Below are 57,671 nucleotides of genomic sequence, written 5' to 3'. Positions count from 1 at the left end.
TTAACATATTCAACAAACTATTCAGTTTTTCATACTACACTACACTGATTAATATATAAAGAGTCAAACAAAAAATTTATAAAATAATGAATCACGTTAAAAAAATATCGCTAAAACTACAATATTTTCCAGACTAAAATTTTATGGATTCTATATTGAGCAAACATGTTTAGAAAATTAAAATATAGTTTACTTAACATATTTTTTCTTGTGTAAGAAATTATATAAATTCTTTGAGAAAACTGCTTTAATAGATTTTACGGCAAAATGATAACCCATATTTTTGCAATATATTAACAAAGCTTTCTTTAAACCATTTGCTTTTTGAACCAAATAAATCTCTTTAAAAGTTCGTTTTCTATTTGCGTCGGACACTCCTCCAATGGAAACCAGCGCTAAGGTTTCGTCAATTTTTTTTAACTTAACATTGTTTAAATAGCTTCTTAACACCATATCATAATCAGCACAAATTTTATACGATGTATTATAAAGATTTTTAATGTGAAAATCTTTTCTTATAATACAACTTTGATGATTCATAACTATCTTAGTTAATAATAACGATGGTTCTTCTGCTTCAAATTTCACCTCTAAGTCCAAATCATCATAGTATGCTTTGGTATTTCCGTAAATTATATCATAATCTTCATTTAAATACTTCTTAATAGAATTTAATGTAAAATTGTTATTAAAAATATCTCCAGAGTTCATGAAAATTAGCCATTTACCTTTTGCTAATGCAATTCCTTTATTCATAGCATCATAAATTCCTTTATCTGGCTCTGATAGTAAAACTGTGATTTTGCTCCCATATGAAACAATCTTTTCCAAAGTTCCATCGGTTGAGCCACCGTCAATTATTATATATTCTAATTCTACATTATTTTGAGAAATAACAGAGTCTATAGTCCTATTAATAAATTTGTTATCATTAAATACCACTGTTATAATTGTAAACAGGGGTATTGGATAATTTATGTTGTTTTGTAGCATAGAGTAATATTAATATATTGATATAGGGTAGAATGCCCCCTACGTAATCGGGTCTTTGTAAAATCAATAAAGCCAAGATAATTGCTGACTTTATTTCTAAATTAAATCTTCTGGTTTTAAAACAAACCCATAGGTAATAAAATAAATGTAAAGAAAATATAACTCCGCCAAATAATCCATGAATGGCAAATAAAGAAAGAGGATTTGCACCCACAAACTTTCCATATATTACAGATGATGTATTTGTTCTGTATGAAAGACCTTGACCTATTATTGGAGAATCACGAATTGCGAAAAATGAATTCTCAATTAAGTCAGATCTATTATCTCCTTGAAAATACGTATCATCAGATTTACTCTTATCATCAAATATATTCTCAATTCTACCAAAGGTATATCCGTATAATAACGTTTGTTTTTCTTCATCTAAACTTGATATTGCAAAAGTGCTAATTAGAACCACAATAAATGTAGCTAAAACTATTTTTGATAAATATCTTTTCTTATACCTAAAACATAGGTATAATATTAATAAAGCATAAAAGGCTAAAGACAATGTAAATATTCCACATACTAAAAGGACAATTCTTATCCTTTTATATTGAAAAAGTAAATCATTCAATAATGTTCCAATTATTAAATAAAAGGAAAGAGTCCCTGGTTCATCAAAAAAACCTGAGGGTCTTATAATTTTAAAGGCACCAACATCAAAATAAACATTTGTAAAAGTGATGATAAAATTATAACCAGGCCTGCCATCTGGATTAGTAAATTCATTTAGCGGAGCAACATTAAATACTAAACATAAAAAGAAAATAATTACAGAAAACACAGCCATAACTGAAACAAATCCTAATAATTGTTTACAAAATTGGATATATAATCCGTTTTCTAGTAAAATGAAAATTATCAGAACAATTATTAACTGCAAAGAGAAATTGACGTAAGCAGAATCCATGTGAATTATAATAAAAGTAATGGCTGTAAAGATTTGAACCAACAACATAATTATCACTACCTTATTGAGTCTACTTTTAAAAATGTAAAGTAGAGAGAATCCTAATAAAATCACTGTGCATATAGAAATGATTGGCTTTGCAGGTAATTCATAAGCATTTGAAATTGAAAAGGGAAAAGCCATTAAAATAGCTAACCAGATAAAAAAAAGTTGGATATTTTTTAACATCAATTCAATGCCTTTAAATATAAATCAACATAGTTTTTAGAAGTTTTTTCTAAAGAAAACTTTTTAATAGCATTTTCTGAAATGAGTTTATGATTATATTCTAAATTTAAACTAACACATAAATACTTAGTGAGGAGATTGGTATCTCCAAATTCGGCTAAATAACCCGATTTATCATGTTCTACAATGTCCTTCGGACCTCCTTTAGAAAATGCCACTACAGGAGTTCCACAACATTGTGCTTCTGCTAAAGTCATTCCAAAAGCTTCTGCAATAGAAGTAGATAAAAAAACATCTGACGCTTGGTAATATTTTGCCATCAAGTATTTATCACTTATAAATCCTACATTAATAACTTCCTTTTTTATCAAATCATTGTCTATTGTTCCATGACCGAAATTTATAATTAAAATCTCATTATCTAACTCTTTTAATGCGTCCATTGTAAATGACACACCTTTTGCTGGATTATGTATGTCACCCGCTCCTATAAGGATAATATTTCTATCTAAAGGAAGTTTTAATTCTTTCCTAAAATCTGCTTTCATATCTTGAAAGAAGAAAATCGAAGAATTAATTCCACTGAAAACTATGTTTTTAACTTTGTTTTTCAAAAAGAAACTATTATTTGCCAATTCCATCATCCATGAACTTATAGCCACAAAGTTGATGAATTTGTGATTTAAATATTTTAATTTAGTTTGTAGAATATAATGAGATAGGTCATTTTTATTTTTACTGTTTAAAACTGGGCAAAATCCACAGCTAGAAGTAAAAGAAGTACAGTCATAAGCATAGTGACAACCACCAGTAAAGGCCCACATATCATGCATTGTCCAAACTATTGGTTTATTAATTTTTGAAATATCTTTTATTGATAAAAAGGCATGATTAATCCAGTGGAGGTGTATCACATCTGCTTCTTTTATTAATGGATGATTATGAATTCCCAAACCAAAAATTGAAGCTGAAAAAAGATAAGATTTATTTGTTTTGTATTTTATAATTAAACATCTATCTATGAAAGATGTGAATTTCTGTAAGAGTCTAGTCTTGAACGACTTTACATAAGAAAAAACTCTTTTATTTTTATTTTCGTTTTCCTTTAAAAATAGAATTCTACTATCTATCCCATTTCTTAGTAACTCTTCATGCAAATTTAATGCGGCTAAACCTGCACCAGCTAACTTACCAGCAGATGTAATGTGTAGTACTTTCATTAATTGATTATACCTTTTAGTTTACTATAAATTTTAATCCCCATTAAATTTATTACAAATTTGAACAATAAACTTTTTTTATTGTGGGCAATATATTTATAAATTTTTTTTACCGATTTTATTCCATTATAATTTCTTCTAATAATATTCAAATATTCTTTTGTTGTTGTAAAATAAGCTGTATTTGATATTCCTGAAGTATCTATTTCACCGAAAGCTACATTTATTCTTTGAAATTTAAATTTTAATAAAAACAAGCTTAGGAAAAAGTTATAATCTGCGGCTATCTTATATTGAGTATTAAAAAGATAGGTTTTACACAATTCAGCTTTAACTAACACAGCTTGATGACAAAATGGCATTCCGTAGTTAATAAAACTTATATCTTTTGATACAATTAATTGATTAACAGTTGAACGAATTATGTCACCATAAATAACATCATATTGCAGGTTTTCTTTGTTGAGAAAAATTTCATAAAATGTTTCATTAAAGATAATATCTCCTGAGTTTAAGAAAAAAATAAAGCAACCATTAGCTAATTTAATTCCTTTATTCATAGCATCATAAATTCCCAAATCAGGCTCAGAGATAATTTTATTAATCCTAGCCTCATAATTATATATAATTTTTTTAGTACTATCTGTAGAAGCACCATCAATAACTATATATTCGAAATTATTAAATTTTTGATTTAGTACACTTTGGATTGTTTTCTCAATAAGATGTTCACCGTTAAAAACAACAGTAATAATACTTATCAAAGGCTTAGAACTTTTTAGCATGAAAATTATCTGAAAGTGTGATTGAAATTTTCAGTCATTTTATTTATTTTATTCAATATGTACTCTTTACCTTTCGCACCTTTTATTAAACGGTCTTCTTTTTTTAATTTTAAAAAATCATCAATAATAGAAATATCTTTTCGTAAATCTCCTGATAATTTAATAACAGCATCGTCATCAATTTCATTAGAAAAAGCAAATTCAGTATTAAAGACCGCTAACGGGATTGATAATTTCAATGTTTTAAGAACACTTCCTTCAATAGGTGCTGCCCAAATAGACGGACAAAAGGTCAATTTAGAATTAATTATATACTCTTTTAAACCCGTATTCCAGTTCATCTTTTTAAAAGTTACATTTTCGGGTATATCATGAATTTCCGTCAGAAAAGGAAATAAAAAAGTATATTGACTCAAGTGTTTAGCTAATTCAAATACGTACAATCCTCCTTTCGCTAAAGATGCGTCACCATGAAAAACAATATCAAAATTTTCAAATTCATTTTTTAATATCACATCATCTTGGAATAAATCGGAAGTTAATAATCCTATTTCTTGAGTTTGAATTAACTCACCAAACTGCTTTTTTAGCAATTCTGTTTGTCCTTTACTTTGTGTTAAAAATCTTAATTTATGGGATTTATCTTTTAAAAAATCCAAAAAATCATAATATTCTGAATAAGAGTAGTTAATGGGGTATGGTGTACAGTTGTATTTCTCTGAATTACGATATTCCATATTTAGACATAAAACACAAGAGGATTTTAAAATTTCATTATAATTATAAGATTTGATACAGAAAAAACTGTTATCCATAATATAAATTGTGACGTTATTTCTATCTATCAGCCTCATAACAGTTTTGAAGCCGATTGTTTGTGGATGTAGTATAATTATATTTTTATTTTTTATATATTTTAACTTCCATTTAAAAATATAATTTTTGATTATGTAACTATAAAACTCTAATAATCCTTTTATTATTAATGAAATCTGAAAACTTTTGATAGCTTTTTTCAGTAACACGATTCTTCCAGAAGGCGGCAATAAAAATAACGTATTTAACGAATGCTCTTTTAGATATTCAACAACTCTACCAACTCCAGCAGGTCCCGGACTAACTCCTGATACAATATATTTTTTATACATTAATTGACTTTAAGGATTTTATTGAGACTATAGGTCCAATTATTGCAAATGGTAAGAGGCTAAATATCAAACTTAACATAATTCCGGATAATCCCATATTCAAAAATTTAGTAAATAAAAAACATAAGGGTATTACCATAATTGCTTGTATAACCGCTAGTATTGTTTGCATTTTTAATTTACCTATACCGTTAAGATAATGTGAATATATATTGCTCCAACTTAATATAATAACGTAAACACCCATCATTAGTGCTACAGTAAACCCAGGAATTAGCTTGTTTTTACCTAACCATAAATCAAGGATAAATTGATGAGAAATAACTAACAAAATAGCTATGATTATAGTTAAGGCTAAATAAACATGTAGCTTAACCATAGAAGTTTTTATCCACTTAAAATCTGACTTTTTAAAGGCTTCTGTAAATGCTGACCAATAGGGTGTTACAACAATAGAAAAAACCAAAGATAAGGTCGAGAATAATCTAAAAGTTACATTATAAATGGAGACATCAATTGAACTTAATAATTGAATAATCAATATACTCGATGTAGAAAACATAAATACAGTTGCAATCTGTATAATAAAAAAGCTACCACCTAATTGAAGGATTTCTTTTGCCTTACTTAAATCTATCCATTTTATTTTTGGAATATAGTTAAAATTTGTTCGATAGAAAAAAAACGAAACTACTAGTCCACTAAGAACTAAACTTAATGAATAAAATTTTGTGACAGTGTATAAATCGTGAATATCTTTTATAACTAATAAAATAATTAAAAAAAAGCTGCTGTGTAAAATTGAAACAAAATTTGTGTATGCGGCTTTCTGGAACGCATTCATAATTTGATTCACAATAATTATTATAAAATTTACTAGTACCGCTATACTTATTACGAACATAGTTTTTTTTAACTCTTCATTATTAATTGAAACTGTGTTAAACACTACTGTCCAATTAACAAAAGGGATGATTAAACTTACAATAACCATAATAAATAGACTAATAATTGTTAATGAAAAATAACCAGTACTAATATATTTACAGGAAGATTCATAATCATCAATTGCTAATGATTCAGCTAATTTATTTCTTAGTCCATTTCCTATTCCTACATCAAACGTCACTAACCATGATACAATTGAAAGAATAGTTAGCCAAACACCATACTGATTCGAACCTAAAATTCCTAAAGTTTTAGGAATAATTAGGAGTCCAAGAGAGAGACTGAAAAATTTCAAAAAAAAAGAAATTATAATCTGTCTATTGAGATTTTTTGAACGCGAAATGGAAGTTAATTCAGAAATAAGCATATCAGACTAAGTACTCTCTGATAACTTCTGCAATATAATCATAATGACTTTCATCCAACCCAGGCCAAACTCCTAACCAAAAGGAGTTATTCATGATGGTATCTGTATTTTTTAAGTCGCCAACAACTCTATGTTCAATATTGGTGTAAGCGGGCTGTCTTAATAAATTACCAGCAAATAGTAACCTTGTACCAATCTTTTTCTCTTCTAAATGTTGTACTAGCATGTGACGGTCATTAGCATCACCTTCTCTTAGTGTTAGTAAAAAACCAAACCAAGAAGGATTAGAGTTTAAAGTAGGTTCTGGGAGAATAAATATTTCTTCAAATTCTTTCATTTTTTCATGAAGAATTTTAAAATTTTCTCTTCTTTTTTCAATAAATCTATCTAACTTCTTTAACTGAGAAACGCCTAATGCAGCCTGCATATCGGTAACTTTTAAATTGAAACCAATATGAGAATAGGTGTATTTATGATCATAACCATAAGGCAATGAGCCTAGTTGTTGCCCAAAACGGCAACCACAGGTATTATCTTTTCCAGGTTCACAGTAGCAGTCACGTCCCCAGTCTCTAAAGCTTTCTGCAATTTTTGCTAACTCTGGATTATTAACGATAACTGCCCCGCCTTCCCCCATAGTCATGTGGTGTGCAGGATAAAATGAAAAGGTTGATAAGTCGCCAAAAGTACCCGTTTTTTTACCGTTATAAGTTGCACCTAAAGAATCGCAATCATCTTCAATTACCCAAAGATTATATTCTTTAGCAACACGCATTACTTCTTCTAAATCAAATGGATTACCTAAAGAATGAGCAATCATAATTGCTTTGGTCTTAGGAGAAACAGCCAACTCAATTTGATCAGCCATTACATTATGTGTAGCAATATCTACATCAATGAACACGGGAACCGCACCAAATTGTATAATCGGATTTACGGTAGTAGGAAACCCTGCTGCAACAGTAATGACTTCATCGCCAGGTTTAATTGCTCTATCACCTAATTTAGGGGATGTTAAAGCATAAAAAGCAACTAAATTTGCAGAGGAGCCAGAGTTTACAAGCAATGCTTTGGTAGCGCCAAAATATTTTGCAAATTCATATTCAAATTGGTTTGCAAATCTACCGGCAGTTAGCCAGCCATCGGCAACAGACTCCATACAAAGTAGTAGGTCGTCTTCTTCTATGATTTTTCCTGTTACAGGAATGTAGTCTTTACCGGCAATAGGTGTTTTAAATGTTTTTAAGTTAAAGTTTTGCGTCATGTGCTTTTAATAATTTTAAGATATAGTCATCAATATTGGTAAAATGAAAATCAGAATATTCAGTTAAAAATTTTTCTGCATTAAGACCTCCTCTTAATGGTCTTTCCGCTTTTTGTTTAAGATCGCTTGTTTTGTAAGATTCTATTTTCAATAAATTAAAATATTTTTTTATTATTTGTAGAAATTGAACCCTACTTAAATAATCAGTTGAAGCTAAATGATAAACACCTTTTTTATCATCTATAATTAAATTAAATATGGCTTTTGCAATATCTAAAGCATTAATTGGAGAAGCAAATTGATCAGTGGCACCTGAAACTGATTTTTCATTACCTAATAACAAATCTTGTGTTATTCTTGAAAGAAAATTTTTATTTCTGAGCTCGTCTCCGTAAACATTTGTTATTCTAAGTATAAGGTAATCATTTAGTTGACTAACAATGTTTTCTGATATTAGTTTGTGCTTTCCATAAATAGATAATGGGTTAACTTGTGCATCTTCTCTGTAAGGACCATCTTTACCGTCAAATATATAATCGGTGGATATATAAATTAGTTTTGAATGGTGAACTTTTGAAAGCTTTACTAAATTTATCGTTGACTCAACCGTATAATACTCACTGTCTGCAATGTTTTCTTCACAAAAATCAACGTTTGTTAATGCTCCAGTATGGATTATTACATCCCAAGCTGTTTCCAAGATAATTTTCGGATAACTTTTATAATTAATTGAAGAGTTAAACCTAATAAGATTAGGTACTTCAAAAGAATTATATGTACCATAAATATTAAATTCAGAAACTGCTTTTAAGTGATGGTAGATGTTTCCTCCAACTAAACCAGATGCACCAACTATTAGTATATTCATCTATTAAAACGGACTGTTAAAATCAATAAAGTTTTTAAAATTTAAATCTCTTTCTGAAAGAATGTCATTTTCGCTACCCCAGTCAAAACCAAATGAACTGTACTTAATGCCAGTTTCATTTTGTTTACTATGCGAAGTTGTAGTATGATATTCTACTACAGAGTTATCCTCTAAAGACTTGAAGCCATGCGCCAGACCTTTTCCAATATAAATTGCTTGAGGATTATCTGCTGTGATAACTATTGAAAAAAACTTACCATAGGTTGGGGATTCTTTTCTAATATCTAAAATTACATCCAAGATTGATCCAGATATTAAATAAACTAGCTTACTATGATCATCTGGAGGAATTTGAAAATGCATACCTCTTATCACATTTTTATGCGACTTTGAGTAAAATGATTCTGTGAAATTACTGTCTATGGAGTAAGTATCAAATGTTTCTTTGTGTATGGTTTTTGTAAATGAACCTCTTAAATCACTTATCTGATTTAATTTAATTAGGTACAAATCTGATATAAAGGTTGATTCAATTATCATAACGCCCAATTTATTTCTTTAGCAATGGCTTTTTCAGAATATTCTTTTATTTGTGTTATTCTGTTCTCGTAATTTGCACTTGGGCTTTCCAAATCATCTTTATAACCTTTAAAGGTAAAATCTACTGTTTCTTTAAAGCTTAAGACAGGTTTCCATTTTAATTGGCTTATAGCTTTGGAAATATCTAGTTTTAAAAGATTGGCCTCATGAGGTTTTTCTGTTAATTCAGGAATTAAATACCCTCCTCTACTATCAAATTTCAATGTTTCATCGATCAATTCTTTAACAGAATAATTAACAAAGTCTTCTGGTCCAAAGTTCCAACCTCCAGAAAATTTTTTACCTTGTTGATAAAGTGCAGCCCCCAAAGTTAAATAACCACTTAGTGGTTCAAGAACATGTTGCCAAGGTCTTGTAGCATAAGGATTACGTAACAATAGCTTCTCATTTTTTTGATATGCTCTAAAATAATCGGGAATAATTCTATCGGCTGCCCAATCGCCACCACCTATTACATTCCCAGCTCTTGCAGAAGCAATGTTACAGGTGTTTTCGGCTTTAAAAAATGATTCAAGATAAGAATGAGTAATTAATTCTGCACAACCCTTTGATGCGCTGTATGGGTCTTTTCCTCCCATAGGTTCATTTTCGCGATAACCCCATACCCACTCTTTATTATCATAACATTTATCTGAAGTCACATTTATAGCAGCTTTAATTGAGGGAGTAGACCTTACCGCCTCTAAAAAATTAACTACGCCAATTAAATTAGTTTCAAAAGTGTATACCGGGTCTTGATAAGATAATAATACCAGTGGCTGTGCTGCTAAATGAAAAGCAAAATCGGGTTGTACTTTTTGAAAATATTTTTTGAGAGCTAATCCATCTCTAACATCGCCAATGGTATGGTTAATTTCATTTTCCAAATTGCAAGTAACAAAATTGTCAATTTCCGAATACGGTTCTAAAGCATACCCGAAAACCTCTGCGCCTAATTCTTTAAGCCAAATTGCTAGCCAAGATCCTTTAAAACCGGTATGTCCAGTTATTAATACTTTTTTGCCTTTATAAATATTATTAAAACTCATATTACCAAATTTTCCATTTTGCTTGGTTGTTTGCCCAATCTTCTTCTAGTTCATGTTTATCTCTTAAGGTATCCATAGGTTTCCAGAAACCAGCATGGTTAAAAGCTTTCATTTCACCATCGGCAGCAATTTTCTCCATTGGGGTTTTTTCAAAAATTGTGCTATCTCCTTCAATGTAATTAAAAACTTCAGGCTGACAAACAAAAAAACCACCATTAATCCAAGCACCATCACCCTTTGGTTTTTCCAAAAATGAATTAACAGTTTGATCTTCGCTTAAATTTAAAGCTCCAAATCTTCCTGAAGGTTGAACAGCAGTAACCGTACAAAGTTTTTTATTAGATTGATGAAATTTAACTAATTCTGTAATGTTTACATCACTTACCCCATCACCATAAGTAAGCATAAATGGTTCATTACCTACATGTGATTGAACCCTTTTAATTCTTCCACCTGTCATAGATTCGTTACCTGTGTCAACTAAGGTGATTTTCCAAGGTTCTGCTTGGGAATCATGTACCTTTATTGAATTATCAGACATATCAATTGTTACGTCAGATTTATGTAGAAAATAATTAGCAAAATACTCTTTTACCACATACCCCTTATATCCCAAACAAACTACAAAATCATTAAAACCATGGGCGGAGTAAATCTTCATAATATGCCACAGAATAGGCATTCCCCCAATTTCTACCATTGGTTTTGGCTTTAATACAGTCTCTTCCGATAATCTGGTGCCTAAGCCACCAGCCAAGATTACTACTTTCATACTAATAATTTAACATTCTATATAAACCTCACCATCTAAAGGATGGCTACAACATAATAAAAATTCGTCAATCCCTAAATCTGTTCTTTGTTCTCTTAAGCCAATCATCTTTAGTTTTCCAGTCTTTAATTTTCCTTTACAAGTACTACAATTCCCTGTTTGACAAGAATAAGGTAATTCTATATTTGCATCTAATGCTGTTTCTAAGATACTTTTACCTTTAATTACTTCCAAAACAGTACTTTTCTCTTGGAAAAATAAGGTGACATTTTGTGTTTCTATCTCTTCAAAATCTTTAGGATTTTTAACGAGTTCGAAATCTTCTGAGAAGATATTACTGTCAGGAATACCAGAAATTGTTAGTTTATTCTTTACAGACTCTTTAAGTCCTACAGGCCCGCATATAAAATGTAAACTTTCTTTCAAATCTTCGTGATTTAATATATCTATCACGGTGCTTGGGTTTATTCTTCCCTGTATCACATCCGGCAAATTTTCCTCAATGCTTAAACGAGTATGGAAATGCCAAGATTTAAATTTATGTTGATGTAAGCGGCAAAGTTTATTAATTTCATCATAAAATATAGTGCTTTCTTTAAGCTTATTACCATATATTAATTTGACCGAAGCTTCTTTGTGAACTGATAAAGTGTATTTGGCTATAGAAATTAAGGGAGTTATTCCACTACCCGCCCCCCATAAAAATACATTCTTTATTTCTGTATCAGGTAAAACAAAATCTCCCATAGGCTGCATTGCTTCTATCACATCACCCTCTTTCACCACATCATTAATATGGTTAGATACTATGCCGTTTGGAACACGTTTTACAGTTACTTCTAAGTCAATATCAACACTTGGTGCAGAGGAAAAAGAATAAGGTCTGATATACCTACGTCCATTAATTCTAAAAATTAGGGTCAGATATTGACCTGCTTGGTATTTAATTTTTTTTAAACCGGGTTGTTTGAAACAAAGCGTAATGGTATCTTGTGTTTCTCTTCTTATAGCTATAACTTTAAGCGTATAGTTTTGCATATTAATTAGCAATAGTTGAACGTAATACTTTTCTAAGTATCAGAAATAACACAGTTAAAAAACCAAAGATTATCCCCCCAAATATAATTCCTTTAGCTTTTCCAAGCTTGTCCTTTTTTAAAGGAAAAACTGGTTCATCGATTACTTGAATCAAGGGTCTTTCTTTTCTTAAGGTAACTTTAGCGAGTTCTAAGTTTTTTACCAATTCCTGATAAATTGCACTACTGGCTTGTACATCTACTTGCTTCTTTTGCGAATTTACCCTTAAAGATTGAAATGCAGCATTCAAATTAGGATTTGCATCCACTGCTGCTGCAACCCCACCTATACTAGAATTTAACACCCTACGCACACTATCCACTTGCTTTTCTAAAATAGTAACATTGTCAATAGATTTTTTTGTTTTAGTAATTACGTAAAATTGATTGACTTTGCTGACAATATTATTAGCAAATGATTTCGCAAATAACTCATCGTTAGATTTAACTTTTACGGATATGATGGATAGTTTTTTATCTGGTTTGGTAACTTCCAAAACATTCTTGTTGATGGTCTCCATAAAATTACTCAGAATAGAATCTTGGGTTCTCGTAAGATTAGATGAATTATCAAAGTTAATATCTTTAAGCTGAGGCTTTTCATTCCACTCTTTCTTTAATTCATTAAATTCTATGTAGCGGTTTATTAATAATTGTTCTTTATTTTCAAAAGTATCTCTAGCCAATAAGGTTTCAGAAATCATCTTTCTTGATTTGTATAATTCCAAAATATTATCTCCTTTGAAGATTCCTCCTCCGCCTCCAAGATCAACACCAACCATTGAAGCCAAACCTGCATATTGCCCTAATCCTCCCCCACTTTCTCCATCTTCTAATACAAAAGTGGTTTCAGCCGTGTATGTAGGCTTTTTAAAAATGGCATAAGCTAAACCTAATAGCCCCCCTATAAGACCTGCGATTAAAATTATCACCCATTTACTCCATAAGAAATCCCACCATTCTTGTAGTTTAAGAATCAGCTCTTTTAAGGAAATTTCATCATTACCAGTGGCTAAATTGGGTTGTAAATTATTTTCTTCCTTTAACATTCTGTTATTTAATAAAATTAATTACCCCTAAAATGATAGCTCCAAACGAGGCTAAGCCTGATAAAATACCTACAGTTTCAGCAGGAGTTAATTTACGTTTTTCAGAGTTCTTTGGTATAAAAATTTCTGCGCCTGTTCTAACCACTGGATAATTATTAAATAAAAGAAACTTTTTAGTGCTTTTTACAGCTCCATTGGCGTATATCACATAAGACCTTCCTTTTTTAGCATTTTCCCCAAAGCCTCCTGCACTTAATATATATGCCTTAAATGTCCTATTCTTATTATAAATGACCGTATTTGGAGATAAAACCTCCCCACTTACTTTTACTGTTTGTAATTCTTTAGGAACATTTAAAATATCTCCATCTTCTAAAAATAAATCTTGTTTAGTATTTGGTTTTTCTAAAACTCGGGTTAAATTAATGCCTACAAAGGAGTTTCTAATGGCTAAATTTTCTAAGTTTAATGCAGTTGAATCTTTTGCGTTTTTTTGTATTTTTTGGAATTGCTGTATTTTTTGTTGCTCTTTTTCTCGGTCTAATTGTGTATCAAATGAACCATTTCTTTTTAATGATGCACCGTCTGTAAATGCCTGTGCGGTTAAACCACCAGCTCTTTTAATTAAATCAGAAATCCGCTCATCTTTATTTGTAATGGTGTAATAACCAGGATAAAGTACCTCTCCGTCAATTCTGACCTGTCTCTGTACTTCATAACCAGGTGCTGTTCTAACGGTTACTATATCAAATGGTTCCAAAACAAATTTAGCCGCTTCAATTGATAAGTTTTTATCTATGGTCATTTGGAAAACTTCTGCTGTTTTTGCAGATTTTGAGCTTGCATCAGAATTTTTTATACGTCTTGATATTTCAATTCTTTGTGGAGTGGCAGATTCACTAAAACCACCAGCTTTGATGATCAATTCTTCTAAGCTTAAATTTTCTGAAAAAGGAATTTGACCTGGTCTTCTCACTTCTCCGTTTATAATTACATTATATGCTTCTCTTAAATCAAATATGGAAGAAATACTTAAGACATCCTCACGCTTTAGTGTGATATCTTTTTCTTGCCCATTCATGATCTTATTCAAATCAAGAGATATGAGTTCTGTATTTAAATCATCAGTTAAACGGGTGATATATGCTCTGTTTTTAAAAGCATCTTCTTTTAAGCCTTCTGCTTTTAAAATTAATTCTTTTACGGTTAAACCTGTGGTTAATTCGTACTGACCAGGTCTAAATATAGCACCTTCTATGGTTACTCTATTCTCAAACCGGTCTAAAATCTCATTCACAAAATACTTATCTCCACTTTCTGGAATATATGAATCATATTGATCAGCAGTAACATCACTAATCTTACGCTCTGTATCTGTATTCTTTAAAACTTTTATTCTAGTTTTATATGCTTTTTCTGTAAAGCCAGAAGCAAAGTCTAATAATTTATTCAAATCTTCTTTAGGCTTTAGTTCAAAAATAGCTGGTCTTTTTACCTCTCCTACAATCTCCACTCTTTTTTGATAAACTGGTATATTGATGATATCCTGATCTCTTAAAGCTATATTTCCTTTTAAATCACCATTCAAAATAAAATCATAAACATCTAAAACAGCTACTCTTCTACCATTTCTAATCACTTCTACACTTCTAAAAGAGCCATTATCTGAGGGTCCTCCCGAAGAATATAAGGCTGTAAAAACCGTAGCTAAGGATGGAAGGGTGTAAGTGCCGGGTTTCATTACCTCACCATTTAATATGACCCTAATGCTTCTGATATTGCCAAGTGTAACGCTTAACTTAGTTTGCCCTGTGTTTAAGGCAGAGTATATGGTTGATAATTTAGATTTGATTCTTGCTGTTGCAGCTTCAATGGTTAAACCCGCTAAAGGAGTAACTCCTACGTTTGGTATGTTTACTGTTCCATCGGGACTGATGGTTAAACTGTAATTTACTTCAGAATAACCGTAAATATCAACTTGTAACTGGTCACCAGTACCTAAAACATAATTAAGCGGAGTAGGTAAACGTAAATTAGGCTCGAATGTAGTTGCAGCATTAGAGAATAAAGCTCTCCCAAATATTTTTGATTTTAAACTTTGAACCGCTATATCCGATTCTTGCTCGGTCTTTTTATTATCTGATGATGCAATGGTTTCTACCTGACCTTCAAAACTTCTTTGTACACTACCATCTTTTCCTTTTACAGTAGCATCTGAACTACCAGTTGCCGAAGTTTTAGATTTTAAAGCATCCACTCTAGCTCGCAATTTGGCTATTTCTGAAGGTTGCATACCTTTTGATAAAGCCATGTTTTCTAACTGTGATTCAGGTAAACCAGAAGATTGAACCTGCTTAATAAAATTCCTGATTTGATCATCAGTTAATTCGTCAACCCTAACATTGCTGAAATTTTGTTGATTAATGCTTTGCGCTTGGGCATGATGTGAAAACATTATTCCTGTAAGTAAAAAAAGGAATAAAGCTATTTTTTTTATATTCATTGATGTGATGTTCTTATTTAATTGAAAGATGTTGCTGTGCTTATTTATTTAAAATGATTAACAATTTTTGAAAAGCTTTAAGGTGTTCTTTTAAATTTTTATAAACCTCGTTATACATCTCTTCTTTATAAACATGACTTAATTTATTTCTATCTTCTATTGTTTTAAAAAGATTCAAATATAAATCTTCTGATAGATATTTATTTAAAAACAAATTTTTATAAACCATTTTTGGTGATATGTAGACTTCTGCTGTTTGAAATTCTAAAAATATTTTCGAAACTTTCCAAGCTAATTCCGTACAGTATTCAAATTTCTGAATCTTACCATTTTTTATTAAATCTAGTTCTATTTCTGAAAACTTAGCATCAGCACCAACTTCTAAAGTTTTTTCATAGGTATCAATTGCCTGATTTAAACTGGATAACTCAATGTCGAATTTTTGTTTAAGTTCCATACATTAATTTTTTCTAAAGCATAATGCTTAAATTCTTTGCTGACTTCAAAAAAATCTATTAAATCAATTTTATAAGGTACAATACTCTCTTGTAACTCTTCTTCTAAATCTAATTTAATTATTGTTGAAAGTGGTTTTTCTCCCCAAACACCTATATCAATATCAGACATGGGATGGTTGTTCCCCACTGCTCTACTTCCAAATAAGAAAACAGCATAATCATCTAATGGCACTCTTTTGAGTACAATTTCTTTTACGATGTTGATGTAGTTTTCCATTTTATTTTTTTTCTGCCTGCCTGCCTTCGACTCCGCTCAGGCTGACTACCTTGTTTGTCCTGCTGAGCGGAGTCGAAGCACCTGCTTGTCCTGCCTTCGACTCCGCTCAGGCTGACATTTTGCCTTCTTGACCACTAATTGTCATGCTGAGCGGAGTCGAAGCATTATTTGTTATGATGACTACTATTGTTTTTACAAACAGCCAGTCCTTTCAACTTTTCCCAATTACCCGTAATAATTGCTTCTTTCTTTTTTCTTGTCCAACCTTTTATTTGCTTCTCAAAAGCAATGGCTTGATTAACGTCATTAAAATCTTCACAAAACACCAATGCTACTGGTCTTCTGTAATGAGTATATGATTTGGGTTATACCCAGTTTCATGTTCTTGTAATCTTCTTTCAATATCATTTGTTACTCCAGTATAGTAACTGTCATCACTGCATTTTAAAATATAAACATAGTAATATTTCATCTCTTGTCTCTCTGACTTGTCATGCTGAGCGGAGTCGAAGCACCTTCAAACCCGCCTTCGACTCCGCTCAGGCTGACAATTCACTCTCCGTTCAGACTGACCCTTTCTACCTGTCATGCTGAGCGGAGTCGAAGCACTACCTGTCATGCTGAGCGGAGTCGAAGCACTACCTGTTATGCTGAGCAGAGTCGAAGCACTACCTGTCATGCTGAGCGGAGTCGAAGCACTACCTGTCATGCTGAGCGGAGTCGAAGCACTACCTGTCATGCTGAGCGGAGTCGAAGCACTACCTGTCATGCTGAGCGGAGTCGAAGCACACTACTCAAAATAATTCATCGTCTGGTAACCACCAACTTTTAAATATTGATCTTTCTTAGTTAAATGTAAATCAGACTGAATCATATCTTTTACCAAAGCCGGTAAATCATATTTCAATTTCCAACCTAATTTTTCTTTAGATTTAGTTGGGTCTCCTAATAATAAATCAACCTCTGTTGGTCTATAATATTTTGGGTCAACTTTAACTATAGTTTGTCCCATTTTTAAAGCATCAACATTTAAGCCTAATTCTTTAGCTTTTTCTTGATCCACATCAATGATTACACCTTTCTCGTTATCATCTTTTCCGCTAAATTCTACAGCAATACCTAATTCCTCAAAACTCATTCTTACAAACTCACGAACGGTAGTAGTTACTCCGGTTGCAATCACAAAATCCTCTGGTTTTTCTTGCTGTAAGATTAACCACATGGCTTCAATATAGTCTTTAGCATGTCCCCAATCTCTTTGGGCAGACAAATTGCCTAGATATAAACAATTTTGTAAACCTAAAGCAATCTTACTTGCTGCTCTGGTGATTTTTCGTGTAACAAAAGTCTCGCCACGTAATGGGCTTTCGTGGTTGAAAAGGATACCATTACAAGCAAACATGTCATAAGCTTCGCGATAATTTTTGGTAATCCAAAAACCATATATTTTAGCCACTCCGTACGGAGAACGTGGATAAAACGGAGAATTTTCATCGTAAAATCCTTTTTCATTTTTATTTTCGGGCATACCACCGTATAATTCTGAGGTAGAGGCCTGATAAATTTTGGTCTTTTTTTGTAAACCTAAAATCCTAACGGCTTCTAAGATACGTAAAGTGCCCATGCCATCTACATTTGCTACGTATTCAGGAGAGTCAAAAGATACCTTAACATGGCTCATAGCGCCTAAGTTATAGATCTCATCAGGCTGTATTTCTTGAACCAAACGAATTAAGTTAGTAGAATCTGTTAAATCACCATAATGCAAAGTTAATTTAACACCTTCTTCGTGTTGGTCTTGGTATAAATGGTCGATTCTATCGGTGTTAAAAAGTGAAGATCTTCTTTTTATTCCGTGAACTTCATATCCTTTTTTTAATAAAAACTCTGCAAGATAAGCACCATCTTGTCCTGTAATTCCTGTAATGAGAGCAACTTTAGCCATGTATGTTATTTGTTGGAAGAGTGGAATGTTGGAGGGTTGGAACGCTCTGCTATTTCAATTCTTCGTTTTATTATAAATTTAATTTTTAAACAATTCTTTTTAGAATAGAGGAATTTTGGATTGTTGGAATTTCCGTTAAATCTTTTTATTGGAACAATGGAATTTTAAACGATTGGAAGGTTCTCTTCCATTTATTCCACCTTTCCCACATTCCACCTTTCCCACATTCCATCTTTCCCATGTTCCATCCATCCACCTTCCCATCCTAGTCCCTAAGGAAACTATCTTCCCAAGTTCCATCTTTCATTTTTTGTTGTAAAGATTTGATTAATTGGATAAGCCCATTTTCAGTCTTAAAATGTAATTCATCTAATTTTTCAAAATCTTCTTTCGAGATTTGGGTTGCTTTTAAAAAACTAACTAAGCATGAGTGGTATTCCCCACTAGAGCCTAATGCAATATTTAAAAAGTTAAGATACTCCTTTAACCCTTTTCTACAATATCCTTCTGCAATATTCCTACTAATACTATGCACACTATCTATGCAATTACCAGCTGTTTTCTTTAATTCAAAAGGAAAATTCAAAAATAGTTTATAAGAAAGCACATATAAATCAATAGCATCATTCCACACCCGAAGCTGTTTAAATCCTCTATTGATGTTCTTTCTTTCCATTTACTTAAACTATTTAACTTTCAGTTTTCCACCATTCCACCTTTCCACTATTCTACCATTCCAACTTTCCACTATTCTAGTTTTCCATCATCTCAATCTTCCACCATTCAATCATTTCAACTTTCCACCATTCCAACTTTCCACTATTCTAGTTTTCCACCATTCCACCTTTCCAGTCTTTCCTTATTCTCGCTCCCTACAAAATCTTCCCGCTTGCAATATCCATCAAATATTTACCATAGCCACTTTTCACTAATGGTTCACCCAATTTACGCAGCTGATTGGCATCAATAAAATTCATTCTGTAAGCAATTTCTTCTATGCAGCCTATTTTTAAGCCTTGGCGTTCTTCTATCACTTGTACAAAATTACCTGCTTGCATTAAAGATTCAAAAGTCCCTGTGTCTAACCAAGCAGTTCCTCTACTTAACAAGCCAACTTTTAATAAACCTTTATCTAAATAGTATTTGTTAATATCGGTAATTTCTAATTCGCCTCTTGGGGAGGGTTTTATATTTTTTGCAACTTCTACAACAGAGTTGTCATAGAAATATAAACCAGGTACCGCATAATTTGATTTGGGATTTTCTGGCTTTTCTTCAATAGAAATTGCTTTTTTATTTTCATCAAACTCCACTACTCCGTAACGTTCCGGATCGGTTACTGGGTAAGCAAAAACAACACCTCCGTTAGGGTTATTATTGGCTTGCATTAATTTAGCCATTCCGTCGCCGTAGAAAATATTGTCTCCTAAAACCAAAGCAACAGCATCATCACCAATAAAATCGGCGCCAATAATAAAAGCTTGTGCCAAGCCATCTGGTGAAGGTTGTACGGCATAAGAAAATTTGCAACCCATGTTTTCTCCATTGCCCAACAATTTCTCGAAACCTGATAAATCTTGGGGAGTAGAGATGATTAATATTTCATTTATTCCTGCCAACATTAAAGTTGATAAAGGGTAATAAATCATCGGTTTGTCATACACCGGCATCATTTGTTTACTTACTGCTAAAGTAAGTGGGTGCAACCTTGATCCTGTGCCGCCGGCTAAAATTATTCCTTTCAAAATGGTATAATTAAATTGTTACGTTTTTCTGTTAGAAATGCAAAGTTAAAAAATTAACTTTGATTTAGTGCATTAATATTTTTTTCTAATTCTTTATACCAATCTTCGCCATATTTTCTAATTAAAGGCTCTTTCAAAAATTGATAAATTTTTACTTGGTGCTCATCGCCAAAATTACAGGCATCGCTACAAATACTCCATCTATCATAATGTAACATGTCAAATTCTGGATACTGGGTTAGCCTGATAGGGTAGAGGTGACATGAAATGGGTTTTTTCCAGTCAATTACTTTATCCTCATAAGCTTTTTCAATGGCACATTTTGTAATCCCGTTTTCCCATGTTACGTAAGCACATTCTTTATTGGTGTCCACACAAGTGGTAGTATAATCACCTTCAAAGTCTTTAACAGAAGTGCCTTGTTGCTCTATTGCTTCAATGCCTTTAGCGGTCATGTAAGGTTTAACTTTAGGATAGATGCTTTCTAAAATGGCTAATTCATCTTCATTTAGTGGTGCTCCAGAATCTCCTTCTATACAACAAGCCCCTTTACATTTTTCTAAATGACAAATAAAATTTTCTTTGATGAGTTCGTCAGAAACCAGATGTCCACCCACTTCAATCATTACTTTTTCACGCATATATTATTTTTTTATTTCTAATGATTTAAGAGAAAATGAAGGAAAATTTATGTTCAAATAAATTAATTTGGGCGTTTTAACACTCCGCCAGCTGGCGGATATAGTTTTTTTGCTATTTGCAAATTGGCTAGTGCAAAAAAAGCTGTCGCTTCTATCGTTAACGCTCTAATTTAATTTAGAATAATACTTAAAATATGATCAACACTTTTATAAATTAATTCGAATTTGTTAACTTTTAATTTTATTTCCTTCTTTGTCAACTATCCCTTTTTTAATAGCCGGGTTGCCATACCAAAGTTCATAATTTTCTACAGATTTTGTAATTACAGAACCAGCTCCAATTAGCGCATACTCTCCAATGTTATGACCACAAATAATTGTGGTATTAGCGCCAATACTTGCTCCTTTGTGGATTCTTGTTTCCAAATACTCTAATTTCCGATTAATAAACGCTCTTGGATTTAAAATATTGGTAAATACTACAGAAGGACCGATAAAAACATCATCTTCAATTACAACTCCTTCATATACAGAAACGTTGTTTTGAATTTTTACACCATTTCCAATTTTTACGTTTTTACCGATAAAAACATTTTGTCCTAAAGAACAATTTTCTCCAATAATTGCACCCTCAGAGATATGACAAAAATGCCAAATGTTTGTTCCTTTACCTATTATGGTGTTTTCATCAATAATGGAGGATGGATGAATGAAAAAATCAGCTTTCTGCATTAAAAAAATTATGAATATTTTTACAAATATAAATTATATCTGCTTCTGTTAGTAAAGGGTGTATGGGTAAAGACAAAACCTCTGTACATAATTGATCAGAAACTAAATTTTTACTGCTATAAAAATGTTGATATGCTGTCTGTTGCCCTAAAGATTTTGGATAATAAACCATAGCATCAATTCCGTTTTCTTGTAAAAAGGTTTTCAACGGGTTTCTTAATCCATCTTTAACTTTAATGGTAAATTGGTGCCAACTAGCTTCAGTATATTCACTCGCTTTTGGAAGTTCAATATTTGGCTCTTTTTCTAATAAATTAATGTATAAATGAGCAATCTCTTTTTTCTTTTGAAGATTAGTATTTAAAAGAGGAAGTTTATGACTTAGCACTACTGCCTGAATGCTATCTAACCTAGAATTTACACCTACAATTTCGTGATGGTACTTTTTACTTTGACCATGATTGGCAATCATTCTTATTTTTTTTGCCAGTTCATCATCGTTAGTAAACAAAGCGCCACCATCGCCAAAGCAAGAAAGGTTTTTTGTTGGAAAAAAGGATGTACAACCTATATCTCCTATGGTTCCTAAAAACTGATTTTTATGATTTTTAGCTCCCAGAGCCTGTGCTGTATCTTCTATAACATAAATATTGTGTTGCTTTGCTATTTTTAAAAGCTCATCAAAATTAGTACACTGCCCAAACAGGTGCACTGGAATAATTGCCTTGGTTTTTGAGGTAATTGCTTGCTCAACTAAATGATTATCTAGTTGAAAATACGTGGGATCAACATCAACCAACACGGGTTTTGCACCTAGTAAACAAATGACTTCAATTACCGCAACATAAGAAAAAGCGGGGATAATAATTTCATCACCAGCTTTAATATTCAAACCCATTAACGCAATCTGTAAGGCATCGGTTCCGTTGCCACAAGAAATTACATGTTTTACATTTAAGTATATACTTAACTCTTTCTCAAATTCTTTAACCGCATTGCCTTGGATGTAATTACCAGATAATAATAATGCGTCAATTTTTGGGAGTAATTGTGATTGTAGCTGCAAGTATTCGGCAGGTAAGTCAATCATTTTTATAGCTCTTGTCATAATCTGGCATCAACAAAAGCTCTATCAATAATTGATTTTGTATCAAAAACAATGGCTTGGTTTTTTTGAAATTCGCTAAAGTCAATAGTCATAAATTCTTGATGTGCTACTGTAATTACAACAGCTTGATATTTTTTAATTTTTATTGTTTTGATCAAATTTATTTGATATTGAGCTTTAACCTCTTTAGCATCTGCCCAAGGATCATAAATATCTACATTCAAATCAAACTGAATTAACTCTTTATAAATATCAATTACTCTGGTATTTCTAATATCGGGGCAATTTTCTTTAAAAGTGAAACCTAAAATCAGCACATTACTCTTCGTGATTTTGTGCTCTTTTTTTATCATTAATTTAATGAGTTTGTTAGCTACAAACATCCCCATATTATCGTTTACTCGTCTGCCAGAAAGTATTACTTGGGGATGATAACCCAAAGCTTCTGCTTTATGCGCTAAATAATAAGGATCTACACCTATACAATGACCACCAACTAAGCCAGGTTTAAATTTTAAAAAATTCCATTTGGTTGCAGCCGCATCCAAAACATCATTTGTATCTATACCAATTCTATCAAAAATCAAAGCCAACTCGTTCACAAATGAAATATTTAAATCTCTTTGTGCGTTTTCTATGGCTTTTGATGCTTCTGCAACTTTAATACTTGGAGCAAGGTAAGTACCTGCACTAATAATTTTTTGATAAAGTTGGTTAACTTTAATTGCAGTTTCTGGATTTGAGCCGGATGTTACTTTACAAATTTTCTCTAAAGTATTTACTTTGTCTCCAGGATTAATCCTCTCGGGTGAGTAGCCGATAAAAAAATCTGAGTTATAAATCAAACCGCTCGTTTTTTCGAGTAGTGGTACGCATTCTTCTTCTGTGCAACCCGGGTAAACTGTTGATTCGTAGATCACCAAATCTCCTTTCTTTAGGATATGGGCAATCATATCAGTAGCCTTTAACAATAAAGTTAAATCTGGAGATTTAAACTGATTTATTGGTGTAGGTACTGTAATGATGTAAATATTACTGTTAGCAATATCTTCTACTCTACTAGAAAATTGGAGATAAATAGCGTTTTTTATATCATCTTCTACCAATTGCTTTGTGTTGTCAATAAAAGTTTTTAGTTGGTTGATTCTATATTCGTTGATATCGAACCCAATGGTTTCAAAATGTTTTCCAAAAGCAGTAGCTAATGGAAGTCCCACGTAACCTTGTCCAATAATCGCAATTTTTGTACTCTCCAATTTCTGGTTGAATTTATAAAGCTCCTAAATTAAAAATTTATAAGTGATTTGGAAAGGATTAAAATTTGTGAGACAGTTAAACAAATCTTTTTTCAATATTTTGCTTGAGCCAGGTTTGCACAATTCTAAGCTTTCATTGCCTGATGCAACAGAAAGTATAAAATCTGTTAAAATAGGGTTGGAAACTGCATCTGAAAGTTGATAGTTATTTAATTTTAAGAATATTAGGCTTGCTTCCAAACCTGTCCTCTTATTGCCATCGGAAAAAACATGATTTGCGATAATATTGAACAAGTAAATTCCAGCTTTATCAAAAATATAGGGATATAAGGGCTCCCCAAACATTTCAGCGTGAACAATATCTACTAAATAATCTAATGCAGCTTCATTTAAAAAGTTAGAGGGTAGATTAAAATTACCCCCATGCTGATGAATAGTGAGGTAATTTATTTTAATAATTTGTGATTTAGTTAGAAATATCATTAGGCTAATGCTTTGAAAGTCGCATCGTACTTAATAAAATCTTCTTTAACTAATCGCTCAAAATCCGACTCACTAATCAATAATTTGTTCTTTATTAATTCTTGATCTTTAACTTCCAAAGAACTATAAATCTCTAAAACTTCTTCAACTGTATATTTATGTTGCGTATCCATAATTTTTATTTAATCATTAAATTTACGAAATATCTCATCAAAATTATAATAACAAAAAAATCCCTGCTCAAGTAAATGAACAGGGACTATATATTCGCCTTAAACCTTTTGCCTAAAGCCTTTAAGCTACAAAAATTACATCATGCCGCCCATGCCACCGCCGCCCATTGGCATTGCTGGTGCTGCACCTGCTTCTTCTTGTTCATCTGCTAAAACACACTCGGTAGTTAATAACATCGCTGCAATAGAAGCTGCGTTTTCTAAAGCTACACGAGAAACTTTAGTTGGGTCAATTACACCTGCACCAATTAAGTTTTCGTAAACATCTGTACGGGCATTGTAACCGTAATCAGCTGTCCCTTGTTTTACGTTGTGAACAACGATAGAACCTTCAATTCCTGCATTTGCACAAATTTGACGTAATGGCTCTTCAATAGCTCTTTTGATAATTTTGATACCAGTAGTTTCGTCTTCGTTAGCGCCTTTTAAATCGTCTAAAGAAGCAACCGCTCTAATAAAAGCAACACCACCACCAGCAACAATACCTTCTTCAACTGCTGCTCTTGTAGCGTGTAAAGCATCGTCAACTCTATCTTTTTTCTCTTTCATTTCCACTTCAGAAGCTGCACCAACATAAAGTACAGCAACACCACCAGAAAGTTTAGCTAAACGCTCTTGTAGTTTTTCTTTATCGTAATCTGAAGTAGTAGTTTCAATTTGAGCTTTAATTTGACCAACTCTAGCTTTAATATCTTCAGAGTTACCAATACCATTAATAATAGTTGTATTGTCTTTATCGATAGTGATTTTTTCACACTGACCTAAGTAAGATAAGTCAGCATTTTCTAATTTAAAACCTCTTTCCTCAGAAATAACAGTTCCGCCAGTTAAAATAGCGATGTCTTCTAACATTGCTTTTCTTCTATCGCCAAAACCCGGAGCTTTAACAGCAGCAACTTTTAGTGAACCACGGATTTTATTAACAACCAAAGTAGCTAAAGCTTCTCCATCTAAATCTTCAGCAATAATTAAAAGAGGCTTACCAGTTTGAACTTGTTTTTCTAATACTGGCAACAATTCTTTCATGTTGCTGATTTTTTTATCGTAGATTAAAATGTAAGGATTTTCTAATTCAACTTCCATTTTATCTGCATTGGTTACAAAGTATGGAGATAAATATCCTCTATCAAACTGCATACCTTCAACAGTTTTAACTTCTGTTTCAGTACCTTTTGCTTCTTCAACAGTAATTACACCATCTTTACCAACTTTAGCCATTGCTTCAGCAATTAAAGAACCAATTACATCATCGTTGTTAGCAGAAATAGATGCTACTTGTTTGATTTTGTTATTGTCTTCTCCAACTGTTTGAGATTGCGCTTTTAAGTTAGCTACAACCGCAGCAACTGCTTTGTCAATACCACGCTTTAAATCCATTGGGTTTGCACCAGCAGCTACGTTTTTAATACCAGCAGTAATAATTGCTTGTGCTAAAACTGTTGCAGTTGTTGTACCATCACCTGCAATATCAGCAGTTTTAGAAGCAACTTCTTTCACCATTTGAGCACCCATATTTTCTACGGTATCTTTAAGCTCAATTTCTTTTGCTACAGTAACACCATCTTTTGTAATTACTGGTGAACCGAATTTTTTATCGATAATTACGTTTCTTCCTTTTGGACCTAAGGTTACTTTAACTGCATTAGCTAAAATATCTACACCGCGTTTCAAAGCATCGCGAGCTTCTACATTATATTTAACTTGTTTTGCCATTATTTTAGTATTGAGATTTGAGTATTGGGTATTGAGATTTTAGACTCAAGAAACAATCTCAAAAAATTTTGAATTATTTAATTTAATAGTTATTGACGGAGTAAAGGATCTCAATACTCACATCGCTATACGCAATACTTACAGAACTGCGTATATATCAGATTCTTTCATAATCAAATATTCTTTACCTTCATAAGTAATTTCTGTACCTGAATATTTTCCGTAAATAACGTTATCACCAACTTTAACAGTCATTGGTTCATCTACTTTACCATTTCCAACAGCTACAACTACTCCATTCTGTGGTTTTTCTTTTGCTGTATCAGGGATATAGATGCCTGAAGCGGTTTTTTCTTCTGCTGGTGCAGCTTCTACCACAACTCTATCTGCGATAGGTTTAATGTTCAATGCCATAATTTTATTATAAATGTTTAATTTTTATTTTCTATAAAGTGTAGCATCATAGAATATGCCAAAGGAAGAATTTGCCAATTTTTCACTGTAAAAGGCAGTCATGTTATTTAATGATGAAGTATGGATGTCAGCTTGTCAGTATAACCAAAGTGTTGGTTAAATGAAATGAATGGGTTTCTTTTATAGATTCTTGTAAAGGAAAAGAGGTTGTTTTTGTAAAAAAACAACCTCTTTTCAATTCATTTATTTTCCTAAATTTTTATACCAATCTGTAAACGATGAGCCGCCTGATGATGCCCAAGCACCAAATTTACTGTAAACTTGGTCAATTGCAATCCCTTCTGCTGGTGGATTAAAAGGTTCTGTAAATTGTAAAGCCCAAGGCCAATTGTTTGTGCCAATATAGTATCTGCCAGCACTTGGGTTCGATAAATCATCTTGGAAACCAAATAATGCTTTATCAGCTAAATTAGTTGGTGTTTTGCCTGGCAAATGAATTTCATGACTTCTTCTTCCATCGCTAATTAAAAACGGATTGTAGGGTGCGTTGCTTAAAATATTTATAGGTTGTGGAGCTATGAATTTTATAACCATACTCACTTGTTCAGAAACTCCATTGGCTGCATTATAAATAGATTTCTGATTATCAAATGGAATGATAACTGCTTTATCTTGGCCAGCTTCTGTACCGTTAGCATTTAATTTAATGTAATTTTTTTCTTTAATATAGCCAGATACATTGTCAATGATAGAAGGGCTAAAAGGCAATTCAACTCCAAAACCATTTTGAAAAAAGGCTAATGAAGTTAACACCTTGTAATCCGCATTCATTTCAACTGCATTATTGTTAGCATTAGTTACGTAAGTATATCTGTAATTAATCACTAAATCATTCATGTCATAATCACCTTTTAAGGGCCAATTATCTTCAAAAGCTAAAGTACCCCAACTGTCTTTTGAAGGAAAATAATTATTATACGCCTTTTTAGGATCTGTTGGATATTCATCAAATTGATCAGTTACCCCATCACCATCAGTGTCTTTTGGTGTATCTAAATTTACAATGCCAGTTTTAGAAATTGCATCTTTTGGGAAAGATTCTGCATAAAATAAAGCATCATTAATATCGTGGTCACAAAAAGGTGATTCGCGATTTACATCCTCTATTCCTAAAACAAAAAGATCTTCTTGTGCAAAGTTTAACAGTACAGTGTGTTTTTTTAAATCTTGATCACTTTCTGGGTTAAAATTTTTGTTGCTATAAAATTTTGTACGGTCAGTTTTTACAGTTTCGTTTGATATATCCCAACCATCAGCAATTATCATAAATGCTACTGAAGTTCCAGCTTTAAAATTACCTAAATTCACACGGTCGCCAGAAATTAAGCCTCCGCCAGAACCTATAAATGAAGAGTTAGGGAAAGCGAATTTTATCTCATTAATTTCTGACGCATTTTTTGGAGGATTGTTAGTTGGGTAAGTGTAAAACGCAACAGTATTTGTTAACTCGGCACTTTCTGTCACAAAAGTTAAAAAAACATCTGCATCCTTCACCAAATCTAAAGTTTGTTTAGCGTCATCAGCCATATACTCCGGATGATTAGTTCTTACATCTACAGTTGATGGTATAGAAGCATTAATATAGCTTAACAATTGTGCACTTACTTTTCCTTTATCTGGAGTTAAATATTTTGGTTTGCCATTACTTTCAAAAGCCCCCATGTAAGTAAACAATGTACCGCTTAATGTTTTAACCGACTGAGTTGACACCCTGTTTGAAGTGTTTTTATTTAGTGCAGGAATAATAAAGTTACCTTCTAAACCCTTACCACCGCCAATTGTAAGGTTTAAACTATTGTTATCAATAAACCCAAGTACTTTGTTATTTAAACCTACGTAATCGTTTTTTACAATTATTTGGTCAATGTAACTGGCAATGTTTAAGCTAACGTCAATTCTTCCTTCGCTATCTGTTAAAGATTTTAAAAGTTGGTTCCCGTTTGCTGCATTATATAAAGTAACGGGTATTTTAGCGATAGGTTCATTAATGTTTGTTAAAAGCCTAATGTTAATTTTTACAGTTTTGGTGGTTGCAAAATTGAAACCGTTTGGAGCAATATTGTCTGAATTATTAATTTCTTCATAAATACCAGTATTGTCTTTTTTACATGCAACAATTGAAGCGATGATGAATAAACCTAAAATTAACTTTCTCATATTTTTTTTCTTTACACAGTGGATTGTACGTAATACATTCCAAAAAAGATTTATATTCTGTGAATATGAATAGACTATAAGCATACCAATAGTTAAACTAAAAACTATTTGAAAGTTTTTAAACAAGAAAATGCCGTTTAAAGGGTTTTTAAAGGATATTTTAGTGAAAAAATTACTTATAAAAATACTTATAGCAATTGAGGAAATTTATATTTAATCCCAAAAACTGTGGAATGCTGGGGAATAATTTCTATCTCTTTTTTAAATCTTATTTATACGCTATAGATTTAGCTGTACTTAATGATCTAAAATATTTGTTAATATTACAGGTAACCTAAAATTTTTACAAATATGATTTTCTATTTTATCTTAGTTACGTAAGGTTAATCACCAATTAATTTTGATGTAATTTTATCTTTAAATCTGATCAAACTTAATAACGATACTGTTAGATTTAACCAAAACCAATGAAGAGATAATCTTTAATTTTCGAAAAACTCTTTCTCTGCTTTTTGTTTTTTCTTAAGTACCCTTCCAGATACAGTTATGCTAACCTCGTAAAGTAAAAACAAAGGTAAACTTACCGTTAACATGGTTGGGATATCTGGTGTTGGTGTTACAATTGCAGCAATTATAAGTATCAAAACCACAGCATAGCGCCTTTTTTCTTTCATAAAAGTAGGCGTCATTATGCCTAATTGAGAAAGTATATAAATTACAATTGGCAACTCAAAAATAGCTCCAGTACATAACGTAAGTGTAGCAACTGATGAAAAATAGGAATCTATTGTAATGGTGTTCTCAATGTCTGGGCTTATACTGTAGTTGGATAAGAAATTTATTGACAGCGGTGCTACTATAAAATATCCAAACATTATCCCAATTATAAAAAGAAAGCTTGCATATAGAACAAAGCCACTTGCCGATTTTTTTTCTGCGTCTTTTAACGCTGGTTTTATAAAGCGCCAAACTTCCCACAATAAATAGGGGAAACCTAAAACTAAACCCGTCATTAAAGCGGAGTTTATTTGCAAGGTAAATTGCCCTGCCATTTCCGTATTAATAATTTTCCCGGGAATATTGGTGATACAAAAGCCAGGACCCATATTAAAATACTCTCCAACTTTGCACATCATTCTGTAAGTCCAAAATGTTGGTTTGTGTGGACCCATTATAATGGTGTCAAAAAGAAAATCGTAATAAAAAAAACAAATGGAGGTTAAAATTACTACAGCAATAGAAGAGCGTACTAAATGTATTCTTAATTCGGCAAGGTGATCAAAAAAAGACATCTCAGCCTCAATTGTTTTACCTTTTTCTTTTACTGATTTAACTAAATCTGTTTTTCTCTCTTTACTCATATTATTAAACAAAAATACCATTTTGAGGTTATCAAAATGGTATTTAAAATTTTATTTTATCAATTAATTTTCTGTACCTAAATCAAAAGTCTCCATAAACTTGGTGGTAAAATTACCTGCTCTAAAGTTAGGATCTTTTAAAAGTTTAAGATGGAAAGGAATGGTGGTCTTAATACCTTCAATCACAAATTCACTTAGGGCTCTTTCCATTGTATTTAAAGCCTCTTCTCTAGTTTGTGCAACACATATAAGTTTCGCTATCATTGAGTCGTAATGTGGTGGAATGTTGTATCCAGCATATACATGCGTATCAACTCTTACCCCATGTCCTCCTGGAGAATGAAAGTGTGTTATTTTTCCGGGAGATGGTCTAAAGTTATTATATGGGTCTTCTGCATTAATTCTGCATTCTATAGCACACATTTCTGGTGTGTATGATTTACCCGAAATAGGAATACCAGCTGCAACTTTAATTTGTTCTTTAATTAAATCAAAGTTAATTACTTCTTCTGTAACTGGGTGTTCTACTTGGATACGGGTATTCATCTCCATAAAATAGAAATTTCTGTGCTTATCTACTAAAAATTCCACAGTGCCAGCACCTTCATATCTTACCGCTTCTGCACCTTTAATTGCAGCAGCACCCATTCTTTCTCTTAAATCATCAGTCATAAATGGAGAAGGAGCTTCTTCCACTAATTTTTGGTGACGACGTTGTATAGAACAATCTCTTTCTGATAAATGACAAACCTTACCAAATTGATCTCCAATTACCTGTATTTCTATATGGCGTGGGTCTTCAATATATTTTTCTAAATACATTCCATCGTTACCAAAAGCAGCTGCAGATTCTTGTCTGGCAGAATTCCAAGCATCTTCAAAATCTTCATCTTTCCAAACTTGTCTCATTCCACGGCCACCACCACCAGCTGTTGCCTTTAAAATTACAGGGTAGCCAATTTCATTAGCTATTTTAATTCCTTGCTTCACATCTGTTAACAAACCTTCTGAGCCAGGAATAGTTGGAACACCCGCAAGTTTCATAGTGTCTTTGGCAGAAGCTTTATCTCCCATACCATTAATTTGATCAGCCGTAGCGCCAATAAATTTTATTCCATATTCATGGCATATTGCAGAAAACTTTGCGTTTTCTGATAAAAAACCGTAACCTGGATGTATTGCATCAGCATTAGTTAATTCTGCTGCCGATATAATATTGGGAATATTTAAATAAGAATCTTTACTTGGTGGAGGACCAATACAAACTGCTTCATCAGCAAAGCGTACGTGTAAACTTTCTCTATCTGCAGTAGAATAAACAGCAACGGTTTTAATACCCATTTCTTTACAGGTACGAATAATACGTAATGCTATTTCTCCTCTATTTGCAATTAATATTTTTTTAAACATAATAACTCGTTTTATCTATCTTTTAATTTAAAGTCTGGTTTTTATTAAAACCGTATTGATTAATTGACAAATAAACTTAAGATGGATCAACTAAGAATAATGGCTGATCGTACTCAACTGGTTGCGAGTTATCAATCAAAACTTTAACAATTTTACCCGAAATTTCAGATTCAATTTCGTTAAATAATTTCATTGCTTCAATAATACAAAGTACTTGACCTGCAGAAATTTCATCGCCTACGTTAGCAAAACTTGGTTTGTCTGGTGATGACGAACGATAAAAAGTACCAATCATTGGTGATTTTATAGTTACGAAGTGAGATTCATCACTTGCAACAGCGGCAGTAGCACTAGGACTATTTACCGCAGCTTGTGGCACATTAGCTATTTGCTGTTGTGGTGCAGGTGCAGCCATTTGTACTGGCACATTAGCATTCACATACGTTGGCTCTTGAGTAGTCTTTATTGTTATTTTAAAATCTTGTTCTTCAATTGAAACTTCATTCACTCCTGATTTTGATACAAATTTAATCAGGTCTTGAATTTGCTTAATATCCATTCCCATTGTGGTGTGGTTTAAATTGTGTGATTAATTTAGAAATCTAATATAGTAATTATCTGGAAATACAAATATTAATAAGCCCATTTAATATAGACAGAGCCCCAAGTAAAGCCTCCTCCAAAAGCAGCCAACACTAAATTGTCTCCTTTCTTTAATTTGCTTTCCCATTCCCATAAACAGAGTGGAATGGTGCCATTAGTTGTATTTCCGTATTTTTCAATATTTATCATTACCTTTTCTGTGCCTACTCCCATTCTGTTAGCAGTGGCATCAATAATTCTTTTATTGGCTTGGTGAGGTACTAACCATGCAATATCTTCAGGAGTAAGATTGTTTTTCTCCATGATCTCTGCAGCAACATCTGCCATGTTAGTTACAGCAAATTTAAAAACTGCTTGCCCCTCTTGGTGTACAGCATGCTCATTTGCATCAACAGTTGCATGTGTTGCAGGTTTTAATGAACCTCCAGCTTTTTGATGCAGCATTTCTCTGCCAGAACCATCGCTTTTTAATATAGAATCAATAATTCCGTAACCTTCTGTATTTGGTTCTAATAAAGCTGCGCCGCAACCATCGCCAAAAATAATACAAGTTACCCTGTCTTGGTAGTTGATAATAGAAGACATTTTATCTCCACCAACTACTAAAACTTTTTTGTGTTTACCTGATTCTATAAACTGAGCTCCTGTAGTTAAACCGTATATAAAGCCCGAACAAGCTGCTTGTAAATCAAATCCCCAAGCGTTCTTAGCGCCTATTTTATCACCTAAGATGTTTGCAGTTGCAGGGAAAGGCATATCAGGTGTTGAGGTGCAAAAAATAATTAAATCAATTTCATCTGCAGTTATTCCTCTTTTCTTTAAAAGACCTTCAACGGCTGGCACTGCCATGTCTGAGGTTGCTAAATCTTCGCCTTTTAAAATCCTTCTTTCTTTAATTCCGGTTCTTGATGTTATCCACTCATCGTTGGTATCAACCATGGTTTCTAATTCCTGATTGGTTAAAATATAATCTGGAACGTAACCATTTACAGCAGTAATTGCAGCATGAATTTTACTCATAATTTAGAATTTTTTTAAGAACTGAAAGCCGTTTTAAACTTTTCAATTACTTGAGATTCTATCATACTTTTAGATTGAAGAATCATATTTTTAATAGCCTCTGGACTGGATATGCCATGACCTATAATTACTGGTGCGTTAACCCCTAAAATAGGACTTCCACCGTATTGTTCATAATTAAACCTATCAAAAAACTCATCTTTGATACCTTTTTTAAGTGTTAATACATAAAAAGATTCGGCTAATTTTAGCATGATATTACCAGTAAAACCGTCACATACAATAACGTCTGCCTTTTCATTAAACAAATCCCTACCTTCTAAATTCCCAAAAAAGTTGATGAGTGAATTTTCTTTTAAAAGTGGATATGTAGTTTGAGTTAACAAACTACCCTTTTCAGCCTCTTCACCTAAATTCATTAAACCAACTTGTGGTTCTGCAATTTGATAAACATGTTTGGCATATAAGCTTCCAAGAATACTAAATTGAACTAAATGTTCTGGTTTGCAATCAGCATTGGCTCCAGCATCAAGCATAATTTTAAAACCCCCTTTTAATTTAGGAATAATGGTTGAAATTGCAGGTCTTAATACACCAGGTATGGCTTTTACGCTAAACATGGCGCCAACCAACATGGCACCGGTGTTTCCGGCAGAAGCAAAAGAATCTATTTTTCCTTCTTTTAATTGCTGAAAACCTACTGAAATACTTGAATTTGCTTTTTGAACAATGGCTTTAGTGGGGTGTTCTCCCATTCCAATTACTTCGGTAGTTTGTACATACTCAAAGTGATCTGGGTTAAAGTTGTGCTCGGCTAGGATGGGTGTAATTTGCTCTTTATCTCCAAAAAGGACTAAATTTTGGTCTTTTGATAGGTTTTGATGTGCTGCTATTGCACCTAATACGGTTGCTTTTGGCGCATAATCGCCGCCCATTATATCTAAACCAATTTTCATTAAGATATTTGCTTTTGATGAAATGAAAACCACCAAGCTTTAATGCTTAGTAATTAAAATAAAAAAATCTTGTGTAAACTAATGTTATAATTATTAATACACAAGATTTTTAATATATTATTTTATGCAATAGAAGTGTTTTCTACTAACAACTTACCTCTTAAGTAAAGGTTTCCATCTACGTTATAAGCTCTGTGTGGCAAATGTACTACACCAGATTCTTTATCAAGCCATAATGAAGGTGCTGTAGCCTTGTAGTGAGTTCTTCTTTTATCTCTTCTTGATTTCGAGATTTTTCGTTTTGGATGTGCCATTTTTTCCTATTTTTAATTTTTCCTAATGTTCTTTAAAATATCCCAGCGAGGATCACTATCATCGCTTTTTTCTTCTGTTTCATGTGATAGTTCGGCAATTTTTACCAACATATCTTGATCACATGAACTTGTATTTCCCGGATCTTCACATACGCTTAGATAAGGAACTGCTAAATTAATCATCTCATAAATAAATGAGCTTACATTAATTTCTATTTCATTTTTAGTAAGTATAACTACTTCACTATCTGCTAAATCTTCCGATTCTGTAAATTTAGCTATCAACCTGTCTTTTGTGTCTATCTGACTTGGAAAGTCTGATAAGCATCTATCACAGCTTAATTGTACTCCTCCGGTGATATGAAAATCAAGAACCATTAATGTTTCTTGTCTTTCTAGAACCAAATCTACTTTTAGCAAGCCTTTTTTAACTATTGAATATTCAAATTCGTCAAAAAAACTACCATCAACCTCAAAGTTAAATTGATGCTTGCCAATCTTTAATCCCGTAAAGGGAATTGAATATTGATTTAATGCTTTCAAACTTCGACAATTGAGCCTGCAAATTTAGGAAAATTTATTTAGCTGTAAAGGTTTTTTTCAAAAAAGGAAAATCAAACTTTAATAGCAATTTTCAGTTGTTTATTTTGTTAAAACTCATTGTTTTTGACCTGATTGGGGCATTATTTGAATATTTACCTAAAAATTTAGAAACCTAAAAATCCCATAATTATAGCCATGTTTTAATTGAAAGACTTTTAATTACGATTATTTCTGCCCAAAAACCTCTAAATTTTTTTAATCTCTATCTCTGCTATGTTTACTAAATGGCAATGTTTTGTCAACCATTTGTTGTTGTTCTCTTCGTCTTTTTATAATATGTACAGCTTCAAAAACTGCATCTCTAAAAGAACTTGGCGAAGCAAGGTTTTTTCCGGCAATATCATAACCTGTACCATGGTCTGGTGAGGTACGCACAACAGGTAAACCTGCTGTAAAGTTAACACCATGATGAAATGCGATGGATTTGAAAGGAATTAAACCTTGATCATGATACATTGCTAAAACAGCATCAAATTGTGAAAAAGCTTGATTTCCAAAAAAACCATCGGCAGGGAAGGCACCAAATGCAAATATTCCTTCCTTTTGCGCAGTTTCAATTGCTGGGTGTATAATTGTCTCTTCTTCCATTCCAATTAAACCGCTATCGCCAGCATGTGGATTTAAACCCAAAACCGCAATTTTTGGTTTCTCTATCCAAAAATCATATCGTAAAGAATGGTTCATTAAACGTAGCTTAGATAATATGGCTTCTTGTGTAATATTAGCCGCAATATCTTTTACAGGGATATGTCCGGTAACAACGCCAACTTTTAATTCATTACTAATTAAAAACATCAAAGAATCTGGTGATCCAGCTTTCATTTGGATATATTCTGTATGGCCATGAAAGGTAAATTCTTCGCTTTGTATATTATGTTTATTAATTGGCGCAGTTACTAGAGCATCAATTTTCCCACTTACTAAATCATCTGTTGCTCTTTGTAAAGACAAAAAAGCGTACTTCCCACCAATATCATTTGCAGTACCTAATTCTATTTTAACATCTTCTTCCCAGCAATTTATCATATTTGCTTTACCAGCATGTGCTTGGTCTGGATGGTTTACTACCTGAAAAATAAATTCTTGTATGCCGGCAGCCTTTCTGTGAAAAGAGGCTACTTTGGTATGTCCGTAAACTATTGGGGTGCAATATTTATAAATTTCAGATTCGGAAAGCGTTTTAATAATTACTTCCAAACCTATTCCGTTTACATCGCCAATAGAGATTCCAACTTTCAATAATTCGCTCATACAATAAAAGATTTTTCTAAAATTTTCTGCAAAATAAAGAATTTGCAATGAATGTTGATTTTAAAGATTAAACTTTCCGTAATTTGTGGCTCATCTTCACAAAAATATGAGTCAAGTAAAAGCGAAAAAGCACTTAGGACAACACTTTTTAACTGATAAAAATATTGCAGAAAAAATTGTTAACAGTCTCATTTATCACGAAAAATATAATAAGGTATTAGAAGTTGGACCTGGAATGGGCGTTTTGTCTGATTTTTTATTGCAGAAAAAGGAGTTTGAAACTTATTTAATTGATATTGATACCGAGTCTTTTTTATTTCTCCAAAAAAAATATCCTGATTTAGGTGATAAATTATTAAATGAAGATTTTTTACAGCTTAATTTTGCGGATGTTTTTCCAAGTTCTTTTGCCATCATTGGGAATTTTCCTTACAACATTAGCTCTCAAATTTTATTTAAAATTTTAGAAAATAGAAACCAAGTACCAGAAGTGGTTGGCATGTTTCAGAAAGAAGTTGCCGAACGTTGTACCGCTAAACCAGGAAGTAAAGTTTATGGAATTTTGAGCGTTTTTTTGCAGGCTTATTTTAAATGTGAATATTTATTTACTGTTAAAGCAGGAGTTTTTAATCCTCCACCAAAAGTGCTATCGGCTGTTATTAGGTTAACCAGAAATGAAATCAAGGAATTAAGCTGTGATGAAAAATTGTTTTGGCAGGTTGTAAAAGCAGGATTTAATCAGCGAAGAAAAACTTTGAGTAATGCTTTATCAGGAGTGATTCCGAAAGAAAAACAAGGCGATGAAGAAGTTTGGACTTTAAGAGCGGAAAGATTGAGTGTAAAAGATTTTGTGGAGTTGACAAATAGCATCTCACAAAAGTTAGTAATGTAAATTGCATATATCTATTAGAAAGATTGAATTAAATAAATGAAAAAAATATTAATAGTTGATGATTTACACCCAGCTTTTAAAATAGCAGCGGAAGAAATGGGTTTTTTTGTGGATGACTGTCCGCTCATCAAAAAAGAAGAAGTTTTAGCCATTTTAAAAGATTATGTAGGCTTAGCTATTCGCACAAAGTTTAGGGTTGATAAAGAAGTGATTGATGTTGCGCCGCAATTAAAGTTTGTTGCCAGAGCTGGTGCCGGTATGGATAATATTGAAGTGGCTTACGCTGATGAAAAAAATATCCAACTGATAAATGCACCAGAAGGCAACAGAGATGCTGTTGGCGAACATTGTGTTGGTATGCTACTTTCTTTAATGAATAATTTTAGAAAAGCAGACGCTGAAATAAGAAATGGTGTTTGGGAAAGAGAAGGAAACCGTGGTTATGAGCTTATGGGTAAAACCGTTGGTATTATAGGATACGGGAACAACGGAAGCAGTTTTGCTAAAAAGCTAAAAGGCTTTGATGTTAAGGTTTTAGCTTATGATAAGTATAAAACTGGTTTTTCTGATGAGTACGCAACCGAAGCCAGTATGGAAGAAATTGTGAAATTTAGTGATATAGTTAGCTTTCATATTCCGTTAACTAGAGAAACTAAACAAATGGTAAATGATGAATATTTACTGCATTTTAGAAAGCCAATTTTCTTTATAAATGCTGCAAGGGGCGAGATTGTTAGTACAAAAGCAGTTTTAAAAGCAATTGAGGCAGGTAAGATTTTGGGTGCTGGTTTAGATGTATTGGAAAAAGAAAAATTCCCGGTTTTAGCCGATACAGACTTTTATAATGAATTGGTTAGTAACCCAAAAGTTCTTTTAACACCACATGTTGCTGGCTGGACTTTTGATTCGTACCGTAAAATATCAGAAGTTTTAGCAGAGAAATTGAAAAATTTGGAAATATAATATCAAATTTTATATCTTCGTAAAACAAGGAACAAGACTATGTATGCGAAAAGCAGATATAGTCTTGTTTGTTTTTTAGAGCTTGGCCATTGCCGGGCTCTTTTAGTCAATAAACATAAATAATAAGGAAAAAGATGTCAGATGTAGCTTATTTTACCAAAGAAGGTTTAGAAAAACTAAAAGAGGAATTACATTATTTAAAAACAGAAGGTAGAAAAAAAATATCTGCAGCAATTGCAGAAGCAAGAGATAAAGGAGATTTATCTGAAAATGCTGAGTATGATGCTGCAAAAGAAGCGCAAGGTTTACATGAAACAAAAATTGCACAATTAGGCAATATTTTAGCTTCTGCAAGATTAATTGACGAGTCTAAATTAGATACTTCTAAGGTTTTAGCTTTATCTATAGTTACCATTAAAAATATTAAAAACGGTGCTAGTATGACTTATCAGTTGGTTTCTGAAAACGAAGCTGATATGAAAACCGGAAAAATTTCTGTTAAATCTCCCATTGCAAAAGGTTTGTTAGGTAAATCTGTTGGTGATGTTATTGCCATTGATGTACCTGCTGGCAAAATGGAGTTTGAAGTTTTAGAGATTAGTAGATAGTATTGATGAGTTTGTTAAGTCATTGGTTCATTAGTTATTAGGGCTTCTGAAGTTCATTACGCATTATTTATTAAGTCATTATTTAACAAATACTAATGAACCAATGAACCTCATTTTCACAAAGCAAATACTAACGAACCAATGACCTCATCGCTACGAGATAAATACTATTGAACAAAACAGCCACAAAGCGAGTTACTAATGACTTAATGAACTTAATTTAACTAACAAACCATGTCGAGCATATTCAGTAAAATAATTTCAGGAGAGATACCGGCCCATAAAGTTGCCGAAACAGAAGATTTCTTAGCATTTTTAGATATTAGTCCGTTAAGAGAAGGACATGTTTTGGTTATACCAAAGCAAGAGGTTGATTATATTTTCGATATTGAGGATGAAACTTATGCTGGCTTAATGATTTTTGCAAAGGTTGTAGCTAAAGCAATTAAAAAAGCTATACCTTGTAAAAGAGTGGGAGTGGCTGTAATTGGTTTAGAAGTTCCTCATGCGCATATTCATTTAATTCCCATAGATAACATAACAGATATAGATTTTAGCCAACCTAAGCTAAAATTAACAGAGCAAGAGCTTAGCGAAGTTGCTTTAAGAATTTTAGCAGCGTTTTAGCCATCTATTTAAAACAATTAAAAATTCCTGTTCTAAACAAATAGGATTTTTTTGTAAAAAAGTCTCTAAAAAAAATCCCCTTGATTATTAAACCAAGGGGATTTTTTAAATCAGAAAATTTAATTAGCTCATTTTAAGCTTTTTCTGAATATCGTGAACGTAGGTTTTAAACTTTTTGTCTGTATCAATTAAATCTTCTACGGTTTGGCAAGCATAAATAACTGTTGAGTGATCTCTGCCTCCAAAAAATGCACCGATTGATTTTAGTGAAGTTTTAGTATGGCTTTTTGCTAAATACATAGAAATTTGACGAGCTTGTACAATCTCTCTTTTACGAGTTTTAGATTTTACCATCTCAATAGGAACTTCAAAATATTCACAAACTAATTTTTGGATATACTCCATTGAAATTTCTTTGCTTGTGTTTTTAATAAAGTTCTTTAACATTTGTTTAGCTAACGCTAAATCAATTTCTTTCTTGTTTAAGGTAGATTGCGCCAATAAAGAAACCATTGCGCCTTCAAGCTCTCTAACGTTGTTGTCTATGTTGTGTGCAACATATTCAATCACATCATTAGGTAACTCAATACCGTCTTGATACATTTTCTTTTTCAAGATAGCCATACGAGTTTCAATATCTGGTACTGATAAATCAGCAGATAAACCCCATTTGAATCTCGATAGCAATCTTTCTTCTAAACCTGCTAAATCTTTAGGAGCTTTATCAGAAGTTATAATTAATTGCTTACCAGACTGGTGTAAATGGTTAAATATGTGGAAGAAAATATCTTGAGTTTTTTCTTTACCTGCAAAGTTGTGTACATCATCCATAATAATGATATCCATTGCTTGGTAAAAATTAACAAAATCGTTAATGGTATTGTTTTTTAAAGAATCAACAAATTGCTGACAAAATTTCTCGCAAGAAACATAAATCACCAATTTATCTGGCATGGTCCTTTTAACCTCGTTACCTATTGCTTGTGCTAGGTGAGTTTTACCTAAACCAACACCACCATAAATCATTAATGGGTTAAAAGAAGTGCCACCTGGTTTTGCCCCAACGGCGTAACCTGCAGATCTTGCTAAACGGTTACAATCACCTTCAATAAAATTCTCGAAAGTATAGTTTGGGTTTAACTGCGGATCTACTTGTAGTTTTTTTAATCCGGGTATTACAAACGGGTTTTTAATGTCTTTATTCAATGCAACAGGCATTGGGATAGATTGATTTTTCCCTTCTGCGCCGTTTCCACTTGATGGTAAATTTGTAGTATAAGGTTTTTGTGATGATGATTTCTCAACAACTATATTGTATTCTAACCTACCAACGTCTCCTAATTGCTTTTTTACTGTTTTTCTAAGTAAGCCGACATAATGTTCTTCAAGCCACTCGTAAAAAAATAAACTTGGCACCTGAATGGTTAAAATACTTTCTTCCAGTCTTAACGGAATAATAGGTTCGAACCAAGTTTTAAAACTCTGGGTCGGAATATTATCCTTTATAATTTGGAGACAGTTTTCCCAAACACTTGTACAAGTTTTTTCCATATAAATTATTCTAAAATACTGATATTTAATGCGATCGGATGACGGCGGGGATGCCTAATTCCGAGCATCGAAGATTGAAAAAAAAATCGACTTAAAAAATTAAAAATTAAAATTATTTTCAATTACCTCAATTGCAGAGTTGTAGGTTACTTTTTTATTTTTTGCCTTAGAAAAAATAAAATCTATCCTCCCTAAATTTATACCAGCAAACCCAACTTGGTTCACTAAAGTTTCTTGTCCGTTTTTATTTACCACACTTTCTGGGGCGCTTAAAAATGTATGGGTATGTCCTCCAATTATTAAATCTGTATGATAAGTGCTTTGTGCCAAAACAATATCAGAAACCTTGTTTTCTTTATATTTAAAGCCTAAATGAGATAAGCAAATTACTAAATCGCATTTCTGATTAAGCTTTAAAAAATTTTCCATTTCTAAGGCTTTTGCAATAGGATTTAAGTATTTAGTATTGCCATATTGTTGCGAGTTTACCAAACCATTTAGCTCTATTCCAAGACCATAAACACCAATCTTAATTCCGTCTTTATTGAAGATTTGATAGCCCTTAGATTTGCCTTCCATTGGGGTGTCTATAAAATCATAATTGGCATTTAAAAAAGGGAAATTTGCATGTGGTAATTGTTTTACAAAACCTTCTATGCCGTTGTCAAAATCATGGTTACCCATGATGCTTGCATCATAGCCCATCATGCTCATTATTTTGATTTCTAATTCGCCTCCATAAAAGTTAAAATAGGGTGTTCCTTGAAAAATATCACCAGCATCTAACAGTAAAATATTTTTCTCTTCGCTTCTGATTTTATTAATTAAAGTCGCCCTTGGCGCAACACCACCTTTACCTGCATTTCTTGAGCCATCCATAGGGAATGGGTCAATTCTGCTATGGACATCGTTGGTATGTAGTATGGTTAATTTTGTAAAATCATCTTTTGCAAAAACACTATCGCTTTTAAAGCCTAATGCTAATAAAGCTGCTCCGGTTAAACCGCTTTTTAAAAAATTACGTCTATTTAATTGTGATTCTTCCATCTTTAACAGGATTTAATGTTTCGCCAGCTTTTTGTTTTTTCTCTAAATATTGAAATAAGGCATCTCTTAACTTATAAGTTAAATCTGTACGGGCAATTGCTTTATTAAAAATAGCCCCTCCATCGCCTCCGTTAGCCATATAATCGGAAGTTAAAACGGTGTAGTTTTTTGTAATATCAAATGCGACTCCATTGATACTAATATCTATAGCTTTTTTATTATCGATGGTGAATTTTGCCCCAGAAATGGGGTCTCCACCACCTTCAGCAAGGTAGTTAAAAAAAGCTTGTACATCTTCTCCTTTAAAAGTTACCAAAGTAAAAGCGTTTTCAAAAGGCATGAGTTCAAATATTTTATAACGATAAATATTGCCTTTAGGCAAAGGAATTCTTAAGCCACCGTAGTTGGTATAAGCAAAATCGAATTTAATATTCCAATCTTTGGCACTTTGATACATAGCATCAGCAAAAAAATTATTTAAAGGACCTTCAGGTTGTGCTTTTTGTATCTCTTTACTGCTTACAACCACAACATCATTCATCATAGAGTCTAACTTTTGTTTGTATGGTTGGTAGTAAGAAGTTATAGCAACATCTGGTTTTATTTCTTCTGATATTGGATAGAGCTGCTTTTTTGTTTCCGTTAATTGTAGTTTCGGACTACATGCAGCTAATAACGCAACGGCTATTATTCCGGTTAAAAATTTAAATTTTCGCATTTTGTTATTTGAAATTTATGTTTTTTGTACTGTGGGTTCTATGTGTTAAAAATTTTCATTTGTTGTAAACGTTATAATGTTTTGTGGTTATTTTTTTCTCCCGCAGATTTCGCAGATTGGCGCAGAATTTTTGCAATTCAAAAAATTTTTTTCTCTGTGTTCTTCGCGTTCTCCTGTGGTTAATAAATCTTTTAATACTCCCCAAAAACCTCTCTAAGCGTATCTGCAATTTCGCCTAAAGTTGCATATTCTTCAACAGCAGATAAAATTAACGGCATTAAGTTATCGTTACCTTTTGCCGCAGTTTTTATTGCCGCTAGTTTTTCCGAAACTTTCTCGTTATTTCTTTCTGCTTTAAGCTGATTTATTTTTTCTATTTGTGATATACGAATGCTATCATCAACTCTAAAAACTTCTGGGTTTACTTTTTCTTCGGCAGTGTATTTATTTACACCAACAATAATTTGTTCACCACTTTCTATATCTTTTTGGTATTGATAAGCTGCCGATGCAATCTCATTCTGGATATATCCTTGCTCAATAGCTAACACAGAACCACCAATAGCATCTATTTTATCAATGTATTTTAGTGCTGCTGTTTCCATATCATCTGTTAAAGATTCTATAAAAAATGAGCCAGCTAAAGGATCTACTGTTTGTGTAACGCCACTTTCGTAAGCAATAATTTGTTGTGTTCTTAAAGCTATAGATGCGGCTTGTTCTGTTGGTAAAGACAAAGCTTCATCAAAACCATTGGTATGTAAAGATTGTGTGCCACCTAAAACTGCAGCCATTGCTTGGTTGGTAACCCTAACAATATTATTTATGGGCTGTTGTGCTGTTAATGTAGAACCACCAGTTTGTGTGTGAAAACGAAGTTGTTGCGCTTTTAAATCTGTAGAACCTAGTTCCTTAGTTATGTTTGCCCACATTCTTCTGGCTGCTCTAAACTTAGCAATCTCCTCAAAAAAGTTGTTGTGGCAGTTAAAAAAGAAAGATAATCGTTTAGAAAAAACATTGATATCTAACCCTTTATCTAAAGCAGCTTTTAAATAGGCTTTGCCATTAGCCAAAGTAAATGCCAGTTCTTGCACCGCCGTAGAACCTGCTTCCCTAATATGGTACCCAGAAATTGATATGGTATTCCATTTTGGTAATGAGTTACTGCAATATTCAAAAACATCTGTAATTAAACGCATAGATGCTTTTGGAGGATAAATATAAGTTCCTCTTGCAGCGTATTCTTTTAAAATATCGTTTTGGATGGTACCAGATATTTTAGATAAATCTGCACCTTGTTTTTTTGCTAAAGCAATATACATGGCTAATAATGTTGATGCTGTTGCATTAATAGTCATAGAAGTAGTGATGTTTTCTAATTGAATACCATCAAACAACTCTTCCATATCTTTTAAAGAATCTATGGCAACTCCAACTTTCCCTACTTCGCCTTCTGCTAAATCATGGTTACTGTCATAACCTATTTGTGTAGGTAAATCAAAAGCTACAGAAAGTCCGGTTGTACCTTGTTTTAATAAATAGTGATAACGCTTGTTAGATTCGGCCGCTGTTGAAAAACCAGCATACTGTCGCATAGTCCACAACCGGCCACGGTACATGTCTTTTTGTATCCCACGGGTAAATGGAAACTCGGCAGGCAATTCTTCCATCGGCCTGCAAGTAGTGTAAACCTTTTTAATTTCTATACCAGATGATGTTTTAATTTTATTTTCAGACATGTAAAATAGTTAAAGCTCTTGAATTTCATTTCGCATTACTTGCAAAGCTAAATCGTACGGATTTTCTTCAAGACCTTCTAATTTAGCGAAAATGATTTTACTTAATTCTACTGCTGAGGCTTCAGGATGTAAATTTGTTACAGCATGTTTAACAATACTTAAGGTATCTTCTTTTACTCTGCTAATAATATTCCACGCTGTTGTACTTATATAAAGTTGCTGAGAGATATTGTGTTGGTACTCTGCCCTAATTTCTGAAATAATAGCACTCTGAATTTCTCTGGCCGTCATGCCAGGTTGGTGCAAGCGTATTAATAAATTTGAAGGATTTATACGATCAATAAAAAGTGTTAAACGCTCATAAGCTTGCAGTTTTAAAGGTAAAATATCTTTTACTACTAAGGTTTTATACTCTAATTCTTTTAAATTATAGTAAGTATCAAACTGATTTTTTAAAAGAAAATAAGCTGCAAAAAAGACAAATAAACCTGAAAGGGTATATTTTAAGACATCTAAAAAGAAAACAGAAATATCCATTATGTATTGTAAGTTATTGGTAATAAAATTTTAATAAAAAACAAAAATCTACATTTTGCCTTATATTTGTATTAAATAATTTGTTTATGAGCACAGCAGTAGAAACAGCAGCACCAGTAAGTTTAACCGAAGGTGCAAAAAAAGAAGTTAAAAAGTTAATGTCACAGCAAGAATTAGATGCAACATTTGGTTTACGTTTAGGCGTTGAAGGAGGTGGTTGTTCTGGAATGACTTATGTTTTAGGTTTTGACCAAATAAAAGAAGGAGATAGTGAGTATGATATTGATGGGATTAGGGTTTTTATGCACAAAGCCCATGGCTTATACCTAGCCGGTATGCAAGTTGATTTTCAGCAAGGCTTAAACGCCCGAGGATTTGTTTTTAATAATCCAAATGCCAGCAGCACTTGCGGTTGTGGTACCAGCTTTTCTGTTTAAATTTTATTTTTGATTAATTATATAAGATGCTAGTCTTTTTTAAGACTGGCATTTTTTGTTTAAAAGCATTTTTTGAATTCAAATCATTGATGTAAAATAATTTGTAATTTTTTGTTCAATTTTAAAATATTCGGCATACTTTTTATTTGACAAATAACAATCAATATTTGTAAATTTTAAATTGTTATATGTTAGTTGTTTTAGCGCTTTTAAAGAATTTAACTTTCAAACTTTCTGTTTGGGCTTTTAGTATTTTTATCATCTTTTTCAATTGTTAAGGCTAATTTATAATGTTTAAACATTTGTAAATAAAATAAACTTCTTGGCTTTAATCTTCGGCTAAATATCTAATTGGTTTTCCGCAACCAATTTCTCATCCACTTTAATAAATCAACCCTTTTCTTATACATCCAGTCAATTTTAATTTAATTAACTTTATTGAGTTCTGTTTTTTGAAATAAAAATGTAACAAAAGGTAGCGAGTAATTGTCTTACCGTATATTTGCTTTATTTAGCCCTCAATTACCCTGCATGGATAATATAGAAATTGTAAAAGTTGCATTGCAATCTATCAAAAGTAACAAGTTAAGAACTTTTTTAACAGCCTTAATTATAGCTATTGGTTTGATGGCTTTGGTAGGTATTTTAACCTCAATTGATGCCATTAAAGGTTCATTAAATAATACTTTTTCAAGTATGGGCGCAAACTCTTTTACCATACGTAACCGCGGTACAGGTATAAGGATTGGAGGTAATGGAAGCAGGCCCAAACGTTGGCCAGTAATTACTTACAGGCAAGCTATTGATTTTAAAGAACGTTATACAGTACCTTCTATGGTTTCTGTTAACACGTTTGCATCTTTTGCCGCAACTGTAAAATATGGTAACGAAAAAACCAACCCTAATATTTCTGTTTTAGGAGCAGATGCAGCTTATATTTATACAGGAGGCTATAAAATTGCAGAAGGACGTAATTTTTCTAACAGTGAAATGGAGTTTGGTGCAAGCGTAGTTATTATTGGAGACGAGATTAAACAAAAGTTTTTTAAGAATGAAAGTCCAGTTGATAAAACCATAACCATTGGTTCTAATAAGTTTAGGGTAATTGGTGTTTTTGAAGCAAAAGGCTCTAGCATGGGTTTTGGTGGCGATAAAGTTTGTGTAATTCCTATTGTTAGAGGGCGGCAAATTATGACCAGTAGTAACCCAACTTATACCATTTCTGTAATGGTTACAGACCCTACTCAAATGGATTATGCATCTGGAGAAGCAACAGCCCTAATGAGGAAAATAAGAACTTTAACCATACAAGAAGATAGTAATTTTGAAATTACTAAAAGCGATGCCATTGCCGAAACCTTAATTAGTAATTTAAAGTTCGTACAAATTGCAGGTATAGCTATAGGTTTAATCACTCTTATTGGTGCGGCTATAGCATTAATGAATATTATGATGGTTTCTGTAACAGAACGTACCCGCGAAATTGGAGTACGTAAAGCAATAGGTGCAAACCCAAGTTTAATACGTAAACAATTTTTATACGAAGCCATTGTAATTTGTTTATTAGGTGGTGGTGTTGGTATATTTTTAGGTATTGTTATGGGTAATTTATTAGCGGTAGCCATGGGTGCTGCCTTCTTAATTCCTTGGTTATGGATATTTATTGGTTTGGTAGCTTGTGTTGGTACAGGTTTAGCATCTGGGATTATTCCAGCATCTAAAGCTTCTAAATTAGATCCTATTGATGCTTTACGCTATGAATAAAAGCTAATAATTTCTTTTTTATTCTTTGCTGTATTTGTAGATGATTATTTTGCATAGATGAAAAAAACATATTTACTATTATTTTCTTTTCTATTAATAGTTATCACAGTTAAGGCACAAAACTTAGCTACTCAATTAAAAACTGCTTATGCTGCTTTTGCTAAAACCGATGCACTCAAATATGGTAGCGTTTCTTTTACGGTTTTAGATTCAAAAACTGGAACGTTAATATTTGGCGAGAAAGAAAATACCGGATTAGCAACTGCCTCAACTTTAAAAACCATTACATCTGCCACAGCTTTAGAATTATTAGGAGAAGATTTTACCTTTAAAACCGAAGTATTTTATAGTGGAGAAATTGTTGAAGGAATACTAAATGGAGATTTAATAATTAAAGGCGGTGGAGACCCGACTTTAGGAAGTGAACGTTGGGACAAAACAAAGAAACTCCAAATCCTCAATAAAATATTATTTAGCTTACAGCAAAAAGGTATTAAAATAATTAAGGGAAATATCATTGCTGATGCTTCTGCGTGGGACACACAATCTTTACCCACAGGTTGGATATGGCAAGACATAGGCAATTATTATGGTGCCGGAACATCTGCTTTATGCTGGGGAGAAAACCAGTTTGATCTTAATTTTACACCAGGTAAAACCTTAGGCTCGGCTGTAGAAATTGGTGATATAAGTAAAACTTATCCTTTCTTAAAGTTTGTAAATGAAATAACCACTGGTAAATATGGATCTGGTGATAATGTTTATGCATATTCTGCACCTTATACCAATCTAATTTATTTAAGAGGTACTTACGGAATTGATTTGAAGAAGGAAATTGGATTATCATTACCAGAACCCAGCTTGGCAATGGCTCATGATGTTTCCGAATTTTTAAAAGGCAATGGATATGAAACTAAATTTATCCAATCGGTAAGAGTTCCGTCTAATATTAAAGATGTAAAACCTCTTCTTACCATTACATCGCCACCGTTAAGGGAAATTATTTATTGGTTTAACAAAAAAAGCATCAATTTATTTGGAGAGCAATTCATCAGAACTTTAGGGGCTAAATTGGGGCAAAATGCATCTACAATTGAAGGGTTAAAGGTTTTAAAAGATTTTTGGAAAACAAAAGGAATTGATCCAGAAACCTTAAATATTTATGATGGAAGTGGTCTTTCGCCGGCAAATAGGGTAAATAGTTTAACAATGGCTAAAATATTAGCGTACGCTAACCAGCAAAAATGGTTTAAAACTTATTATGATAGTTTTCCGCTATATAACAATCAAAAAATGAAAAGCGGAACAATAGCCAATGTTTTAGGATATGCAGGTTATGCAGGCCAAGAAAATAATATTTGCTTCTCTCTAATAATCAATAATTATTCGGGCAGCGCAGCTCAAATGAGGCAAAAAATGTATACGCTGTTAAATACTTTAAAATAATTAAAGTATAATTTTAAAAGTTGCCCCCTTATTTTCTCCATCACTAAAAGCCAAAAGCTGACCGTTTAATTGGTTAATGGTTCTTTTACAAAGGTGTAAACCTAAACCAACAGAAGGTTCTTTTTCGGTACCTTCTCGGCCTACATTTCTTGCATCTTTAAATATATTTTTGCTATAAGCTTCAGAAAAACCAATTCCCTTATCTTCTACTATAATCTCTATATGATTATCTTTTTTGAGAGTGCTAATTTTAATTTCTTGCCCTCTGTAAGAAAATTTTATAGCGTTAGAAATTAAATTCTGAACAACTAATGCTATTTTATTTTTGTTTTTATTGCTTGTAATTTTCTCTTCTGTTAGGTTTAACGTTACTGTAATGTTCTTTTTAGCAACAGCTAAATTTGTTACTTCAAGTTCAGTTTTAACCAATTCATTTACATCAAAAGGAGCGTTTTCTAGCTGTTTTAAATCGGTATTCACCATTAGTTGCACCAGTAATTCGCTCAAATTTTGTAATTGTAATTTTGTGATAGATTCAATTTTATCAACATAAATAATATCGCTCTCTTTATCAATACGTATCAATTCGCAAAAACCCAAAATTTGATTAAGCGGAGTTCTTAAATTGTGCGAAACTAAAGTTGTAATTTCTTGTTTCTTTAATATGAGCATCTAAAAAAGTTATCGTTTTTTGAAGCGAATGCATTAAAACGCCAACTTCATCTTTGTAAATTGTAGGTAATTGCGGTAGGTGGCTGTTGTTTAAATAGTTGTTTAAAGCATTTTTACTAATATTTAGTGGTTTAAGTAAGCCGTTTAATATATATAAAGTAATTGTTGTGGCAATTAATGTAAATACTAATGCTATTATAAATATTAAACTTTTTGAAATTTCAGTAGATGGACTATTAATTAACAGTATAATTAAACTAATTAACGGAATATGAATACCTATAAACGCTACAAAAAGAAATTTTAGACTATAATTGTTTTTTATTACTGGTATTTTGGAAAGCGTGTAGTATATATTACTCATATTTAAAAGTGAAATTGTTTTATTATTACGTAATTGATGGATTTATGGTTGTATATTTTTTTATTTTGATAAATGCCTAAAGCTATCATAGTTGGAGCAGGTTTAGCTGGAATTGCAAGTGCGATAAGATTATCCATTAAAGGTTATGAAGTTGCCGTTTATGAAGCTAATGATTATGCGGGGGGTAAACTTTCTGATTTTAAACAGGGAGATTTTAGGTTTGATGCAGGGCCAAGCTTATTTACCATGCCCCAATATGTTGACGAATTATTTGAATTAGCCGGAAAAAACCCTAAAGATGATTTTGAATATGAAAAATTGGATACAATTTGTAAATATTTTTGGGATGATAAAACCACATTAACCGCTTTTGCCGATGTTGATAAATTTGCAACAGAAGTTGAAGAAAACACAAAATCTGATGCTAAAGAGTTAAAAAACTTTTTAAAAAAGAGCGAGACAATTTATGATATCACTCACGAAGTTTTTTTAGAAAAGTCGCTGCATTTATTAAACACTTACACCAATACCAATACCGCAAAATCGTTTTTAAGATTTGGAGAAATTGATGCTTTTAGAACAATGGCAAAAGCAAACCAATCTTTTTTTAAAGATGATAAAATGGTACAATATGCCAACAGATTTGCTACGTACAACGGTTCAAACCCATACAAAGCACCTGCAACCTTAAATATTATTCCGCATTTAGAACAAAATTTTGGCGCTTATTTTCCAAAAGGAGGAATGTACGCTATTACAAAAAGTTTGGTAAAATTGGCTGAAGATTTAGGTGTTGTTTTTAAATATAATATAATTGTTGATGATATTGTTGTAGAAGATAAAATAGTAAAAGGCATTAAGGTTAAACAACAATTTATAGCTGCTGATGTAGTTATCTCTAACATGGACGTTTACTTTACTTATAAAAAGTTATTAAAAGATCAAAAGCAACCGCAACAAATTTTAAAACAAGAGCGCTCTAGTTCTGCCTTAATTTTTTATTGGGGTATAAAGCAAGAATTTAAACAACTAAGCCTGCATAATATTTTCTTTAGTAATAATTATAAGCAAGAGTTTGAAGCTATATTTAAAGATGAAAGTATTTGTAATGACCCAACAGTTTATGTAAACATAAGTTCAAAGTATCATATAGAAGATGCACCAAAAGGCTGCGAAAATTGGTTTACAATGGTAAATGTACCCAACAATACTGGCCAAAATTGGGAGACTTTAATTGCCGAAACTCGTAAAAACATCATCAAAAAACTGAATAAAAATTTAGAGGTAGATTTAGAAAATCTGATAGAAAATGAAAGTATTTTAGATCCTCGAACCATAGAAAGTAAAACATCATCATTTAGAGGTTCTTTGTACGGCACAAGTTCAAACAATCAGTTTGCAGCTTTTTTGCGGCATGCTAATTTTAGCAAACAAATAAAAAACTTATATTTTGTAGGTGGTAGTGTGCATCCAGGAGGTGGCATTCCTTTAGCATTATTATCTGCAAAAATTGTTGCGGATATGGTGAAGGAGCATTAAAACAGATGACTTTCTTTTTTAACCTAAAACAAAACCAAATGATTAAATTAGCTATTTAATAAAAAATGATTAAACCAAAGTCTAATAAAATAATTTACACCTTTTTTTCTTGGTATATAGAGAAAATTATTAAAAAAGATTTTTCGGGTTTTGATTTTAACAAGGTGGAGTTTAGCAAAGAAAAATCTATTCTTTTATTGGCAAATCATTTTAGTTGGTGGGATGGTTTTTTGCTTTTCCACTTAAATAAAATTTATTTTAAAAAAAACTTTCATGTAATGGTATTAGAGGATACAGCTAAAAAAGTTAGTTTTTTAAAGTATTTGGGGGCATTTAGTATTCAAAGAAATGCTAAAAGTTTAATAGAATCTTTAGATTATGCCGGCAAACTTTTAGACAAGCCAGATAACTTGGTTTTGATATTTCCACAAGGAGAATTATATTCATCACATTCAAAAACTGTTAATTTTGAAAAAGGAGTTTCAAAAATCATCAATGCATCAACCAAAGGCTTCGATTATCTTTTTGCCGTTATATTAACAGATTATTTTGATCAGCGTAAAGCAAGTATTAAAATATTTTTAGAAAACTGGGAAGCACCAGAGTTTACAAGCTTGCAAGTATTAAAAAGTGCTTTTAATAAGCATTATGAAAATGCTAAAAAGCTACAATCAGAAATTAAAGTTTAAGCATGCTCTACTTTTTTTACATCATATTTTTCTTCCTGATTTTAAGATTTACAGTTACCCTTTTTAACTTTATATCAAACCCAAAATTAACACGTTCGCCAGTTAATTTTACTGATTTAGTATCCATACTTATCCCAGCCAGAAACGAAGAAGAAAATATTTTAAACCTTCTGCAATCTATAAAAAACCAAAACTATAAAAATATTGAAGTATTTATTTTAGATGATCAATCTGATGATGATACATTTAAACTTTGCAGCCAATTTTGCGAAAAAGAAACAAACTTTACAGTTTTAAGAGGCGAAGATTTGCCAAAAGATTGGTTAGGAAAAAACTATGCTTGCCATCAATTGGCTGCAAAAGCTAACGGTAAATATTTACTTTTTTTAGATGCAGATGAAGAAATAAAAGATGGCTTAATACACAATGCACTTTACCGTATGCAAATAGGCAAATTAAGCTTGCTAAGTTTGTTTACCAACCAAATTACTGTTACCGTTGGCGAAAAAGCGGTGGTGCCTTTAATGCACTTTTTACTGTTAAATTTACTTCCATTAAGGTTGGTGAGGTTATCGCCAATGCCAGCTTTTGCTGCTGCAAGCGGGCAGTTTATGTTGTTTAATGCAGCACATTATCACAAACATCAATGGCATAAATTAGTAAAAAACAAGGTGGTTGAAGATGTGGAAATTATGAAAACAATAAAGCTTGAAAAGCTAAACGGAGAAGCTTTATTGGCAAACGGATACATTTATTGCCGTATGTATAAAAATTATAAAGAATCTGTAAATGGTTTTAGTAAAAATATTTTAGCAGGTTTTGGCAATAGCGCAATAGGTTTAATATTTTACATTATTTTAGTGGTTTTGGGGCCAATTTTTATCTTGTTTTTCTTAAACTTACAATTGTTTTATTTTGCCTTAACTTTAATTATTTTTAGCCGCGTTATGATTTCACTTTTGGCAGGGCAAAATGTACTTACAAACCTGCTATATCACTTGTTTCAAATGTTTAATTTGTTGTTGTTAGCGGTAGTTTCTATAAAAAAATCATTCAATAAATCCATTAGTTGGAAAGGGAGAACAATTAATACATGAAATATCTAGAAAAAGCATCTTTATCAAAAATCTTCATTATCCTGTTTCATATAGTTGGTTTTGTGGGTTTTTCTTTACCACATTTACAAGATTTTTTTATCTCATTAGTGCCGTTTCATTTGTTGTTAATGGCAGGTATTTTAATAGCTAACCAAAAAGAATACAATAAAAACTTTTGGCTAGGCATATCTTTTATTGCTGTTGCTGGTTATTTGGTAGAAGTAGTTGGGGTTGCAACCGGTAAAATATTTGGCTTTTATGTTTATGGGGAAACTTTAGGTTTTAAGTTAGCTAATGTGCCTTTGTTAATAGGCGTAAATTGGGTAATTCTTGTTTTTGCTGTTGGCGCAGTATTAAAAAAATATTTTAAACACATGCGCACCTTAAAATCGGCAGTAGCGGCGGTTATTTTGGTTTTTATAGATTTTTTAATAGAACCAGTTGCGGTAAAATTTGATTACTGGAGTTGGCAAGACAGTTTAATTCCGTTACAAAATTTTATAGGGTGGTTTTTTGTATCGTTTATATTTATGCGTATTTATTACGAATTAGAATTCCGCAAATCAAACCCAGTGGCATTAACTTTAGTAATTAGCCAAATTCTTTTTTTCATAGGTTTGAATCTGACCATGGTCTGACCAAACTTTTCTTATTTTTGTAAAAATAAATATTAATGGAGTACAATTTAAAAGTAACAATAGATCAAGATTCGGGATTTTGTTTCGGTGTTGTTTACGCTATTGATATGGCCGAAGAAATTTTAGCTGATGATGGTTATTTGTATTGCTTAGGCGATATTGTACATAATGATGAAGAGGTTATTAGGTTAAAGAAAAAAGGATTAAGAATTATTGATAATGATGACCTTAAAACTTTGTTTAACGAAAAAGTTTTGATAAGAGCCCACGGCGAAGCACCAGAAACTTACAAAGTTGCTTTAAAAAATAACATTACTTTAATAGATGCTTCTTGCCCGGTAGTTTTGAAACTTCAGAACAGAATAAAAACAACGCATGACGCTAAAGAAAAAGTTTTAATCTTTGGTAAACATGGGCATGCAGAAGTGATAGGTTTACAGGGGCAAACAAATAACGAAGCATTGGTTTTTCAGGATTTGGCCGAGTTGGATAATGTTGATTTACCTAAATCTTTTACTTTATACAGCCAAACAACAAAATCAACTGATAAGTTTTACGAAATTAAAAATGAGTTGCTAGGTAGGGGTTACGATATAAAAGCCAATGATACCATTTGCCGCCAAGTATCTAACAGAGATAAAGAACTGCCTAATTTTGTAAAGAAATTTGATAAAATTGTTTTTGTATCTGGTAAAAAATCATCTAATGGAAAGGTGCTTTACGAGGTTTGTAAAAGACACAACCCTGCAACTTATTTTATTAGCAACGCTAATGATTTAGAAAAAGCAATGTTTAACGTTAGCGATAAAATTGGAATTTGTGGCGCAACATCTACACCAATGTGGCTAATGGAGCAAGTAAAAGAAATTTTAGAAGCTTATTAATAATTTAAAACGAGGTTAATAAATCGTTTTTAAAGAGTAGTTTGTTTTTTTCTTTCAAAAAATTCTATCATTAATTATCACATCAATAAAATTTGAAAAATAAAAAAGGCATATTAATGGCAACACTTATCATTGTATTATGGATGGTAAGTATAACTATGTTAATGCTTTCTGATTTTAGTTTTTTAAACCCACTTTTGTATGTTTTTGTATTGATACAAATGCATTTATATACAGGCTTATTTATTACAGCACATGATGCAATGCATGGTACAGTTGCTCCAAATAAGCCAAAATTAAATCTTTTTTTTGGGCAAACATGCACCTTGCTTTATGCACTTTTCCCTTTTAAAGCTTTATATGCAAAGCACCACGAACATCATGATTTTGTGCATAGCGCTAAAGACCCAGATTACCACGAAGGGAAATTTATAGTTTGGTATTATCATTTTATAAAACAGTATTTAAGTTGGAGGCAGGTAGTTTTAATGGCTATTATTTACAACGTTTTAAAAATTTATTTGCCAGAGAAAAACTTATTAATGTTTTGGGTGTTACCATCTTTATTAAGCACATTACAGCTTTTTTATTTTGGTACATATTTACCGCATAAAGGCGAACATCAAAATATATATCAATCAAATACACAATCAAAAAACCATGTTTGGGCATTTTTTAGCTGTTATTTTTTTGGCTATCATTATGAACATCATCAATCGCCGGGTACACCTTGGTGGAAACTTTGGCAAGTAAAGGAACAAAATTCAAGTACAAATAATGGGTAAAAAAGGTATATTATTGGTAAATCTGGGTACTCCAGATAGTCCGTCAACAGCAGATGTAAGAAAATATCTTGGTCAGTTTTTAATGGACGAACGGGTGATTGATATTAACGCAGTTGGGCGTACGCTTTTAGTTAAAGGAATTATTGTTCCTTTTAGAGGACCCAAATCGGCAAAAATTTATAAAGAAATTTGGACTAAAGAAGGTTCTCCATTACTTATTTATGGGCACAAAGTAAGAGATGAAATTGAAAAGAAATTAGGTAATGATTACCAAGTTGAATTGGCCATGCGTTACCAATCACCATCAATTGAGGATGCTATAGAACGTTTAAAACAAGATAAAGTAGATAGCATTAAGGTTGTTCCTCTGTTTCCTCAATATGCTTCTGCTTCAACAGGTTCTGTACACCAATTGGTAATGGAAATTGTGAGTAAATGGCAAGCTATACCACCCATTAATTTTGTGAGTAGCTATTATGACCACCCCGGAATGATTAAGGTTTTTGCAGATAATGCAAGAAAATATTTAGACCAAAAATGGGATCATATATTGTTTAGTTTCCATGGCATACCACAAAGGCAAATGCGTAAAGCAGATGTTTCTGGCCAACATTGTTTAAAAGTAAATGATTGTTGTGCAACACTTACAGAAAATAATAAGTTTTGCTACTCGGCACAATGTCACCATACAGCCCAATTAATTGCTAAAGATTTGGCTTTAACTCCTCAAGATTATACTTTGTGCTTCCAATCTAGGCTAGGTAACGACCCTTGGATGAAACCTTATACTTCAGATATTTTAAAAGAATTAGCAGATAAAGGAGTAAAACGTATTTTAGTTTTATGCCCGGCTTTTGTAGCAGATTGTTTAGAAACACTGTACGAAATTAGCGAAGAATACCAAGAAGAATTTGAAGAATTAGGGGGCGAAAAAGTACAATTGGTAGAGAGTTTAAACGATAACCCAGCATGGATTGATGCTTTGGAAGATATTATTTTGAATAAGTAGCTGAAGATAATTTTTTGAAATTGTTATAGTTAGTCTATTGGTTTTTGATTATTTATGAAATATAGATGTTAGATTAAAAGCACATTAAAATAGCCCCTAAACATACCTGATATTGGAATGTTTAGGGGTTTTTATTGGATATATGTAAGTTATAAGCAACCTTAACCTATACTAGACTGACTTTATAAAACCAAAAGATTTAAGTCTGTTCTTCTAACCCTTGTTTACTAAATCTTTCATACATTTATATATCAAAATTAGATACGGTTACTATATCAGTTATATCAATGACTAAGTCTGTATTTAAATCCTCTATCTTTTTAACTTTTCCCTCCTCAATATAATCTGAATATACTGATAAATAGTGAGTTGTGAATTTAAACTCTTTTGTTTCAGATGTTCTGTAGCCACTCAATGCTGGAATTATCCTAACATAATTGGAAATTGAGGGGATTGGTAACTCCTTTACCCAAGCGACATAGAATTTTCCGTTGTTGAGGGTAAATTGTAATAATGATTCTTCAACAAATGAATATTTCATCAATATTTCAAATTCATTACCAACGTCTTTAATTGACATTTGAATCCATTTTTTATCGCTCGAAAACTTATTGTATATAAAAGTAAATATCATTGATACTCCAACACTAAACAATGATGTTAAAGCATAAGGTTGTTCAAATGGTGAATAAGAATGTAGAATATTAAATAAATCAGGGGCTACTTGAAAAAATAGAGCTCTAAGTAAATAAGTTGAAATTATTATGCCAATACCCAACAAAACACTCTCAAATATTAATCTTTGCCTATCTAATCTCTGCTGATGAAATTTGAATAAATAGCACCTAGTTAAAAATATCCTGCAACAAGAGGTAAAATGAGGAGATTCAAAGGCATTTACATGCGTTTTAAGTGTCTTCTTTGCCTTTCATTTATCTCTCTTACCACATCTGAATCAAGTAATGCATGAATTGTATTTTTAACTCTGTCTTGTAATAAAAAATCTTTTGTTTCTACGTAAAGTCTACCACTTTTTGTTGACTTAACAATATCTCATATCTGTCCGAACAATTTCCGATTTCGTAAAACGGAATTATTAACTAATTGATTTACAGTTA

General features: G+C 32.1%; 59 protein-coding genes. 14 read left to right on the top strand and 45 right to left on the bottom strand.

Annotation, left to right across the window (positions count from 1 at the left end; genetic code table 11):
• Positions 1–189 precede the first annotated feature (189 nt).
• The 37 genes from ACFSSE_RS07425 to pdxA all read right to left on the bottom strand — a co-directional run bounded on the left by ACFSSE_RS07425 (position 190) and on the right by pdxA (position 36,547).
• Complete coding sequence (locus ACFSSE_RS07425) at positions 190–942, bottom strand: glycosyltransferase family 2 protein (protein ID WP_379047575.1); 753 nt, start codon at positions 940–942, stop codon at positions 190–192.
• Positions 932–2,179 (bottom strand): O-antigen ligase family protein, encoded by a 1,248-nt coding sequence (locus ACFSSE_RS07420; protein ID WP_379047572.1) that lies wholly within the window; start codon positions 2,177–2,179, stop codon positions 932–934. The genes ACFSSE_RS07425 and ACFSSE_RS07420 overlap by 11 nt, the downstream gene beginning before the upstream one ends.
• A complete protein-coding gene (locus ACFSSE_RS07415) occupies positions 2,179–3,399 on the bottom strand; it encodes a glycosyltransferase (protein ID WP_379047569.1) in 1,221 nt (406 codons plus the stop codon). Before ACFSSE_RS07415 ends, ACFSSE_RS07420 begins: the two co-directional genes overlap by 1 nt.
• Positions 3,399–4,184, bottom strand: a complete 786-nt coding sequence (locus ACFSSE_RS07410) for a glycosyltransferase family 2 protein (protein WP_379047566.1) — start codon at positions 4,182–4,184, stop codon at positions 3,399–3,401. The genes ACFSSE_RS07415 and ACFSSE_RS07410 overlap by 1 nt, the downstream gene beginning before the upstream one ends.
• Before the next feature lie 5 nt (positions 4,185–4,189).
• Positions 4,190–5,332 (bottom strand): hypothetical protein, encoded by a 1,143-nt coding sequence (locus ACFSSE_RS07405; RefSeq protein WP_379047563.1) that lies wholly within the window; start codon positions 5,330–5,332, stop codon positions 4,190–4,192.
• Positions 5,325–6,647, bottom strand: coding sequence for an oligosaccharide flippase family protein (locus ACFSSE_RS07400; RefSeq protein WP_379047560.1), 1,323 nt, complete (start codon positions 6,645–6,647; stop codon positions 5,325–5,327). The genes ACFSSE_RS07405 and ACFSSE_RS07400 overlap by 8 nt, the downstream gene beginning before the upstream one ends.
• A 1-nt stretch (position 6,648) precedes the next feature.
• The gene (rfbH, locus tag ACFSSE_RS07395; protein WP_379047556.1) at positions 6,649–7,911 is read right to left on the bottom strand and encodes a lipopolysaccharide biosynthesis protein RfbH; all 1,263 of its coding nucleotides are present in this window, start codon (positions 7,909–7,911) and stop codon (positions 6,649–6,651) included.
• Positions 7,895–8,779 (bottom strand): SDR family oxidoreductase, encoded by an 885-nt coding sequence (locus ACFSSE_RS07390; protein WP_379047553.1) that lies wholly within the window; start codon positions 8,777–8,779, stop codon positions 7,895–7,897. Before ACFSSE_RS07390 ends, rfbH begins: the two co-directional genes overlap by 17 nt.
• 3 nt (positions 8,780–8,782) lie before the next feature.
• Entirely contained in the window at positions 8,783–9,319 is a 537-nt protein-coding gene (locus ACFSSE_RS07385) for a dTDP-4-dehydrorhamnose 3,5-epimerase family protein (protein ID WP_379047550.1), read from the bottom strand.
• Positions 9,316–10,407: a CDP-glucose 4,6-dehydratase gene (rfbG, locus tag ACFSSE_RS07380; protein WP_379047547.1), complete on the bottom strand. Its 1,092-nt coding sequence runs from the start codon at positions 10,405–10,407 to the stop codon at positions 9,316–9,318. The genes ACFSSE_RS07385 and rfbG overlap by 4 nt, the downstream gene beginning before the upstream one ends.
• Before the next feature lies 1 nt (position 10,408).
• Positions 10,409–11,179, bottom strand: a complete 771-nt coding sequence (rfbF, locus tag ACFSSE_RS07375) for a glucose-1-phosphate cytidylyltransferase (RefSeq protein ID WP_379047544.1) — start codon at positions 11,177–11,179, stop codon at positions 10,409–10,411.
• A gap of 9 nt (positions 11,180–11,188) precedes the next feature.
• Positions 11,189–12,217, bottom strand: coding sequence for an FAD-binding oxidoreductase (locus ACFSSE_RS07370; RefSeq protein ID WP_379047541.1), 1,029 nt, complete (start codon positions 12,215–12,217; stop codon positions 11,189–11,191).
• A gap of 1 nt (position 12,218) precedes the next feature.
• Positions 12,219–13,304 carry a Wzz/FepE/Etk N-terminal domain-containing protein gene (locus ACFSSE_RS07365; RefSeq protein ID WP_379047538.1) on the bottom strand — a complete coding sequence of 362 codons (1,086 nt, stop codon included), beginning with the start codon at positions 13,302–13,304 and terminating at the stop codon, positions 12,219–12,221.
• Positions 13,305–13,308: 4 nt separating this feature from the next.
• Entirely contained in the window at positions 13,309–15,807 is a 2,499-nt protein-coding gene (locus tag ACFSSE_RS07360; RefSeq protein WP_379047535.1) for an SLBB domain-containing protein, read from the bottom strand.
• Between the two features lie 40 nt (positions 15,808–15,847).
• Positions 15,848–16,264: a nucleotidyltransferase substrate binding protein gene (locus ACFSSE_RS07355; RefSeq protein WP_379047532.1), complete on the bottom strand. Its 417-nt coding sequence runs from the start codon at positions 16,262–16,264 to the stop codon at positions 15,848–15,850.
• Positions 16,222–16,542, bottom strand: coding sequence for a nucleotidyltransferase domain-containing protein (locus tag ACFSSE_RS07350; RefSeq protein WP_379047528.1), 321 nt, complete (start codon positions 16,540–16,542; stop codon positions 16,222–16,224). Before ACFSSE_RS07350 ends, ACFSSE_RS07355 begins: the two co-directional genes overlap by 43 nt.
• A 331-nt stretch (positions 16,543–16,873) precedes the next feature.
• The gene (locus ACFSSE_RS07345) at positions 16,874–17,014 is read right to left on the bottom strand and encodes a GIY-YIG nuclease family protein (protein WP_379047522.1); all 141 of its coding nucleotides are present in this window, start codon (positions 17,012–17,014) and stop codon (positions 16,874–16,876) included.
• A gap of 318 nt (positions 17,015–17,332) precedes the next feature.
• Complete coding sequence (gene gmd / locus ACFSSE_RS07340) at positions 17,333–18,487, bottom strand: GDP-mannose 4,6-dehydratase (RefSeq protein WP_379047519.1); 1,155 nt, start codon at positions 18,485–18,487, stop codon at positions 17,333–17,335.
• A 265-nt stretch (positions 18,488–18,752) separates the two neighbouring features.
• Positions 18,753–19,163, bottom strand: a complete 411-nt coding sequence (locus tag ACFSSE_RS07335) for a four helix bundle protein (protein ID WP_379047516.1) — start codon at positions 19,161–19,163, stop codon at positions 18,753–18,755.
• A gap of 196 nt (positions 19,164–19,359) precedes the next feature.
• Entirely contained in the window at positions 19,360–20,232 is an 873-nt protein-coding gene (gene rfbA / locus ACFSSE_RS07330) for a glucose-1-phosphate thymidylyltransferase RfbA (RefSeq protein WP_379047513.1), read from the bottom strand.
• Positions 20,233–20,285: 53 nt separating this feature from the next.
• A complete protein-coding gene (locus ACFSSE_RS07325) occupies positions 20,286–20,858 on the bottom strand; it encodes a DUF3109 family protein (RefSeq protein WP_379047599.1) in 573 nt (190 codons plus the stop codon).
• A 243-nt stretch (positions 20,859–21,101) separates the two neighbouring features.
• Positions 21,102–21,605, bottom strand: coding sequence for an N-acetyltransferase (locus ACFSSE_RS07320; RefSeq protein WP_379047510.1), 504 nt, complete (start codon positions 21,603–21,605; stop codon positions 21,102–21,104).
• Positions 21,592–22,713 (bottom strand): DegT/DnrJ/EryC1/StrS family aminotransferase, encoded by a 1,122-nt coding sequence (locus tag ACFSSE_RS07315; RefSeq protein WP_379047507.1) that lies wholly within the window; start codon positions 22,711–22,713, stop codon positions 21,592–21,594. The genes ACFSSE_RS07320 and ACFSSE_RS07315 overlap by 14 nt, the downstream gene beginning before the upstream one ends.
• Positions 22,710–23,969, bottom strand: coding sequence for a nucleotide sugar dehydrogenase (locus ACFSSE_RS07310; protein WP_379047504.1), 1,260 nt, complete (start codon positions 23,967–23,969; stop codon positions 22,710–22,712). Before ACFSSE_RS07310 ends, ACFSSE_RS07315 begins: the two co-directional genes overlap by 4 nt.
• A gap of 24 nt (positions 23,970–23,993) precedes the next feature.
• Positions 23,994–24,452, bottom strand: a complete 459-nt coding sequence (locus ACFSSE_RS07305) for a type II toxin-antitoxin system death-on-curing family toxin (protein ID WP_379047501.1) — start codon at positions 24,450–24,452, stop codon at positions 23,994–23,996.
• Positions 24,452–24,625: a hypothetical protein gene (locus ACFSSE_RS07300; RefSeq protein ID WP_379047499.1), complete on the bottom strand. Its 174-nt coding sequence runs from the start codon at positions 24,623–24,625 to the stop codon at positions 24,452–24,454. Before ACFSSE_RS07300 ends, ACFSSE_RS07305 begins: the two co-directional genes overlap by 1 nt.
• Positions 24,626–24,760: 135 nt before the next feature.
• On the bottom strand, positions 24,761–26,398 hold the full coding sequence (gene groL / locus ACFSSE_RS07295) for a chaperonin GroEL (protein ID WP_449304947.1): 1,638 nt from the start codon (positions 26,396–26,398) through the stop codon (positions 24,761–24,763).
• 138 nt (positions 26,399–26,536) lie between these two features.
• Positions 26,537–26,812, bottom strand: a complete 276-nt coding sequence (locus tag ACFSSE_RS07290; RefSeq protein WP_379047496.1) for a co-chaperone GroES — start codon at positions 26,810–26,812, stop codon at positions 26,537–26,539.
• A gap of 243 nt (positions 26,813–27,055) precedes the next feature.
• Positions 27,056–29,029, bottom strand: a complete 1,974-nt coding sequence (locus ACFSSE_RS07285) for an LruC domain-containing protein (protein ID WP_379047492.1) — start codon at positions 29,027–29,029, stop codon at positions 27,056–27,058.
• Positions 29,030–29,511: 482 nt separating this feature from the next.
• Positions 29,512–30,390, bottom strand: a complete 879-nt coding sequence (gene tatC / locus ACFSSE_RS07280; protein ID WP_379047489.1) for a twin-arginine translocase subunit TatC — start codon at positions 30,388–30,390, stop codon at positions 29,512–29,514.
• A 63-nt stretch (positions 30,391–30,453) separates the two neighbouring features.
• Entirely contained in the window at positions 30,454–31,800 is a 1,347-nt protein-coding gene (accC, locus tag ACFSSE_RS07275; protein ID WP_379047486.1) for an acetyl-CoA carboxylase biotin carboxylase subunit, read from the bottom strand.
• Between the two features lie 76 nt (positions 31,801–31,876).
• Positions 31,877–32,365 (bottom strand): acetyl-CoA carboxylase biotin carboxyl carrier protein, encoded by a 489-nt coding sequence (accB, locus tag ACFSSE_RS07270; protein WP_379047483.1) that lies wholly within the window; start codon positions 32,363–32,365, stop codon positions 31,877–31,879.
• 68 nt (positions 32,366–32,433) lie between these two features.
• Entirely contained in the window at positions 32,434–33,423 is a 990-nt protein-coding gene (locus tag ACFSSE_RS07265; RefSeq protein ID WP_379047480.1) for a beta-ketoacyl-ACP synthase III, read from the bottom strand.
• A gap of 14 nt (positions 33,424–33,437) precedes the next feature.
• On the bottom strand, positions 33,438–34,379 hold the full coding sequence (gene plsX / locus ACFSSE_RS07260) for a phosphate acyltransferase PlsX (RefSeq protein ID WP_379047477.1): 942 nt from the start codon (positions 34,377–34,379) through the stop codon (positions 33,438–33,440).
• A gap of 122 nt (positions 34,380–34,501) precedes the next feature.
• Positions 34,502–34,693 (bottom strand): 50S ribosomal protein L32, encoded by a 192-nt coding sequence (gene rpmF, locus ACFSSE_RS07255; protein ID WP_379047474.1) that lies wholly within the window; start codon positions 34,691–34,693, stop codon positions 34,502–34,504.
• Positions 34,694–34,705: 12 nt separating this feature from the next.
• Positions 34,706–35,236, bottom strand: a complete 531-nt coding sequence (locus ACFSSE_RS07250; RefSeq protein WP_379047471.1) for a YceD family protein — start codon at positions 35,234–35,236, stop codon at positions 34,706–34,708.
• Between the two features lie 255 nt (positions 35,237–35,491).
• Positions 35,492–36,547, bottom strand: coding sequence for a 4-hydroxythreonine-4-phosphate dehydrogenase PdxA (gene pdxA, locus ACFSSE_RS07245; RefSeq protein WP_379047468.1), 1,056 nt, complete (start codon positions 36,545–36,547; stop codon positions 35,492–35,494).
• 106 nt (positions 36,548–36,653) lie between these two features.
• On the opposite strand from pdxA, the gene rsmA reads away from it, so the two are divergent.
• From rsmA to ACFSSE_RS07225, 4 genes are all read left to right on the top strand, one after another.
• Positions 36,654–37,439, top strand: a complete 786-nt coding sequence (rsmA, locus tag ACFSSE_RS07240) for a 16S rRNA (adenine(1518)-N(6)/adenine(1519)-N(6))-dimethyltransferase RsmA (RefSeq protein WP_379047465.1) — start codon at positions 36,654–36,656, stop codon at positions 37,437–37,439.
• A gap of 36 nt (positions 37,440–37,475) precedes the next feature.
• A complete protein-coding gene (locus ACFSSE_RS07235) occupies positions 37,476–38,402 on the top strand; it encodes an NAD(P)-dependent oxidoreductase (RefSeq protein ID WP_379047462.1) in 927 nt (308 codons plus the stop codon).
• 134 nt (positions 38,403–38,536) lie between these two features.
• Positions 38,537–39,010: a transcription elongation factor GreA gene (gene greA, locus ACFSSE_RS07230; protein ID WP_379047459.1), complete on the top strand. Its 474-nt coding sequence runs from the start codon at positions 38,537–38,539 to the stop codon at positions 39,008–39,010.
• A gap of 234 nt (positions 39,011–39,244) precedes the next feature.
• Positions 39,245–39,637, top strand: coding sequence for an HIT family protein (locus ACFSSE_RS07225; protein WP_379047456.1), 393 nt, complete (start codon positions 39,245–39,247; stop codon positions 39,635–39,637).
• Between the two features lie 123 nt (positions 39,638–39,760).
• Here the strand turns inward: ACFSSE_RS07225 and dnaA are convergent, their stop codons facing one another.
• The 5 genes from dnaA to ACFSSE_RS07200 form a co-directional block, all read right to left on the bottom strand.
• Positions 39,761–41,188: a chromosomal replication initiator protein DnaA gene (gene dnaA / locus ACFSSE_RS07220; RefSeq protein WP_379047453.1), complete on the bottom strand. Its 1,428-nt coding sequence runs from the start codon at positions 41,186–41,188 to the stop codon at positions 39,761–39,763.
• A gap of 99 nt (positions 41,189–41,287) precedes the next feature.
• Entirely contained in the window at positions 41,288–42,235 is a 948-nt protein-coding gene (locus ACFSSE_RS07215) for a metallophosphoesterase (protein ID WP_379047450.1), read from the bottom strand.
• Positions 42,213–42,953, bottom strand: a complete 741-nt coding sequence (locus ACFSSE_RS07210) for a 5'-nucleotidase C-terminal domain-containing protein (protein ID WP_379047447.1) — start codon at positions 42,951–42,953, stop codon at positions 42,213–42,215. The genes ACFSSE_RS07215 and ACFSSE_RS07210 overlap by 23 nt, the downstream gene beginning before the upstream one ends.
• 191 nt (positions 42,954–43,144) lie before the next feature.
• Complete coding sequence (locus tag ACFSSE_RS07205; RefSeq protein ID WP_379047444.1) at positions 43,145–44,692, bottom strand: acyl-CoA mutase large subunit family protein; 1,548 nt, start codon at positions 44,690–44,692, stop codon at positions 43,145–43,147.
• Positions 44,693–44,701: 9 nt separating this feature from the next.
• Positions 44,702–45,229 (bottom strand): DUF7935 family protein, encoded by a 528-nt coding sequence (locus ACFSSE_RS07200; RefSeq protein ID WP_379047441.1) that lies wholly within the window; start codon positions 45,227–45,229, stop codon positions 44,702–44,704.
• Positions 45,230–45,315: 86 nt separating this feature from the next.
• On the opposite strand from ACFSSE_RS07200, the gene ACFSSE_RS07195 reads away from it, so the two are divergent.
• From ACFSSE_RS07195 to dacB, 3 genes are all read left to right on the top strand, one after another.
• The gene (locus tag ACFSSE_RS07195; RefSeq protein ID WP_379047438.1) at positions 45,316–45,666 is read left to right on the top strand and encodes a HesB/IscA family protein; all 351 of its coding nucleotides are present in this window, start codon (positions 45,316–45,318) and stop codon (positions 45,664–45,666) included.
• A gap of 531 nt (positions 45,667–46,197) precedes the next feature.
• On the top strand, positions 46,198–47,430 hold the full coding sequence (locus tag ACFSSE_RS07190; protein WP_379047435.1) for an ABC transporter permease: 1,233 nt from the start codon (positions 46,198–46,200) through the stop codon (positions 47,428–47,430).
• Positions 47,431–47,487: 57 nt separating this feature from the next.
• Positions 47,488–48,876 carry a D-alanyl-D-alanine carboxypeptidase/D-alanyl-D-alanine endopeptidase gene (gene dacB / locus ACFSSE_RS07185; protein WP_379047432.1) on the top strand — a complete coding sequence of 463 codons (1,389 nt, stop codon included), beginning with the start codon at positions 47,488–47,490 and terminating at the stop codon, positions 48,874–48,876.
• Here the strand turns inward: dacB and ACFSSE_RS07180 are convergent, their stop codons facing one another.
• Positions 48,877–49,548, bottom strand: a complete 672-nt coding sequence (locus tag ACFSSE_RS07180) for a sensor histidine kinase (RefSeq protein WP_379047429.1) — start codon at positions 49,546–49,548, stop codon at positions 48,877–48,879.
• On the bottom strand, positions 49,484–49,912 hold the full coding sequence (locus ACFSSE_RS07175; protein ID WP_379047426.1) for a hypothetical protein: 429 nt from the start codon (positions 49,910–49,912) through the stop codon (positions 49,484–49,486). Before ACFSSE_RS07175 ends, ACFSSE_RS07180 begins: the two co-directional genes overlap by 65 nt.
• Positions 49,913–49,984: 72 nt before the next feature.
• On the opposite strand from ACFSSE_RS07175, the gene crtD reads away from it, so the two are divergent.
• From crtD to hemH, 7 genes are all read left to right on the top strand, one after another.
• Entirely contained in the window at positions 49,985–51,451 is a 1,467-nt protein-coding gene (gene crtD, locus ACFSSE_RS07170) for a 1-hydroxycarotenoid 3,4-desaturase CrtD (RefSeq protein ID WP_379047423.1), read from the top strand.
• 65 nt (positions 51,452–51,516) lie between these two features.
• Positions 51,517–52,140 carry a lysophospholipid acyltransferase family protein gene (locus ACFSSE_RS07165; protein WP_379047420.1) on the top strand — a complete coding sequence of 208 codons (624 nt, stop codon included), beginning with the start codon at positions 51,517–51,519 and terminating at the stop codon, positions 52,138–52,140.
• A 2-nt stretch (positions 52,141–52,142) separates the two neighbouring features.
• Positions 52,143–53,237: a glycosyltransferase gene (locus ACFSSE_RS07160; protein WP_379047417.1), complete on the top strand. Its 1,095-nt coding sequence runs from the start codon at positions 52,143–52,145 to the stop codon at positions 53,235–53,237.
• Entirely contained in the window at positions 53,234–53,875 is a 642-nt protein-coding gene (locus tag ACFSSE_RS07155) for a carotenoid biosynthesis protein (protein ID WP_379047414.1), read from the top strand. Before ACFSSE_RS07160 ends, ACFSSE_RS07155 begins: the two co-directional genes overlap by 4 nt.
• A 35-nt stretch (positions 53,876–53,910) precedes the next feature.
• Positions 53,911–54,759, top strand: coding sequence for a 4-hydroxy-3-methylbut-2-enyl diphosphate reductase (locus ACFSSE_RS07150; protein ID WP_379047410.1), 849 nt, complete (start codon positions 53,911–53,913; stop codon positions 54,757–54,759).
• Between the two features lie 116 nt (positions 54,760–54,875).
• Complete coding sequence (locus tag ACFSSE_RS07145) at positions 54,876–55,544, top strand: fatty acid desaturase (RefSeq protein WP_379047407.1); 669 nt, start codon at positions 54,876–54,878, stop codon at positions 55,542–55,544.
• Complete coding sequence (gene hemH / locus ACFSSE_RS07140) at positions 55,537–56,553, top strand: ferrochelatase (RefSeq protein WP_379047404.1); 1,017 nt, start codon at positions 55,537–55,539, stop codon at positions 56,551–56,553. The genes ACFSSE_RS07145 and hemH overlap by 8 nt, the downstream gene beginning before the upstream one ends.
• Before the next feature lie 244 nt (positions 56,554–56,797).
• Here hemH and ACFSSE_RS07135 read toward each other — a convergent pair whose 3' ends face one another.
• Positions 56,798–57,133, bottom strand: coding sequence for a hypothetical protein (locus ACFSSE_RS07135; protein ID WP_379047401.1), 336 nt, complete (start codon positions 57,131–57,133; stop codon positions 56,798–56,800).
• Between the last annotated feature and the right edge of the window lie 538 nt (positions 57,134–57,671).

The organism is Pedobacter alpinus (assembly GCF_042684645.1).
In the GTDB taxonomy this organism is placed as follows: Bacteria; Bacteroidota; Bacteroidia; order Sphingobacteriales; family Sphingobacteriaceae; genus Pseudopedobacter; species Pseudopedobacter alpinus.
This window is presented reverse-complemented; position numbering and strand designations above follow the sequence as displayed.

Bases quoted from the DNA above. Each gene is read 5' to 3' on its own strand.
- rfbF (WP_379047544.1), bottom strand. From the start codon at position 11,179: ATGAAAGTAGTAATCTTGGCTGGTGGCTTAGGCACCAGATTATCGGAA.
- ACFSSE_RS07365 (WP_379047538.1), bottom strand. From the start codon at position 13,304: ATGTTAAAGGAAGAAAATAATTTACAACCCAATTTAGCCACTGGTAAT.
- ACFSSE_RS07405 (WP_379047563.1), bottom strand. From the start codon at position 5,332: ATGTATAAAAAATATATTGTATCAGGAGTTAGTCCGGGACCTGCTGGA.
- ACFSSE_RS07400 (WP_379047560.1), bottom strand. From the start codon at position 6,647: ATGCTTATTTCTGAATTAACTTCCATTTCGCGTTCAAAAAATCTCAAT.
- ACFSSE_RS07305 (WP_379047501.1), bottom strand. From the start codon at position 24,452: ATGATATTTCTAACTAAATCACAAATTATTAAAATAAATTACCTCACT.
- ACFSSE_RS07350 (WP_379047528.1), bottom strand. From the start codon at position 16,542: ATGGAAAACTACATCAACATCGTAAAAGAAATTGTACTCAAAAGAGTG.
- dnaA (WP_379047453.1), bottom strand. From the start codon at position 41,188: ATGGAAAAAACTTGTACAAGTGTTTGGGAAAACTGTCTCCAAATTATA.
- ACFSSE_RS07325 (WP_379047599.1), bottom strand. From the start codon at position 20,858: ATGATTGAAGTGGGTGGACATCTGGTTTCTGACGAACTCATCAAAGAA.
- ACFSSE_RS07370 (WP_379047541.1), bottom strand. From the start codon at position 12,217: ATGCAAAACTATACGCTTAAAGTTATAGCTATAAGAAGAGAAACACAA.
- ACFSSE_RS07160 (WP_379047417.1), top strand. From the start codon at position 52,143: ATGCTCTACTTTTTTTACATCATATTTTTCTTCCTGATTTTAAGATTT.
- ACFSSE_RS07215 (WP_379047450.1), bottom strand. From the start codon at position 42,235: ATGGAAGAATCACAATTAAATAGACGTAATTTTTTAAAAAGCGGTTTA.
- rpmF (WP_379047474.1), bottom strand. From the start codon at position 34,693: ATGGCACATCCAAAACGAAAAATCTCGAAATCAAGAAGAGATAAAAGA.
- ACFSSE_RS07225 (WP_379047456.1), top strand. From the start codon at position 39,245: ATGTCGAGCATATTCAGTAAAATAATTTCAGGAGAGATACCGGCCCAT.
- ACFSSE_RS07205 (WP_379047444.1), bottom strand. From the start codon at position 44,692: ATGTCTGAAAATAAAATTAAAACATCATCTGGTATAGAAATTAAAAAG.
- ACFSSE_RS07415 (WP_379047569.1), bottom strand. From the start codon at position 3,399: ATGAAAGTACTACACATTACATCTGCTGGTAAGTTAGCTGGTGCAGGT.
- ACFSSE_RS07360 (WP_379047535.1), bottom strand. From the start codon at position 15,807: ATGAATATAAAAAAAATAGCTTTATTCCTTTTTTTACTTACAGGAATA.
- ACFSSE_RS07335 (WP_379047516.1), bottom strand. From the start codon at position 19,163: ATGGAAAGAAAGAACATCAATAGAGGATTTAAACAGCTTCGGGTGTGG.
- hemH (WP_379047404.1), top strand. From the start codon at position 55,537: ATGGGTAAAAAAGGTATATTATTGGTAAATCTGGGTACTCCAGATAGT.
- ACFSSE_RS07345 (WP_379047522.1), bottom strand. From the start codon at position 17,014: ATGAAATATTACTATGTTTATATTTTAAAATGCAGTGATGACAGTTAC.
- ACFSSE_RS07290 (WP_379047496.1), bottom strand. From the start codon at position 26,812: ATGGCATTGAACATTAAACCTATCGCAGATAGAGTTGTGGTAGAAGCT.
- ACFSSE_RS07145 (WP_379047407.1), top strand. From the start codon at position 54,876: ATGGCAACACTTATCATTGTATTATGGATGGTAAGTATAACTATGTTA.
- ACFSSE_RS07315 (WP_379047507.1), bottom strand. From the start codon at position 22,713: ATGACAAGAGCTATAAAAATGATTGACTTACCTGCCGAATACTTGCAG.
- ACFSSE_RS07410 (WP_379047566.1), bottom strand. From the start codon at position 4,184: ATGCTAAAAAGTTCTAAGCCTTTGATAAGTATTATTACTGTTGTTTTT.
- ACFSSE_RS07300 (WP_379047499.1), bottom strand. From the start codon at position 24,625: ATGGATACGCAACATAAATATACAGTTGAAGAAGTTTTAGAGATTTAT.
- accB (WP_379047483.1), bottom strand. From the start codon at position 32,365: ATGGGAATGGATATTAAGCAAATTCAAGACCTGATTAAATTTGTATCA.
- greA (WP_379047459.1), top strand. From the start codon at position 38,537: ATGTCAGATGTAGCTTATTTTACCAAAGAAGGTTTAGAAAAACTAAAA.
- rsmA (WP_379047465.1), top strand. From the start codon at position 36,654: ATGAGTCAAGTAAAAGCGAAAAAGCACTTAGGACAACACTTTTTAACT.
- ACFSSE_RS07420 (WP_379047572.1), bottom strand. From the start codon at position 2,179: ATGTTAAAAAATATCCAACTTTTTTTTATCTGGTTAGCTATTTTAATG.
- ACFSSE_RS07235 (WP_379047462.1), top strand. From the start codon at position 37,476: ATGAAAAAAATATTAATAGTTGATGATTTACACCCAGCTTTTAAAATA.
- plsX (WP_379047477.1), bottom strand. From the start codon at position 34,379: ATGAAAATTGGTTTAGATATAATGGGCGGCGATTATGCGCCAAAAGCA.
- ACFSSE_RS07155 (WP_379047414.1), top strand. From the start codon at position 53,234: ATGAAATATCTAGAAAAAGCATCTTTATCAAAAATCTTCATTATCCTG.
- dacB (WP_379047432.1), top strand. From the start codon at position 47,488: ATGAAAAAAACATATTTACTATTATTTTCTTTTCTATTAATAGTTATC.
- ACFSSE_RS07320 (WP_379047510.1), bottom strand. From the start codon at position 21,605: ATGCAGAAAGCTGATTTTTTCATTCATCCATCCTCCATTATTGATGAA.
- ACFSSE_RS07150 (WP_379047410.1), top strand. From the start codon at position 53,911: ATGGAGTACAATTTAAAAGTAACAATAGATCAAGATTCGGGATTTTGT.
- crtD (WP_379047423.1), top strand. From the start codon at position 49,985: ATGCCTAAAGCTATCATAGTTGGAGCAGGTTTAGCTGGAATTGCAAGT.
- gmd (WP_379047519.1), bottom strand. From the start codon at position 18,487: ATGGCTAAAGTTGCTCTCATTACAGGAATTACAGGACAAGATGGTGCT.
- rfbG (WP_379047547.1), bottom strand. From the start codon at position 10,407: ATGAGTTTTAATAATATTTATAAAGGCAAAAAAGTATTAATAACTGGA.
- ACFSSE_RS07210 (WP_379047447.1), bottom strand. From the start codon at position 42,953: ATGCGAAAATTTAAATTTTTAACCGGAATAATAGCCGTTGCGTTATTA.
- ACFSSE_RS07390 (WP_379047553.1), bottom strand. From the start codon at position 8,779: ATGAATATACTAATAGTTGGTGCATCTGGTTTAGTTGGAGGAAACATC.
- groL (WP_449304947.1), bottom strand. From the start codon at position 26,398: ATGGCAAAACAAGTTAAATATAATGTAGAAGCTCGCGATGCTTTGAAA.
- ACFSSE_RS07195 (WP_379047438.1), top strand. From the start codon at position 45,316: ATGAGCACAGCAGTAGAAACAGCAGCACCAGTAAGTTTAACCGAAGGT.
- accC (WP_379047486.1), bottom strand. From the start codon at position 31,800: ATGTTTAAAAAAATATTAATTGCAAATAGAGGAGAAATAGCATTACGT.
- rfbH (WP_379047556.1), bottom strand. From the start codon at position 7,911: ATGACGCAAAACTTTAACTTAAAAACATTTAAAACACCTATTGCCGGT.
- ACFSSE_RS07265 (WP_379047480.1), bottom strand. From the start codon at position 33,423: ATGAGTAAAATTCATGCTGCAATTACTGCTGTAAATGGTTACGTTCCA.
- ACFSSE_RS07285 (WP_379047492.1), bottom strand. From the start codon at position 29,029: ATGAGAAAGTTAATTTTAGGTTTATTCATCATCGCTTCAATTGTTGCA.
- ACFSSE_RS07180 (WP_379047429.1), bottom strand. From the start codon at position 49,548: ATGCTCATATTAAAGAAACAAGAAATTACAACTTTAGTTTCGCACAAT.
- tatC (WP_379047489.1), bottom strand. From the start codon at position 30,390: ATGAGTAAAGAGAGAAAAACAGATTTAGTTAAATCAGTAAAAGAAAAA.
- ACFSSE_RS07175 (WP_379047426.1), bottom strand. From the start codon at position 49,912: ATGAGTAATATATACTACACGCTTTCCAAAATACCAGTAATAAAAAAC.
- ACFSSE_RS07200 (WP_379047441.1), bottom strand. From the start codon at position 45,229: ATGGATATTTCTGTTTTCTTTTTAGATGTCTTAAAATATACCCTTTCA.
- ACFSSE_RS07135 (WP_379047401.1), bottom strand. From the start codon at position 57,133: ATGTCAATTAAAGACGTTGGTAATGAATTTGAAATATTGATGAAATAT.
- ACFSSE_RS07190 (WP_379047435.1), top strand. From the start codon at position 46,198: ATGGATAATATAGAAATTGTAAAAGTTGCATTGCAATCTATCAAAAGT.
- ACFSSE_RS07355 (WP_379047532.1), bottom strand. From the start codon at position 16,264: ATGGAACTTAAACAAAAATTCGACATTGAGTTATCCAGTTTAAATCAG.
- pdxA (WP_379047468.1), bottom strand. From the start codon at position 36,547: ATGAGCGAATTATTGAAAGTTGGAATCTCTATTGGCGATGTAAACGGA.
- ACFSSE_RS07385 (WP_379047550.1), bottom strand. From the start codon at position 9,319: ATGATAATTGAATCAACCTTTATATCAGATTTGTACCTAATTAAATTA.
- ACFSSE_RS07165 (WP_379047420.1), top strand. From the start codon at position 51,517: ATGATTAAACCAAAGTCTAATAAAATAATTTACACCTTTTTTTCTTGG.